This is a genomic window from Flavobacterium sp. SLB02 (assembly GCF_009664855.1).
GTDB lineage: Bacteria > Bacteroidota > Bacteroidia > Flavobacteriales > Flavobacteriaceae > Flavobacterium.
This window is the reverse complement of record NZ_CP045928.1, coordinates 4,753,543-4,811,213: the sequence shown is the minus strand read 5'-3', so window position 1 is coordinate 4,811,213 and position 57,671 is coordinate 4,753,543. Positions and strand designations below refer to the sequence as shown.

Annotated in this window: 52 protein-coding genes, 1 tRNA gene and 1 riboswitch (2 of these 54 only partly in view); of the genes, 18 read left to right on the top strand and 35 right to left on the bottom strand. The window is 33.7% G+C overall.

All coding sequences use genetic code 11. From position 1 onward, the window contains the following. From GIY83_RS18035 to GIY83_RS18000, 8 genes are all read right to left on the bottom strand, one after another. On the bottom strand, nt 1-324 hold the 5' portion of the coding sequence (locus GIY83_RS18035) for an MmcQ/YjbR family DNA-binding protein (RefSeq protein WP_208682726.1). The gene continues 48 nt to the left of window position 1, outside the view; 324 of the gene's 372 nt are visible here — the first part of the coding sequence; the start codon lies at nt 322-324; its stop codon lies off the left edge, out of view. Nucleotides 325-330: 6 nt separating this feature from the next. After that, nucleotides 331-681, bottom strand: coding sequence for a DUF4260 domain-containing protein (locus GIY83_RS18030; RefSeq protein WP_208682724.1), 351 nt, complete (start codon nt 679-681; stop codon nt 331-333). Further along, nucleotides 681-1,079, bottom strand: coding sequence for a GNAT family N-acetyltransferase (locus GIY83_RS18025; RefSeq protein ID WP_208682722.1), 399 nt, complete (start codon nt 1,077-1,079; stop codon nt 681-683). The genes GIY83_RS18030 and GIY83_RS18025 overlap by 1 nt, the downstream gene beginning before the upstream one ends. 59 nt (nt 1,080-1,138) lie before the next feature. Then, the gene (locus GIY83_RS18020; protein WP_208682720.1) at nt 1,139-1,921 is read right to left on the bottom strand and encodes a cyclase family protein; all 783 of its coding nucleotides are present in this window, start codon (nt 1,919-1,921) and stop codon (nt 1,139-1,141) included. 51 nt (nt 1,922-1,972) lie between these two features. Continuing rightward, nucleotides 1,973-2,290 (bottom strand): GxxExxY protein, encoded by a 318-nt coding sequence (locus GIY83_RS18015; RefSeq protein WP_370514212.1) that lies wholly within the window; start codon nt 2,288-2,290, stop codon nt 1,973-1,975. Nucleotides 2,291-2,473: 183 nt separating this feature from the next. After that, nucleotides 2,474-3,607: a radical SAM family heme chaperone HemW gene (hemW, locus tag GIY83_RS18010; protein ID WP_194619919.1), complete on the bottom strand. Its 1,134-nt coding sequence runs from the start codon at nt 3,605-3,607 to the stop codon at nt 2,474-2,476. 89 nt (nt 3,608-3,696) lie between these two features. Continuing rightward, on the bottom strand, nt 3,697-4,251 hold the full coding sequence (gene ruvC / locus GIY83_RS18005) for a crossover junction endodeoxyribonuclease RuvC (protein WP_099710470.1): 555 nt from the start codon (nt 4,249-4,251) through the stop codon (nt 3,697-3,699). A 5-nt stretch (nt 4,252-4,256) separates the two neighbouring features. Next, nucleotides 4,257-5,930: a WG repeat-containing protein gene (locus GIY83_RS18000; protein ID WP_208682719.1), complete on the bottom strand. Its 1,674-nt coding sequence runs from the start codon at nt 5,928-5,930 to the stop codon at nt 4,257-4,259. Between the two features lie 178 nt (nt 5,931-6,108). Here GIY83_RS18000 and GIY83_RS17995 point away from each other — a divergent pair, with 178 nt between their 5' ends. Further along, nucleotides 6,109-7,053, top strand: a complete 945-nt coding sequence (locus GIY83_RS17995) for a lysylphosphatidylglycerol synthase domain-containing protein (RefSeq protein WP_208687218.1) — start codon at nt 6,109-6,111, stop codon at nt 7,051-7,053. Beyond that, nucleotides 7,050-8,153 (top strand): glycosyltransferase, encoded by a 1,104-nt coding sequence (locus GIY83_RS17990; protein ID WP_208682717.1) that lies wholly within the window; start codon nt 7,050-7,052, stop codon nt 8,151-8,153. The genes GIY83_RS17995 and GIY83_RS17990 overlap by 4 nt, the downstream gene beginning before the upstream one ends. 284 nt (nt 8,154-8,437) lie before the next feature. Here GIY83_RS17990 and GIY83_RS17985 read toward each other — a convergent pair whose 3' ends face one another. Then, on the bottom strand, nt 8,438-8,923 hold the full coding sequence (locus GIY83_RS17985) for a hypothetical protein (protein ID WP_208682715.1): 486 nt from the start codon (nt 8,921-8,923) through the stop codon (nt 8,438-8,440). A gap of 47 nt (nt 8,924-8,970) precedes the next feature. Further along, nucleotides 8,971-9,354, bottom strand: a complete 384-nt coding sequence (locus GIY83_RS17980; RefSeq protein ID WP_208682713.1) for a hypothetical protein — start codon at nt 9,352-9,354, stop codon at nt 8,971-8,973. 49 nt (nt 9,355-9,403) lie between these two features. On the opposite strand from GIY83_RS17980, the gene GIY83_RS17975 reads away from it, so the two are divergent. Continuing rightward, a complete protein-coding gene (locus GIY83_RS17975; RefSeq protein WP_194619929.1) occupies nt 9,404-9,904 on the top strand; it encodes a DUF456 domain-containing protein in 501 nt (166 codons plus the stop codon). 274 nt (nt 9,905-10,178) lie between these two features. Next, nucleotides 10,179-10,781, top strand: coding sequence for a DUF937 domain-containing protein (locus GIY83_RS17970; RefSeq protein WP_194619931.1), 603 nt, complete (start codon nt 10,179-10,181; stop codon nt 10,779-10,781). A 68-nt stretch (nt 10,782-10,849) separates the two neighbouring features. On the opposite strand, the gene GIY83_RS17965 is transcribed toward GIY83_RS17970, so the two are convergent. The 6 genes from GIY83_RS17965 to GIY83_RS17940 form a co-directional block, all read right to left on the bottom strand. Next, nucleotides 10,850-11,758 carry a pseudouridine synthase gene (locus tag GIY83_RS17965; RefSeq protein ID WP_083695183.1) on the bottom strand — a complete coding sequence of 303 codons (909 nt, stop codon included), beginning with the start codon at nt 11,756-11,758 and terminating at the stop codon, nt 10,850-10,852. A 367-nt stretch (nt 11,759-12,125) separates the two neighbouring features. Then, nucleotides 12,126-13,082, bottom strand: a complete 957-nt coding sequence (locus tag GIY83_RS17960) for a geranylgeranylglycerol-phosphate geranylgeranyltransferase (protein ID WP_194619933.1) — start codon at nt 13,080-13,082, stop codon at nt 12,126-12,128. Between the two features lie 195 nt (nt 13,083-13,277). Next, nucleotides 13,278-13,742, bottom strand: coding sequence for a DUF502 domain-containing protein (locus GIY83_RS17955; protein WP_228520611.1), 465 nt, complete (start codon nt 13,740-13,742; stop codon nt 13,278-13,280). Between the two features lie 72 nt (nt 13,743-13,814). Beyond that, nucleotides 13,815-14,753, bottom strand: a complete 939-nt coding sequence (locus GIY83_RS17950) for a mevalonate kinase (RefSeq protein WP_194619935.1) — start codon at nt 14,751-14,753, stop codon at nt 13,815-13,817. A gap of 2 nt (nt 14,754-14,755) precedes the next feature. Beyond that, nucleotides 14,756-14,905 (bottom strand): hypothetical protein, encoded by a 150-nt coding sequence (locus GIY83_RS17945; RefSeq protein WP_194619937.1) that lies wholly within the window; start codon nt 14,903-14,905, stop codon nt 14,756-14,758. A 31-nt stretch (nt 14,906-14,936) separates the two neighbouring features. Then, nucleotides 14,937-16,037 (bottom strand): diphosphomevalonate/mevalonate 3,5-bisphosphate decarboxylase family protein, encoded by a 1,101-nt coding sequence (locus tag GIY83_RS17940; RefSeq protein ID WP_194619939.1) that lies wholly within the window; start codon nt 16,035-16,037, stop codon nt 14,937-14,939. 153 nt (nt 16,038-16,190) lie between these two features. On the opposite strand from GIY83_RS17940, the gene GIY83_RS17935 reads away from it, so the two are divergent. Continuing rightward, nucleotides 16,191-16,667 (top strand): TspO/MBR family protein, encoded by a 477-nt coding sequence (locus GIY83_RS17935; protein ID WP_194619990.1) that lies wholly within the window; start codon nt 16,191-16,193, stop codon nt 16,665-16,667. 16 nt (nt 16,668-16,683) lie between these two features. On the opposite strand, the gene GIY83_RS17930 is transcribed toward GIY83_RS17935, so the two are convergent. From GIY83_RS17930 to GIY83_RS17865, 14 genes are all read right to left on the bottom strand, one after another. Next, a complete protein-coding gene (locus tag GIY83_RS17930; protein ID WP_194619941.1) occupies nt 16,684-17,433 on the bottom strand; it encodes a hypothetical protein in 750 nt (249 codons plus the stop codon). A 9-nt stretch (nt 17,434-17,442) separates the two neighbouring features. Further along, the gene (locus GIY83_RS17925; RefSeq protein WP_208682712.1) at nt 17,443-18,180 is read right to left on the bottom strand and encodes a hypothetical protein; all 738 of its coding nucleotides are present in this window, start codon (nt 18,178-18,180) and stop codon (nt 17,443-17,445) included. Nucleotides 18,181-18,257: 77 nt separating this feature from the next. Beyond that, complete coding sequence (locus GIY83_RS17920; RefSeq protein WP_208682711.1) at nt 18,258-18,923, bottom strand: MBL fold metallo-hydrolase; 666 nt, start codon at nt 18,921-18,923, stop codon at nt 18,258-18,260. Between the two features lie 60 nt (nt 18,924-18,983). Beyond that, complete coding sequence (locus GIY83_RS17915) at nt 18,984-19,556, bottom strand: Crp/Fnr family transcriptional regulator (protein ID WP_194619947.1); 573 nt, start codon at nt 19,554-19,556, stop codon at nt 18,984-18,986. A gap of 3 nt (nt 19,557-19,559) precedes the next feature. Further along, nucleotides 19,560-20,207 carry an HAD family hydrolase gene (locus GIY83_RS17910; RefSeq protein ID WP_208682710.1) on the bottom strand — a complete coding sequence of 216 codons (648 nt, stop codon included), beginning with the start codon at nt 20,205-20,207 and terminating at the stop codon, nt 19,560-19,562. A gap of 4 nt (nt 20,208-20,211) precedes the next feature. Then, nucleotides 20,212-21,420, bottom strand: coding sequence for an NAD(P)/FAD-dependent oxidoreductase (locus GIY83_RS17905; RefSeq protein ID WP_194619950.1), 1,209 nt, complete (start codon nt 21,418-21,420; stop codon nt 20,212-20,214). A gap of 207 nt (nt 21,421-21,627) precedes the next feature. After that, nucleotides 21,628-22,305, bottom strand: coding sequence for a glycerophosphodiester phosphodiesterase family protein (locus GIY83_RS17900; protein ID WP_208682709.1), 678 nt, complete (start codon nt 22,303-22,305; stop codon nt 21,628-21,630). A 331-nt stretch (nt 22,306-22,636) separates the two neighbouring features. Continuing rightward, entirely contained in the window at nt 22,637-24,226 is a 1,590-nt protein-coding gene (locus GIY83_RS17895) for an alpha-amylase family glycosyl hydrolase (protein ID WP_208682708.1), read from the bottom strand. Nucleotides 24,227-24,612: 386 nt separating this feature from the next. Next, entirely contained in the window at nt 24,613-26,487 is a 1,875-nt protein-coding gene (locus GIY83_RS17890; RefSeq protein WP_208682707.1) for a glycoside hydrolase family 13 protein, read from the bottom strand. Nucleotides 26,488-26,638: 151 nt separating this feature from the next. Then, nucleotides 26,639-28,753, bottom strand: a complete 2,115-nt coding sequence (locus tag GIY83_RS17885) for a glycoside hydrolase family 97 protein (protein ID WP_194619958.1) — start codon at nt 28,751-28,753, stop codon at nt 26,639-26,641. Between the two features lie 26 nt (nt 28,754-28,779). Further along, on the bottom strand, nt 28,780-31,083 hold the full coding sequence (locus GIY83_RS17880; RefSeq protein WP_194619960.1) for a glycoside hydrolase family 65 protein: 2,304 nt from the start codon (nt 31,081-31,083) through the stop codon (nt 28,780-28,782). A 205-nt stretch (nt 31,084-31,288) separates the two neighbouring features. Next, nucleotides 31,289-31,942: a beta-phosphoglucomutase gene (gene pgmB / locus GIY83_RS17875; RefSeq protein ID WP_194619962.1), complete on the bottom strand. Its 654-nt coding sequence runs from the start codon at nt 31,940-31,942 to the stop codon at nt 31,289-31,291. An 18-nt stretch (nt 31,943-31,960) separates the two neighbouring features. Beyond that, nucleotides 31,961-33,316: an MFS transporter gene (locus GIY83_RS17870; protein ID WP_194619963.1), complete on the bottom strand. Its 1,356-nt coding sequence runs from the start codon at nt 33,314-33,316 to the stop codon at nt 31,961-31,963. Nucleotides 33,317-33,496: 180 nt separating this feature from the next. Then, nucleotides 33,497-34,528, bottom strand: a complete 1,032-nt coding sequence (locus GIY83_RS17865) for a LacI family DNA-binding transcriptional regulator (protein WP_194619966.1) — start codon at nt 34,526-34,528, stop codon at nt 33,497-33,499. Between the two features lie 235 nt (nt 34,529-34,763). On the opposite strand from GIY83_RS17865, the gene GIY83_RS17860 reads away from it, so the two are divergent. The 4 genes from GIY83_RS17860 (at nt 34,764) to GIY83_RS17845 (ending at nt 43,120) form a co-directional block, all read left to right on the top strand. Next, on the top strand, nt 34,764-37,835 hold the full coding sequence (locus GIY83_RS17860; RefSeq protein ID WP_208682706.1) for a SusC/RagA family TonB-linked outer membrane protein: 3,072 nt from the start codon (nt 34,764-34,766) through the stop codon (nt 37,833-37,835). A gap of 15 nt (nt 37,836-37,850) precedes the next feature. Next, nucleotides 37,851-39,416, top strand: a complete 1,566-nt coding sequence (locus GIY83_RS17855) for a RagB/SusD family nutrient uptake outer membrane protein (protein WP_208682704.1) — start codon at nt 37,851-37,853, stop codon at nt 39,414-39,416. Nucleotides 39,417-39,426: 10 nt separating this feature from the next. Then, nucleotides 39,427-40,173 carry a SusE domain-containing protein gene (locus GIY83_RS17850; protein ID WP_194619973.1) on the top strand — a complete coding sequence of 249 codons (747 nt, stop codon included), beginning with the start codon at nt 39,427-39,429 and terminating at the stop codon, nt 40,171-40,173. Nucleotides 40,174-40,246: 73 nt separating this feature from the next. Beyond that, on the top strand, nt 40,247-43,120 hold the full coding sequence (locus tag GIY83_RS17845; RefSeq protein ID WP_194619975.1) for an alpha-amylase family glycosyl hydrolase: 2,874 nt from the start codon (nt 40,247-40,249) through the stop codon (nt 43,118-43,120). Between the two features lie 104 nt (nt 43,121-43,224). Here GIY83_RS17845 and GIY83_RS17840 read toward each other — a convergent pair whose 3' ends face one another. Both GIY83_RS17840 and GIY83_RS17835 read right to left on the bottom strand, forming a co-directional pair. After that, the gene (locus GIY83_RS17840) at nt 43,225-43,449 is read right to left on the bottom strand and encodes a DUF6814 family protein (RefSeq protein WP_208682702.1); all 225 of its coding nucleotides are present in this window, start codon (nt 43,447-43,449) and stop codon (nt 43,225-43,227) included. Between the two features lie 10 nt (nt 43,450-43,459). Beyond that, entirely contained in the window at nt 43,460-44,956 is a 1,497-nt protein-coding gene (locus tag GIY83_RS17835) for an MFS transporter (RefSeq protein WP_194619979.1), read from the bottom strand. 242 nt (nt 44,957-45,198) lie between these two features. Then, nucleotides 45,199-45,391, top strand: a riboswitch (cobalamin riboswitch). Between the two features lie 316 nt (nt 45,392-45,707). On the opposite strand from GIY83_RS17835, the gene GIY83_RS17830 reads away from it, so the two are divergent. Then, nucleotides 45,708-47,027, top strand: a complete 1,320-nt coding sequence (locus tag GIY83_RS17830) for a DUF5074 domain-containing protein (RefSeq protein ID WP_208682700.1) — start codon at nt 45,708-45,710, stop codon at nt 47,025-47,027. A gap of 235 nt (nt 47,028-47,262) precedes the next feature. Here the strand turns inward: GIY83_RS17830 and GIY83_RS17825 are convergent. Next, a tRNA-Phe gene (locus GIY83_RS17825) sits at nt 47,263-47,338 on the bottom strand. A 104-nt stretch (nt 47,339-47,442) separates the two neighbouring features. Here GIY83_RS17825 and GIY83_RS17820 point away from each other — a divergent pair. The 7 genes from GIY83_RS17820 (at nt 47,443) to GIY83_RS17790 (ending at nt 54,374) form a co-directional block, all read left to right on the top strand. Continuing rightward, complete coding sequence (locus GIY83_RS17820; protein ID WP_194615864.1) at nt 47,443-48,174, top strand: type III pantothenate kinase; 732 nt, start codon at nt 47,443-47,445, stop codon at nt 48,172-48,174. Further along, complete coding sequence (locus tag GIY83_RS17815; protein WP_208682698.1) at nt 48,171-49,400, top strand: hypothetical protein; 1,230 nt, start codon at nt 48,171-48,173, stop codon at nt 49,398-49,400. The genes GIY83_RS17820 and GIY83_RS17815 overlap by 4 nt, the downstream gene beginning before the upstream one ends. A gap of 50 nt (nt 49,401-49,450) precedes the next feature. Then, a complete protein-coding gene (gene lptC / locus GIY83_RS17810) occupies nt 49,451-50,008 on the top strand; it encodes an LPS export ABC transporter periplasmic protein LptC (RefSeq protein ID WP_194615866.1) in 558 nt (185 codons plus the stop codon). Between the two features lie 2 nt (nt 50,009-50,010). Next, the gene (locus GIY83_RS17805) at nt 50,011-50,205 is read left to right on the top strand and encodes a hypothetical protein (RefSeq protein WP_194615867.1); all 195 of its coding nucleotides are present in this window, start codon (nt 50,011-50,013) and stop codon (nt 50,203-50,205) included. A 3-nt stretch (nt 50,206-50,208) separates the two neighbouring features. Continuing rightward, on the top strand, nt 50,209-51,471 hold the full coding sequence (locus tag GIY83_RS17800) for a hemolysin family protein (RefSeq protein ID WP_194615868.1): 1,263 nt from the start codon (nt 50,209-50,211) through the stop codon (nt 51,469-51,471). A gap of 108 nt (nt 51,472-51,579) precedes the next feature. Further along, nucleotides 51,580-53,679, top strand: coding sequence for a peptidylprolyl isomerase (locus tag GIY83_RS17795; protein WP_194615869.1), 2,100 nt, complete (start codon nt 51,580-51,582; stop codon nt 53,677-53,679). Between the two features lie 278 nt (nt 53,680-53,957). After that, nucleotides 53,958-54,374, top strand: a complete 417-nt coding sequence (locus tag GIY83_RS17790) for a hypothetical protein (RefSeq protein WP_229029127.1) — start codon at nt 53,958-53,960, stop codon at nt 54,372-54,374. A 66-nt stretch (nt 54,375-54,440) separates the two neighbouring features. Here GIY83_RS17790 and GIY83_RS17785 read toward each other — a convergent pair whose 3' ends face one another. Further along, nucleotides 54,441-55,361: a GYDIA family GHMP kinase gene (locus tag GIY83_RS17785; RefSeq protein ID WP_194615871.1), complete on the bottom strand. Its 921-nt coding sequence runs from the start codon at nt 55,359-55,361 to the stop codon at nt 54,441-54,443. A gap of 95 nt (nt 55,362-55,456) precedes the next feature. Then, nucleotides 55,457-56,779, bottom strand: coding sequence for a hydroxymethylglutaryl-CoA reductase, degradative (locus GIY83_RS17780; protein ID WP_194615872.1), 1,323 nt, complete (start codon nt 56,777-56,779; stop codon nt 55,457-55,459). A gap of 183 nt (nt 56,780-56,962) precedes the next feature. Between GIY83_RS17780 and GIY83_RS17775 the strand changes: the two genes are divergently transcribed. After that, nucleotides 56,963-57,671, top strand: partial view of a S9 family peptidase gene (locus GIY83_RS17775; protein ID WP_208682697.1) — the 5' end (the start) only. It continues 1,463 nt past the right edge of the window; only the first 709 of its 2,172 coding nucleotides appear in the window; it begins with the start codon at nt 56,963-56,965; its stop codon lies off the right edge, out of view.

Here is a 57,671-nt window from a genome sequence, read left to right as displayed (position 1 = left end):
TTTGAAAACCAATTCATACGAATGATCGATTAATTCTTTGACCAAGGTATTCGATAAATTTCCGTTTAAGGCAATCGTATTCCAATGCACTTTGCTCATATGGAATCCCGGTTTTATCTCATCATATTCGGCTCTCAGTTCCTGGGCACGTTCCGGATCGCATTTTAAATTGACTGAAGGTTCATTTTTTTCCCATTGTGATAAGGAAGATAAGGCAAACATTTTTCCGCCCACCTTAAAAACCAAAGTATCTTCATCAAAAGGAAAATGTTCGCTAACTCCTTTTTTCGAAAGACAATATTCGTAAAATGTTTCTAGATTCATCTTATTTTATTTACCAATTTCACCTAAATGTGTGTATTTAAAACCTTTCTCGTATTTTAAACCGTAACCAAAAATTCGATCCATTGCAGAATGTGAAAATAAAATAATTCCGGCTAATTGAATCGTTTCAATACTCAAATAACATCCTAAAGCATAAGTTAAAAGTGCAATTCCTTTATGATGAAATACATTATAAAAAAATGCACCGCTTTTATTCCCAAAAAGATAGCCCAGCATAGACAAATCCGGCGCTAAAATTAAAACCAAAAACCACCACCAATCAAAATTTAAGCGGTTGAATAAAAAGATTCCCAGAATAAATAAAGCCGTTTCTTCGAGTTTGATTATTGTTTTCATTATACTTTTTTCTCCATTAATTTTTCGGGATGTTCCAATTGAGTAAAACCAAATTTGCGATATAAAAAGTGCGCATCAGTTGTGGCCAATCTCCATATTTGAATGTTTTTAAGAATGGGTTCGTTCATCATATTTTCGATTAAAATAGACGAATATCCTTTTCCGCGATGTTCCTCGGTGATAAAAACATCCATCACGTAACCAAAAACCACATAATCGGTAATTACTCTCGCAAACCCAATTTGTTTGTCGTTCAGGTAAATTCCAAAACAAACAGAAGCATCAATTGTAATCTGAACTTCTTCGATAGTTCTTCCCGCAGCCCAATAAATATCCTTGAGGAAATTTTGTATAAACGGAACGTCAAGTTTGGTTTTGTCTGTAGATATGGTGATCATTTTAATTTTAGATTTTAGATTTCAGAATTTAGATTTTTTGCAGAAGTAGAATCTAAAATCTACCGTCTAAAATCTGCAATTTTATATAGTATAGGTTTACTCGGACTTGCATCATTTTCAAACGAAGCGATTTGTAAATTTAGTATATAGTCTCCATCTTCAATTTCGTCCGGAACATAAATCATTTCGGTAATTGTTGCATTCAAACGTGCATCTGGATTTAGGTTTAAAGTGTCTTTTACATTCCAAAATGCTTTATGGGCTAATAATTTTCCTTCGTCATGCTCTTTGTCAACACTTGGCAAATCGATTAGCAAATGTTGAATTTCGCTTTCGCGGATGAAAATCGCGGCTTCTTCAGACAAATAAGGCGGATTTGTATTGGAGTATTTTCGGGACTTTTTGTCTTTCTGATTTGGAAGTGTTCTGATAATAAGAGCTTCAGTTGTCACACTGAGCGAAGTCGAAGTGCGCATTGCTTTTTCAACTAGTTCTTTTGTAATCATCCAATCATCACCAACTTTTTCTGGCTCAACCGTAATCAGTTTTGCAAAAAAGAAAAACTGCTTCAAAGATTGATTGATACTGTAAAAATCATTCGTTATATGTCCTAAGCATTCCGTATGCGTTCCGTGCCCATGCGGATTGAAAAAGATATTATTGAAATTCGTCGATGATTTTCCCTCAGAAACTTTCCCAATCCAATCTCCAAAAACGACCGGTTCAATTACCGGTTTTTCTATGTACCATGCAATCGGATTTTCATCTGTATTCGTTAACGGAATCGAAATATCAATGGGTTTTGATAGGTCTATTTCGAAGTTGTTGATTTTTGCTAACATATTATTTAACCGCAAGGTTCGCTAAGGTTTACGCAAAGGGCGCAAAGTTTTTTAAAGATTGTTTACAATTCTTCTAATGCCGTTTTTTATTAAAGCTACATTGAAAATTATTAATAAGCCTAATTTACAATTTGTTAATTTTAAATAGGTTAATAATTGAGCAAAATGAACTTCATTTAAAACATCAACAGATTTTATTTCCAAAATTAATTTATTTTCAACTATAATGTCTAGTCGATAACCAATATCTAGTTTTACTTCTTCGTAAATTAAAGGTAAAGGTTTTTGTTTTTCAATTTCTAAGCCTAACTTTTTTAATTCGTAAAAAAGACATTCCTCATAAGCGCTTTCCAAAAGTCCAGGTCCCAAAGTTTGATGAACTTTTAAAGCACAGTTAAATACAATTCTTGATAATTCATTTTCTCACATGAGTATTAATTTTAAAAATTAAAAACTCAAATGTGGTATTTAAAATATTTACGCAAATTTATTCTTATAAAAAAATAAATAGCGTTCTTTGCGTAAATCTTAGCGAACCTTGCGGTTAAGCTCTCATTCTAAATTTAGATAAAATAAATCTGAAGCAATTCCATCCGTTAAAAATTTTCCTTTTGCGGTTGGTTTTATAATGTTATTTTCGATGAAAAGCAAATCATCATCCAAGAATTTCTGACTTTGATTTGTTAGATAATCAAGATATTCTACGCCAAATTCAGTTTCAATTCTTTCTAACGAAACGCCCCAAATAGTTCGTAATCCTGTCATAATATATTCGTTATAACGATCAGAAATGGTTAGGGTTTCAGTTTCGATTGGAAGTTCATCATTTTGAATCGACTTTAAGTAAAGCGAATTATTCGCTACATTCCAGCCTCTTTTTTCGCCATTATAGCTATGTGCCGAAGGCCCAATTCCGATATATTTTTTTCCCAACCAATAGGCTGAATTGTTTTTAGAAAAATAATTCTCCTTGCCAAAATTGGATAATTCGTAATGAATAAAGCCATTTTTTTGAAGCGTTTCAACCAAAATCATAAAATGGTTTGAAGCTACTTCGTCTTCTGGTTCAGCGATTTTCCCGGTATCGATTAGTTTTCTTAAAGCCGTTTTAGGTTCAACCGTCAAAGCATAACTCGATATATGCGGAATACCAAAAGATAATGCCGTTTCGATATTTTTCCTCCACATTTCATCTGTTAGTCCCGGAATCCCGTAAATTAAATCGAGTGAGATATTATCAAAATATTTTGTTGCTTCTGTTAAACAATTTATGGCTTCCTCCGAATTATGCGCACGATTCATCATTTTTAAATCTTCTTCATAAAAAGACTGAATCCCTATGCTTAAGCGGTTTATGGGGCTCTTAGATAATTCCAGAATTCGTTCGGTCGATAAATCATCCGGATTGGCTTCGAGTGTAATTTCGGGATTTTCGACAACACTATAATTTTTATAAACTTCTGAAATTAAAAATTTTATTTCGTCATTTGTCAAAACAGAAGGTGTTCCACCACCAAAATAAATGGTTTCTACCATTTCAGTTGAAAACTCATTTTTACGCATGGCAATTTCTTTGGCTAAAGCCAAAACCATATCGTCTTTCTTTTTCATAGAAGTCGAAAAATGAAAGTCGCAATAATGGCAAGCTTGCTTGCAGAATGGTATATGAATATATATTCCTGACATTTTTTAATTAGATAATAGGGGTAATTAGAAAATTAGATAATTCTTTTCGTGTCTGTAAAATTTTCTAATTATCAAATTGGCACATTGATTCATTTTCTAATTTTATCTTCGTTTTGTTTTACAAAAGCATCCCAACCCGTATAACTTTTTCCGGCAACGATTTTTCCCGAGTTAAAGAAATGACAAACTGCAGCCGCCAACCCATCGGTTGAATCTAGGTTTTTAGGTAATTCTTTTAGGCCTAAAAGTTGTTGCAGCATTTTGGCGACTTGTTCCTTGCTGGCATTTCCGTTTCCGGTAATCGCCATTTTTATCTTTTTAGGTTCGTACTCAGTAATCGGAATATCTCTCGAAAGTCCTGCTGCCATTGCAACACCTTGGGCACGACCCAACTTTAACATCGATTGCACGTTTTTACCAAAGAAAGGTGCTTCAATCGCAATCTCGTCAGGATTGTGCGTTTCGATTAGTTCAATGGTACGCTCAAAAATGATTTTTAGTTTTTGGTAATGATTGTCATATTTAGACAATTGCAATTCGTTCAATTGCAAAAATTCCATTTTTTTATTGATGACTTTTATCAATCCAAAACCCATAATGGTGGTTCCGGGGTCAATACCTAATATGATGCGTTCTTTTGTCAAGTTTTTTAATTTAAATAAGAGAATTTCTTTTCAACTTCTTCCTTAGAGATATTCTCTTTAATTATTTTCTTTTTATTATTTATAATGAAATACTTTCCATTTTTTAAAACATAAAATTCATCTACTTCCTTTTTTGCAGCAAAGGCTAAATCTGTATATATTTTTTCATACTCAAGAGGTATTATACTTTTATTATTAATGTTTACGACGCCATATTCGCCATTTTTAGAAAGAATAATTTTGTTATTATCGATGTAAAACAAACTATCATAAATAACCGGAATCACAGTTTTTCCTTCTTTGGTAATCAAACCATTCTTATTGTTTTTGCTAACAAAATGATAATTAGAACCTGGACCATATTCGACCCAATTTGACATTTTACTATATTCAAAAGGAATAACTATTCTTCCTAATCTATTTATAACGCCATATTTATTATTTTGTTTAGCTATGAAAAAGTTTTTATTGTCATAAAAACAAGGAGACAAATCCTGATAATCGAAATTTAAAATTGTTTTTAAATTTTTACTAATAATTCCGGCTTTGTTGTTTTTGCTTATGATATAATAATCGAGATCTTTCCCAGTCATTATTGCATCATTGTCTATTGGATATAAAATTTGGTTAAATGAACTAATAATACCAGATTTTCCTTTGAGTTCGACTACTGTATTTGCTGTTCCGTTAAAATCTTGAATTACATCATACATGAAAGGAATAATTATTTGTCCTTGAGCATCAACTACGCCATATTGTTTTTTAAAATTCTGAATGATATAAATTCTATAATTTTTTTTGCGCAGACGACTAAAATCAAAGCGGTAATCTTTTATTTTGTCATAGATTTTATTTCCGCTTTTATCCAGTAAAGTAATATAATTTTTATTTTTTCCTTCGAAGATTTCAGATTCATGGTAACCTTCTTCGGGATGTTCTAATGTATCATATTCCGGTTTGACTATTTCTTTTCCAAATTCATTTATAATTCCATATTTGTGATTTTTAGAAACAATTGCAATTCTATTTTGATTGAATCTTTCTCCGGAATCATATTTTCCAAAAGGAATTACTTCTTTTAAATTTTTATCTAAATATGCGGTTTGACGATTTTTTCTAACCAAAATCAATCCGTTTCTCCAAAAAGTACTTCCATTTTCTCCTTTTAAACTAATGTCCGTTACAAAAATTTCATCATATATAAAATCTGTTTTTTGTTTTCCCTTATAATCGAAAAATGCCCATTTCCCTTTTTTGTTCAATGTAATTAAACTGTCAAATGTAGCTTCATTGGCATTTTGATAATTGATTGAAATTATCTCTTTTCCTGTTTGATTTATAAATCCAAACTTATTATTTTTTTCTACAAGTGCTAATCCAGAGTTTGTAAAATCGCTATTATTATCAAATTGAATAGGGATTACTATTTTTCCTTTTCTATTTACGAAACCATACTTACCATTTTTTTTGACTGAAGCCAATTCATGATTAAATAGATCAATGTCATCATATTCGAAAGGAACTATAATTTTTTGATTAATATCAATATAACCATGTTTATTGCCTAATTCAGCTAATATCATTCCTTTCTCATCAATAGGATTTAAAAAATTATATTTTCCTAAAGGGATAATAGAATTTCCTTTTTCATCATTAAATCCCCAAGAATTTTCTCCCATGATTCTAATATATGTTCTAGGTTGGTTTTTAGAGTCAACTTTATTACATGAATAGAATAGGAAGGATACTAGGAATATTTTAATGAATAGTTTTAACATATTTTGATATGGATAATCGATGATTTTAATCTTTAGAAAAACGAATATTATTCGTACTCAAATTGATTACTTTTGCGGCATGATTTCAATTCCTCACAAAGCTAAACAATTCCTAGTTCTTCTGATCAAACTTTTGATTGTAGGTGGTGCATTTTATTTTATTTATAATCAGTTAGCAAATAATGACAAACTCGATTGGCAAAAGTTCATTAAGCTGTTTCGCAAAAATCAATCGGTTTTAGGAATTGGATTTATATTACTTCTAAGTGTTTTGAATCGTTATTTCGAGATTTTGAAATGGCAGAATCTGGCCAAAGTAATTCACGAAATCTCATTAGGAGAAGCTATAAAGCAAGTTCTGGCGGCACTTACGGCAGGAATTTTTACGCCAAATGGTGTGGGAGAGTACGCAGGAAAAGCATTGTTTTATCCGAAATCTGAAGCTAAACAAGTAGTTTTTCTGAATTTGATTTGCAATGGAATCCAAATGATCTTGACGGTGATTTTTGGGCTTTTTGGCTTATTGTATTTTAATGCTAAATACGAGGTGATTACGACTCAAACGGTTGCCATTTTATTTGGAGGTTTTGTATTGCTTTTTATTGTTTTGTTTTCACTAAAGAAAATAAAAATCAAAGGATATTCGATCGAAAAGTTATTGCATAAAATCAATGAAATCCCTAAAGCGGTTCATCGTAAAAATATTCTTTTAGGAGTTTTGCGTTACCTGGTTTTCTCACATCAATATTACGTTTTGTTTCTCGCTTTTGATGTCGATTTGCCTTATTTTACTTTGATTGTTACAATTGCTGTGGTTTATTTTTTGGCTTCATCATTACCCACTTTTCAGTTTCTGGATTTTGCAGTAAAAGGAAGTGTCGGCATATATTTCTTCGGAATATTAGGTGTAAACGAATGGATTGTAGTTTTTATCAGTACTTTGATGTGGTTTCTTAACGTCGTATTGCCAGTAGTTATTGGTGCTTATTATGTGCTGAATTTCAAAACGAAAGCTGTAGAATGATCTGGTTTTTATTTTTCATATTATCTATCTATGTAATTACGATAGGCTTACTTATTTATGGTTTTACCAAAGTAAAGAACTATCAAAAAGAAGACTTAAAACCGCGAACCAGTTTTACAATTATAGTTCCGTTCAGGGATGAAGAAGAGAATTTGCCAAACCTTTTGCAAAGCTTTTCAAACTTAAATTATCCGAAGAATTTATTCGAAGTAATTTTAGTGGATGACAATTCTAGCGAAAAATTCCAAATTTTAAATTCCAAATTCCAGGTTTTTATAATCGATAATATTAGAGTTTCGAATTCTCCTAAAAAAGATGCCATTGCTACAGCGATGCAACACGTAAAAACCAAGTGGGTGATTACTACTGATGCTGATTGCCTGGTGCCTAAAAACTGGCTTCTAACATTTGATAATTATATTCAGCAACATGATGTCTCGATACTTGCGGGCGCAGTTACTTATCAATGCGAGAATTCATTTCTGGATCATTTTCAACAATTAGATTTAACGAGTTTACAAGGAGCAACAATAGGAAGTTTTGGGCTTGGCAACGCTTTTATGTGTAACGGAGCTAATTTTGCCTACACGAAATCTTTGTTCGAAAAGCTAAATGGGTTTGACGGAAATAATAAAATTGCCAGTGGCGATGATGTTTTTTTATTGCAAAAAGCGGCCAATTTATTTCCGGATAAAGTTGATTATCTAAAAGCAAAAGAGGCTATTGTAATTACAAAACCAACAGAAAACTGGAAGTCTTTATTTTATCAACGAGTGCGTTGGGCAGCAAAAACAAGTTCGTATCAAAGTAATTTCGGAAAGGTTTTAGGGTTGATTGTTTTGTTTGGAAATCTGGGTTTTGTTATTGGATTTTTATTTTGTGTTTTAGCGATTTGGCCTTGTCCTTTTTTTGTTTTATTAGCCTTTTCTAAGTTTATAATCGATTTTATCCTGCTTTATAAAACGAATCAGTTTTTGACTAAAACCAGAATAAAAAGCCTGGTTTTAAGTAGTTTGCTATATCCTTTCTTTAGTTCGACTGTCGCTTTGTATAGTTTATTTGGGACTTATGAATGGAAGGGGAGAAGATTTAGAAATTAAATTCCAATCCCGAAGGCTTGCGATAAATTCCAAATTCCAATGGAAAACGTATACTATTATGAACGCTAAGTGGCACGCGGATGATAGGGATTCGCTTTGCGAAAGCACGGATTTGGGCGGATTTTTTGTAATGTTTTATTTTGAAAATCGTCTAAGTTCAATCTTTGTTGAATTACACGTGCCGTATTTTGTTAGTACGATGACATAAAATAAGAAAAAGAAATCTGCGCAGATCTGTTTAAATCCGTAAAACCTGCGTGCTATAAATCTCAAAGATCAAAAAATTACTCTTTACCTTTTTCTTTAAGAATAACAGGCAAAATAAATTGGGTTTTTACCGGAAGTCCGCGTTTTAGGGCAGGATTTATTTTTGGGAAATCGACCAAACGCGCATGTAGAATACTATCGATTTTGATGGTATCGTAAGCAACGGAGTCTTTAGGAAATTGCGGTTCGAATTTCATTGTTGAATTAGGGAAAACCGTTACTTTTACCTGAATCGTATCGAGTTCAGGATACAGTATAGAAAGTGTATCGATGTCTAGTTTTTGCTGAATAAGCTGTGCCATTACCTGAAAAAAGCATTGTTGGCGTTGTTTTTTATCAGCGATTTTTTCGCAATTTGCTACTGATGGATATTCGTCGACTTCTTTCCAATTGATCGATTTTAATTCTTTTTGAAGTAACTCTTTTTCAGACGGAACCTGCTTGTCAATATATTGACAAGAATTGAAAGATAAGATAACTAAAAAAAGGAAAAACTGCTTCAAGATTTTGATGTTGAATTGAATAAACTGATTATGGTATAAAAATACGATTATTTTTTTTGAGAAGCTTTGTATTGCAGATAATCTTCATAGCTTTCTGAAAGCCATTGTTCTTTATTTTGCGCTGCAACTTCTTTTTGGTCAGGATATAGAGAAGACAAGCGATCAGAAAATGTAGCGATTTGAACCGTGTAATTGTAAAATTCTTTTCTGGTTAAAACAACATTTGCATCATTTTTACGATTAAAGTATTCAAAGAAAAGTGTATCAAATTCTTTCATAGAAAAATTGAGAACTTTTTTCTTATTACTTTTATAGATGCTATCCTGAATTAATTGATCGTCGACAGACAGTTTTTTAACTTGCGCATAAGCAGTATCGTTGATTGAAATAATCAAGGAAATAAATAATGCGATTTGTAAAAGTCTGCGCATTGACTGGATTTACTAAAGAGTTTGTAGGTGCTAAATTACAAAAAAATATATGGATTTACTATTGTTGTTACTTGGTTTTATATGCATGATCGTGGGCATTTTTGGTAGTTTTCTGCCTGTCTTGCCTGGCTTGACCAGTTGTTGGGTGGGGCTTTTATTGCTGTACATGACAAAAGCGGTAGAGAATAATTATTGGGTTCTGGGTATTACCCTTGTGATCACGATAATAATAACGGTTCTCGATTATGTGATTCCGGCAAAAGGAACCAAAAAATTTGGAGGAAGTTCGTACGGAATCTGGGGAACCAATATTGGGTTAATTGTTGGTATTCTGGCACCTATACCTTTTGGAGTTATTATTGGTCCTTTTGTGGGGGCTTTTGTGGGCGAAATAATTTATGATTCAAAAAATCACAAACGAGCGCTAAAGGCTGCAACGGGATCTTTACTTGGTTTTTTGGCCTCTAGTTTTATCAATTTTATGTTTTGTATTATTTTTCTAGGCATATTTTTGAGTGTCACATGGGAATATCGAAACTTTTTGTTTTAATTGTGTAACAGTTATTTAGCTTTTTTCTTATTTTTTGATTTTTTTGTTAAAATTTACAAAAAAATAATTCTACTTTGATTTGATAACGAAAGGGTTATGTTTACTGACGCGAGCAGTTTTTTTTGTTAAACAACTGTTAATCGATCGCTCAGGTATTTCACTTATTTTTTGGAAATGTTAAAATATTTTATATTTTTATCCTGATAAACGATAAAAAGCCTCACTTTATCGGTTATTTTGAATAGATTTAAATAACATTTTAAACCATTTAAGTATGACTCCAAACCTACAAATTGAACTTAGACGTTTTATTTCTTCTAATGTTGTTTCAAAGTTAAACAAGTTTTATTTTGAAAATGATGCACTTTTAATAAAGGGAATTGATGTTTCGATAGGTACAGTCTTAATGGGTTTATACAATAGGGCCGAGGAATCGGATTTTTGCAAAGGACTGGTCTCGCAAATACAAGAAGATTCGACATTTTATCAGGAAGTCGATTTTACATCCGGCCGAATTTTATCAGTAGATGATTGTTATCGCTTGGAAGGAAACGATTTACTGAAAGAAATTTTTACAAATAAAAAAGGAAGAATTTCTGAAATGATCTCCAACGAAGTCGGCATCAAAAGCGAAACAGCCAGAGAGATCCTAAACTTTTCAGCCTTATTAGTTGCTTCTTATCTTAAAAACAATCTTCAATTGTTAGACAGTCTAAAATTACTTCTGGACGATCAAAAAAGAGATATCTTAAACAGCATTCCTCCCGGAATCAAAATTATCTTAGGTTTTTCATGTTACGAATCAGTCGAAGAAAAAAACCAATCCATCGGAAGATCTATTTTCACCCTTTTCGGTCACAACTTTTTCAGTTTCTAAAATAAAAAAAATCCCATCTTACAAAAGTAAAACAGGATTTATATTCAAATCAATTTTTGAATCGTTTCTTAAACGTTTTTCAAATTGATAATTTCTTGCTCTGTCAAAAAGCGCCAGTTACCTCTTGGTAAATTCTTTTTGGTCAAACCAGCAAACGATACACGATCTATACGTAAAACATCATAGTCAAAGTTTTCGAAAATAGCACGAACCACTTTTACATTCGATGAACGCAGTTTAAGACCCACTTCGCTTTTTGCTTCTTTCTCGATATAACTTATTTCTTCAACAAACACACGGTGTCCGTCAAGAACCAAACCTTTGCTTATTTTTTCTAAATCCTCAAATTTCAAGTTTTTATCTAGAGAAACCTGATAGATTTTAGATGATTTCTGACTCGGCAAAGTAAATTTACGAATCATATCAGTATCATTAGTAAACAACAATAAACCAGTTGTATTCTTGTCCATTCTACCAATTGGGGCAATTTTTGCCGTTGTAGAACCACGAACAAGTTCCAGAACGTTACGGTATTCCTGACCTTCGTCAAGCGCAGTTGTAAAGTTTTTAGGTTTGTTCAACAAGATGTATTCTTTCTTTTCAGGAGTCAAAACTACACCATCAAAATTAATAACATCATTCAATTTTACTAAATAACCCATTTCAGTAACCGGTACGCCATTTACTTTAACGTTTCCAGACTGAATGTATATATCAGCATCACGACGCGAACAAACACCAGAATTAGAGATGTATTTATTCAAACGAATTTCGTCTGCAGCTTTTTGTCTTTTTGGAGCCTGATTCTGTTTTTTAAGTTTTTGTGCCGCTTCTTCTTCCGCAGCCTTAACAGCAGGTTTCACTTTTTTCGGCCCTTGGGCGCGCTTCGCCATAGGAGGTTTTGGCTTGTTAGAGTTTGGCCTAGAGCTATTTGGTCTAGAACCGCCTCTTTTATTATTGCCTTCCTTATTGTTCATAAATTCTGTAATTTGTGCAAAGATAGTTTATTCTTGCTAAATAATCCTAAGTTCATTGTTCTTAGATTAATAGCTATTATTTTTTAGGGCTGCAGGAGCAGTACAATTGGCTTTTTTTCAGGCATCTTCTCCCGCTTTTCGTTTCAATCTTTTATTTTTTTAAAGGAAAAATATAAAAAGATTTCCACTGCAATCGGGGCTATTTTCAGATAATTGGCTTTTTTTCAGACATTTTGAGAAAGGTTACCACAGAGATGCACAAAGATTTTACACAGAGAAAACACAAAGTTGGGAATAAAAAATCTGTGCACATCTGCCTAGATCCGCGTCATCTGCGTGCCATTTTTAGCATAAGCCATTATCCAAGCTAGGGATGTAAAAGCAAGTTCTTCCCGTGCCATAAAACACTTGGGTTTATCAAAACAATACAGCAAACGCCTGAAACAATTAGGAATTTCAATACATTATGCAAAAGCAGAAACTGCCCTTTAGAATTCGATTTCCATAAGTAAATCAGGAAAAACAACAAAACGGCAAAACATACATAAAAGTAAATATCCATATAACCCACATCATAAATGTTGATTAGGATATACACCGGAATCACGGTTAAAAATGTTAGAACTGTAATAATTTGTTTAGAAACCGTTTCGTTATAGATGATCGGAATTGTTCTGTAATTGTTTACCAAATCTCCTTTAAGATTCTCCAGATCTTTTATCATTTCGCGAACAAGCAATAATAAAAACAAGAAAACCGCATGTGCCGAAATCACCATAAAATGACTCATATGATCCTCAATTTCCTCAAACGAAACCTTATTGTAGAAATAGAGCAGAATTGCGAAAAAAGGCAAAACAGCCAAAAACGCAGCGGTCAAATTACCAACAATGGGGTATTTTTTTATTTTATGAGAGTAAAACCAAATAAGGAAAATATACGCCGAAAAGAACAAAAATGCACGCCAGGAAACAATCAAAGCCATGAAAGCTGCAATAAAATTAAGCGTAAAATACACTGACAATTTCGTTTTCTGACTTACTAATCGATCCAGCATCGATTTGTTGGGTCTGTTGATTAAATCCTTTTGACTGTCGTAAAAATTATTAATAATATATCCTGAAGCAATCGTAATCGCAGAAGCAAAAACAATTAAAAATAAATTAAAATCAAGTAAAATGTCGAGCGCCCTTTTCTCAGGAGCCAATATAAAAATCGCAGATAAATATTGTGCTAAAACAATAATAGGAATGTTGTAACCTCTCACTACTGAGAACAAACTAACAATTTTCATTACTAAAAGTTTATGCTGTCTGCTTAACATTTTTTAAAGTTAGTTTGGGATTTTAATTTAAGGCTTGTTTTAATTTTAGAGGTTTAGTTTAAAAAACATTAAAGTTTGTCTTTTAACAATGCTTTCGAACCAAAACCTAATTTCCGTATGCAAGCTAAGGCTTCTTTTTGAGAAATGTCGACTTCTTTGATGTCTTTTTTTTTCTACAAAACAAACAGAGCCACTTCAAGGGTTTGGTGCAGCAGAAACAAAGACTGCAAAATTGTTATCGTTTATTTGTTCTATCAAAAAGGTAAATTGCGTTCCTGCATCAGTTGGAACCAGAACGACTTTTAAATTTTCATTAGATTCCAAGCCCATAATGTTTTCATTCGTTTTCTTGATGAACGAATAACCCGGAATGGAACTCAGAATTCCGTTTTCAAGTCTTTGAATCAATTTCTTCGCATAAGCTGTTCGGACAATTAAACCGGCTGTAATGCAAATAAGAAATATGATTATTATGGCTACAATTTCTTCAATTGCCAATCCTAGAATTTTTACTTTCGGGAAATGATTTACGATCGGAAGCGTAATTTTTTGAATGATATGATATCCTTTTTCCAGAATAATCAATAACAAAACAAGTGGTGCTAAAAACAGAATTCCGCCTAAAAAAGTTGCTTTGATAATCTGTAAAATACTCTTCATATTAAATAACTTTTAGGGTGATGATTTCAGGAAAGCAATTCAATAGGCCAGTACTTTTTTTAAAGAAGTTTATTAGAATTGATAAACAACCTCTAATTTATAGTCTTTTAAAGATACTTTAGCGCGCTCTAAATCCTCAGTAAATCCAAGAATATAACCACCTCCGCCAGAACCACAAAGTTTTAAGTAATAATCATTTGTGTCGATTCCGTTTTGCCAGATTCCGTGAAATTGTTCCGGAATCATTGGCTTAAAGTTGTTTAAAACGACTTTTGACAGCTTTTTAGTATTGGTAAACAACGATTTCATGTCACCATGCAAAAAGTTTTCTACGCAGGCATCAGTATATTTTACGAATTGATTTTTAAGCATCGCACGGAAACCTTTATCTTTCAGGTTTTCCATAAAAATGTTCACCATAGGAGCAGTTTCACCTACGATTCCTGAATCTAATAAAAAGACAGCGCCTTTTCCGTCAAAACTTTGAGTCGGGATTCCGGTTGCTTCGATATTATCTTTCGAATTAATTAAAATCGGAATGCTTAAATAACTGTTTAAAGGATCCAAACCAGAACTTTTTCCGTGGAAAAAACTCTCCATTTGAGCAAAAATATTTTTTAGTTGTAACAGTTTTTCGCGAGTTAAATTCTCTAGAACGGTTATTTTGTGTGTAGCATATTTGTCGTAAATAGCAGCAACAAGAGCGCCGCTACTACCAACTCCGTATCCTTGCGGAATACTTGAGTCAAAATACATTCCGGTTTCGACATCATTTTTTAAACTTGCCAAATCAAAAGATACCAATTCAGGTTGTTCTGTTTGTAAAGTTTCAAGATAAGTTGCAAAACGTTGTAAACTTGCGTTTGATGCAATTGCTTCCGCCGAAGGATCTTCGGATTTCTTCAATGCGCCATTATAAAAATTATAAGGAATAGAAAGTCCTTTAGAGTCGCGGATGATTCCGTATTCTCCAAAGAGTAATATTTTTGAGTAAAATAATGGTCCTTTCATGTTTATTTTATGTCTTTCTTTATTTTATTTGGTGTAGAAGATTTTTTATTTAATCCCTTCTCAAGAATCTCTCTAACTTTTCTTAGGATTATAGGATCGTTACATTCCATAATCAATTTCATTACTTTGATTTTTTCTGCTTTGATGCCCATCAATCAAAATTTTAATTAAAGATACGGAAAATTATGATGCAATTGCACCGTCTCCAATTTGGTCGCAAATGTACTGACGATTCTGACAAAATACAACTAATTCGTCCTTAATAAATTGTAATACTTTCTCGCTAACGTTTTCGGGATAAAGTACATGAACATTTGCTCCGGCGTCAAGCGTAAAACAAACCGGAATTTGTGTTTCATTTCTGAATTTCCAGATAGCATTAATGATCTGCAAAGTATTTGGTTTCATCAAAATAAAATACGGCATCGAAGTCATCATCATGGCATGTAAAGTCAAAGCTTCACTTTCGACCACTTTAATAAATTCATCTAAATTTCCGCTTTCGAAAATGGCAATTAGCTGATCCAGATTTTCATGTGCCTGCGCAAAACGTCTTTCGGCATATGGATGATTGTGCATCAAATCGTGCCCAACAGTACTGGAAACTTGTTTTTCGCCTTTATCGACCAATAAAATAGTATCTTGATAGTTCTTGAAATTCTCATGGATAGCGTACGGAAATTCCACTCCGTATAAGTCTGAGCTTCCTTCAATATTTGCCTGATTTCCCCATGCAACAACATTTCCTTTTACACTTCTGCAAGCGCTTCCAGAGCCTAAACGAGCTAAAAAAGATGCTTTTTTGTAAAAATGATCGTCTGTCATTTCAGGATTCAAAGCTTTTTCTAAACTCATAAAATTCATTGCCAACGCTGCCATTCCAGATGCCGAAGAAGCAATTCCTGAACTGTGCGGAAATGTATTTTGAGTATCAATCGTAAAATGATAGTCTTTCAAAAAAGGCAAGTAAAACTCAATTCGTTCTAAAAACTTCTGAATTTTAGGTTTGAAATCTTCTTTTGGTTTTCCTTCAAAAAGTAAATCGAAAGAAAAGCCATTTGTCACGCTGAGCGAAGTCGAAGTGTCTCTTTTTTTAAAACCTAATTTGGTAATCGTTTTACAATTATTAAGTGTAAAACTTATTGAAGGATTTGCCGGGATTTGATTGTCTTTTTTTCCCCAATATTTTACTAATGCAATATTGCTGGGAGCGCTCCACTCAAAATTTCCGTTTTCGATAGTCGAAGTATATTTTTTAGGAATAAAATCAGTTGCTGTAAACATGAATTATAAAATTTTGGCAAAGATAGTTTTTAAATATTTTTACCATATAAGTTATATAAGAAAATGTAAGCGAAACTAAAATGAACTTATATCACTTATATGGTTTACACTTTCTTTTTAACTATTTTTGACTAAAAATTGAATAGAATGAAAATAAACAAGATCACCAAAATCGTCATAGCGCTAATAATTTGTTTAATGGTTGGGTATTCTGCAAGTATAGTAACCAGACCAAGCGTTGAAAGTTGGTATCCAACGATTATAAAACCAGGTTTTAATCCGCCCAATTGGATTTTTATGCCGGTTTGGACATTGCTTTATATTTTAATGGCAGTTGCAGCCGGATTGGTTTGGGATAAAATAAAGGAACAAAACCAGGAAGTAAAAGTTGCATTAGGTTTCTTCTTAATTCAATTGACATTGAATGCGATTTGGTCGTATATCTTCTTCGGATTAAAAAATCCGATGTTGGCTTTAATTGAAATTGCTCTATTATGGTTAATGATTTACGAAACGTATTTAAAGTTTACCAAAATCAACAAAACTGCCGGTTATTTACTGATTCCTTATATGGCTTGGGTTGCTTTTGCCGGAATTTTGAATGCTAGTATTTGGTGGTTGAACAGATAAAATTTTAGTTTCAGGTTTAATTTTTAGATTCTGCTTTTACTTTCTTAAACATTTCATTTTTAGCATACAAAAAATCCATTGTAGTCAATATGTTATTATTTTCTATAAGAGTTTTAGATCTTGGGTCTGCATCGCAAAATTCAATAAAAAGATCTTTTTCTTCGGAACTTAGCTTTAAATCTTTGGTAAAAAAAGTTGCAGGAATAGAGGCCGCTACGAGTTTCTTAAAGCTACTTTCTTCAGTTTTTTTCTTGAGTTCTTCTTTCTTGTCATTTTTAAATAGATTGAAAACCCCTTTTCCCATCCGGGCAAAGTCGATCCCATTTGGAATAGTTCCGTCGTAAACGCCGGTATATTTTTGCAAAGAAGCGGCGTCTTTTTCGAATTTTATTTTATCCAGATCTTGTTGAGAAATTTTAAATGGCTCAAGTTTCATGTTGGTTACTATAACTTCATCTAATTCTTGAGGTCTTGGAATCATATTGACAATAATATTGTTTTTATCAATGTTTTCCTGGGATATTTTTAATCTTGAAAAAAAGTGTTCTTTATGAAAGAAAAGCAAGCTATCTTTAGGTTTTACCAAAATTGAAAATTCTCCCAAATAATCGGTTGTTGTACTGGTTTGGGCTGTTTTATTGATAACCTCTACTTTTTTTAGAGGAAAGTTGTTAGATAAGACCTTTCCGTGAATTAACTTTTCTGTTTGAGAAATAGAAAGCTGATAGGTTAAAAAAGAAATTATAGTGAGCAATTTTACTTTCATGAATGAACTTTAGTTTTTAATTCCTGTATTTAACTTTTTAAACTCTTCATTTTTAGCATATAGAAAGTCTATCAATTCCAAATCATTTGATTTTTCTAAAAGTGTTTTAGATTTTGGATCGGCATTACAAAAGTTTAAGAAAATTTCTTTTTCTTCGGAGTTTATTTTTAAATTTTTGATGAAAAAATCTGGAGGACAAGAAGCGATGACAAGTTTCTTAAAATGATCGTCACTTGGCTCAATCTTTTTTTTCGGTTTGTCAAAAATCGGGTGACTAAAATTTATAGCATTTTTAATTTTACCATCATACACAGTAACCTTGGTAGTAACATCATCAAATTGCTTGCGAATTTTGATTTTATCTATTTCTTCTCTATCATTGGCGATTTTTTTAAGTTCAGTTTTATTAAAAACAGATCTAGAAACTACAACATTCTCCAATTCTTCGGCTTTTTGAGTCATCTCAACAATGAGATAGCTTTTTTCCAGATCTTTCAAAGTTAGCTTCAATCTTATAAATAAATAATCCTTTGAAAAAAACAATAAACTGTCCTGCTCTTTTGCTAAAATAGAAAACTCTCCCAATTCATTTGTTCTCGTACTTTTTTTCGCTGTTTTATTGATAACCTCAACTTTATTAAGCGGATAATTATTGGAAATAACTTTTCCATAAAGCAGTTTTTCTGTTTGTGAAATGGAAAGTTGGCAGGTAAAAAAAGAAATTGTAGTGAGTAATTTTACTTTCATCTAATGGTATTTAGCTGAGAGTAAAATTATTAGAATTGTCTTAACGAAAACTTATCGAATCTGTAAATTCTTGTTAATTATAGTTTACTTACAAATTTTTCCAATTCATTATTATTTACTAAAACAGGACCATGTCCAAAACAAAGTATTTTAGGTTTTAAAGAAGCCAGTTTTTTAATCGATTCTCTATTTATTTGCTGATTATTTGTAAACAGACTTGGCGGTTCATGCAAACCAACAATTGTAGTTAATAAATTCATATTGGTCATAACATCCCCAACAATAAGAACGCCATCAAATTCCCTGAAAAAAGATAAATGACCGCTGGAATGCCCCGGAGTTTCAATAACAGTAAATCCGGCAATACTGTCTCCTTCTTTTAATGTATGAGAAACGGGATGTCCTTTTCCTGCCCAGAATTTCTTTTGGAATTTTGAAATAATATGATTCGGATTTGGGTATTCAGAAATGACATTTCCGTCTTCTGCGGCTTGTTTTTCTGGTTCACTGCACCAAAGCGGAATATGCAACGTCTCACAAATAATTTTGCTGCTTCCCTGATGGTCCGCGTGAGCGTGAGTTAATATGTGTTTGGTTATCGTGTTATTTTTTAGAGCATTCAAAATGATATTTCCGGAACTTTCAATTCCGGCATCAATAAGAACATCTTCAATTACATAACAATTAATACCGTTGCGGGGAAATAAAGGAATTTGGTAAACATCCCTGGCTATATTCTTCATCTTTTCAAATTTTATATTTGCAAAGATTTGAATTCAGTTCTTCAATCTACTTGATAAATGTTAAGAAATGTTTTGACGAATTCTGCTCAAAGATTCAGGTGTAATTCCTAAAAAGGAAGCGATATAAATTAAAGGCGTTCGCTGGATTATTTTGGCTGGAGCCGATTCTAAAAAAGTTACATATTTTTCTTTCGCCGGAATCATCTGTAATTTTAAAACGCGATCTGCTATGCAAAGATAATTTTGCTCAGCAAGAATTCTGCCTACACGTTCCCAGTTTGGAATTTCTTTATACAAAAGCTGCATTTTTTCGAAAGTGATAGAAAGAACTTCACAATCTTCAATGCATTGTATATTTTCAAAAGAAGGAGATTGATTTATAAAACTAGAATACGAAGCAATAAAACCGTCATCACAGCTTAAATAAGTGGTGATTTCTTTTCCGTCTTTTAAATAATAAACTCGAGCTAGACCTTCAACAATAAAAAAGATTTTACTGCTAATTTTTCCTATTGAAGAAAGAAATTCTTTGGCAGTAAAATTTTGATATTCAAAACAAGAATCGATCTTTTCTATTTCATTTTCAGAAAACGAAGCGATCGATAGTATTTGTTTTTGTAATGAAGAATTCATGATTTATAATATCTCAATTAATTCCAAAGCATTATTAATTACCAATTTTGCACCACTATTTTTCAATTCTTGTTCGGTTCGATAACCCCAAGAAACACCAACAGCAAACATATTGGCATTATTTGCAGTTTGCATATCAATATCAGAATCTCCTACAAAGAGTATTTCTTCTGTTGTTAAGTTCCATTTTTTACTGATTTCTAAAGCTTCAAACGGATTAGGTTTCTTTAGCTCTTCGGTACTTAAACCAACTGCCATATCAAAATGATTTGGAAATATTTCCGAAGCGATCTTTTTGGTCAGTTCATCAGCTTTGTTAGAGAAAACAGCCATTTTGATGTTTTGTGAAGTCAGGTTTTTTAGCAACTCGACGATTCCATCGTAAGGTTTTGTTTTAAGTGTACAGATTTCTCGATATTCGTTAATCATACATTCAAAACAAATTTCGATTTGTTCGTCTGAGTTATTTGTTGCGGGCAGTGCTTTGCTAACCAAATTTCGCAAACCGCTTCCAATAAAATATTGATAAGTATCGTAAGTATGAGTAGGGTAGTTTAGATTGGTAAGTACGGTATTCATCGCATCTGAGATGTCTTCTAATGAGTTTACTAACGTTCCGTCTAAATCAAAAATAATTCCTTTAAATTTCATTGTATTATATATTATTGGCTAAAATAAACCCGCTTGTCCAGGCATTCTGAAAATTAAAACCTCCGGTAATGGCATCAATATTGACAATTTCTCCGGCAAAATAAAGATTTTGATGTAATTTGCTTTCCATGGTTTTAAAGTTGATTTCTTTTAAATCGATTCCTCCTGCGGTAACGAATTCTTCTTTAAAAGTACTTTTTCCGTTTACTTTAAATTCGGCTTTTGTAAGTTGAGAAGCTAAGTTTTGCAATTGTGTTTTAGACAAATCAGCCCATTTCGTTTCGGCTTCAATTCCGGATGCTAAAACCAGACTTTCCCATAAACGATTCGGAAAATCGAAAGGTGATTTTTTAGAAACTGCTTTTTTAGCGTGTTCCTGTTTTAAGTCTTTCAGGATTTTCTCGGCATCTTCTGTATCAACGTCATTTAACCAATTGACATAAATCGTAAACTGATAGTTTTTATCGAATAAAGTACGCGCTCCCCAAGCAGAAAGTTTTAAAATCGCAGGACCACTCATTCCCCAATGCGTGATCAATAAAGGTCCTGTCGATTCGAGTTTGGTATCTTTTACGTTTACGGTAACTTGTGCCGCAACGCCAGGTAATTCTTTTATGCGGGAATCTTTGATGTTGAAAGTAAATAGGGAAGGGACAGGACTTACAATGGCGTGTCCTTGTGTTTGTAACATTTCCCAAATTTTAGGATTACTTCCTGTTGCCAGAACTAATTTTTCTGTAGCGTAGTTTTCATCCTGAGTATCAATTTTCCAGTGATTTTCAGCTTTAAAAATCGATTGTACACTTTGTCCGGTTAAGACTTTAATGCCTAATTTTCCGGTTGCTTCGAGGAAACAATCGATGATGGTTTGAGAGGAATTCGAGACTGGGAACATTCTACCGTCGTCTTCGATTTTAAGTTCTACACCGTGTTTTTCGAACCATTCGATGGTGTCTCCGGAACAAAACTGATGAAAAGGACCGCGAAGTTCTTTCTCGCCACGCGGATAAAATTTTACTAATTCGTTTGGTTCAAAACAAGCGTGCGTTACGTTGCATCTTCCACCGCCGGAAACACGAACTTTAGAAAGTACTTCTTTTCCTCTTTCTAAAATGGCAATTTTAAGTTTCGGATTTTTCTCTGCAATATTAATCGCCGTAAAAAAACCTGCAGCGCCCCCGCCAACAATGATTATATCGAAATTTTTGATCATATTTCTTTTTTTTGCCACTGATTTCTTTTTTGCCACTAATTGCACGAATTAGCGCAAATTTTAAATCTGATGGTTTATATTATTTTTTGCCACAGATTATAAGGATTAGCACAGATTTTTAAAAATCTTTTTAATCTGTGGCATCTTTTCATCTCGAAAGACCTTTGTCAAAGTTCTAAACTTTGACAAAGGTTCTTGGAAATTGGTTTATAGTTTGTCCGGAAAATCACTGATAATTCCGTCTACGTGGTAACTCTTTATTTTTTGAATGTCCTCTTCGTCGTCTACTGTCCAGGGTAAAACAAGGAAACCTTTTTCTTGTATTTGTTTTACATTTTCAGCATTCAATAACTGATAATCGGGATGAATGGAGTGTGCTTTTATTAATTCGGCGAAAGCCAGAGCTTTATCGAGATCTTCTTCTGTTAAAACTCCAATAGGAATATTTGAATTTAGATTTGATGTTTCCTGTAATAAGCCCCAATCAAAACTTGAAACAATGAAATCTTCGTAGTTCCAGTTTTTATCAGCAATGTATTCTTCAATTAAACTAACAACTTTACCCGCAGTTCCTATACCTTTTAGCTCGATATTGATTACGCATTTTTTGTCTACTAAATCAAAAACTTCCTTTAAAGTTGGGATTTGATATTTTCCATCAATCAAAAATGTTTTTAATTCAGATAAAGAAAAAGTATTTACTAAACCTTTGCCGTTGGTTGTTCTTTCAATCGTTTCGTCGTGAATGACTATTAGATGTCCGTCAGAACTAAGGTGAACATCAAGTTCAATACCATCAGCATTTAAGTCTAATGCTTTTTGGAAAGACTTTAGTGTATTCTCAGGCTCGTATCCTTTGGCACCGCGATGAGCTATTTTTAGCATATATTGAGAGTTTAACCGTTTAACCGCAAAGGTCGCAAAGTTTTACGCAAAGTGCGCTAAGGATTAGATAAAAAGTTAGCTACAGATTATAGGATTAAAATGATTTTTGTTTCACGCAGATCTTGCAGATTGCTTCGCCTGTTCGCTATCGCTCGGGTGAGCAGAATTTTTAGAATGTATTTATAAATAATCGGTATAGATTTTTTAGTCTGCCTTATCTGCAGAATCTTCGAGAGAAAAAAAAGTTAGCCACAGATTAAAAAGATTAGCACAGATTTGAAAATCCTTTTAATCTTTTTAATCTGTGGCTAAAATACTTTGCGGTTAAATTCTATATTTTTTCCAATAAAACAAGTCCGAATTCAGAATGTACAAATGCTTTTCCGTCCTGAACTTCTGTTTCTTCGCCAGAAAAAGTATCTCTTAGTTTTGTACCATCCTGAAAAATAGATGCTACGGGAAGTTCTTTTAGACCAACGCCAAGATCTAGACCAATTATAACCTGATCGGTATAATTTTCATTGGTATAACTTCTGGAAAATATATATGGTTTTGCTGAAATCATGTTGTGTATTCCTGCGCCAACTGCGGGATGGTTTCTACGGAATTGTCCTAGTTTCTGCCAATGCCAGAGTGTTTTTTGTGTTTCGGGATTGTTTTGAATATCATCCCAATTCATGAAAGATCGTAAGGTGGCATCGCCTTCTGTGCCTTCAATAACTAGGGAACGACCCAATTCATCACCGTAATACACCTGAGAAATTCCAGGAGAAAGCAATAGTTTGGTTCCGGATTCGAAAGTTCGATTGCGATGCGCATCAAAAGGATCGGGATCATCGTGCGAGGAAACATAATTAAGAACGCTATATCCTTTTAACTCATTTTGAAGTTTGGCCGAATATTTCGAGAATATCGCTTCATAATCATTTTGAGCATCCAGTTTAAATTCAAAATTGATCATGGAATTAAAACCATGTTGAAAGTAATTTACTTTTCTATCGCCGAAATCATAATCTTGTCCAGCGCTGATTTCATAACCGTAAACTTCGGCAATGGTATAAAACGGATTTTCATCTAATATTTCTGATGGATGGTTTTTCTTCCAGGTTTCGAATGCATAATCACATTCTTTTTTAAAATCGACCCAAACAATTTCTTCAGTATGTTTTACGGTATCGGCTCTATAACCGTCAATTCCGAATTCTACTATATAATCAGTCAGCCATTTTATGATGTAATATTTAGGAGTTCGGGGATAATTGGTTCTTGTGAAGAATTCATTAATTGAAGCAATTTCTTTTTCATATCGACCTTCTTTGTTCCATTTTTCGATTAAAAAAAAGGGTATTGGTACTTCCTGATCACTTTCGGTTCTCACATCCGGAAGATTATCTACTAATGTACACATTGTAGTATTTTCGAATGATTTGTAATCGCAGACAACGCCGGTTCTTACCCAGTCTTCCGGCCACATAGGATCTTCAGGAGTTACGGGTCCGGTGTGATTAATAACGCCGTCAAGCATTATTCGGATGCCTTTTGCGTGTGCTTTTTTGACCAGATTGGCGAGATCTTCTTTGGTCCCAAAGTTAGGATCTAAAGATGTCCAGTCTCTTGCCCAATAACCGTGATAGCCATAACTAAGTCCGGTCCCTTCATCAACGCCATCATGAATTTGCTCTACAATCGGCGTAAGCCAAATAACATTTATTCCTAATTGGTCAAAGTAGCCTTCGTCGATTTTTTTTATAATTCCGATAAGATCTCCGCCTTCAAAACCACGTAATTTTCCGGGAGTTTTGGTTCGGTTGAAATTTAAATCGTTAGAAGTGTCTCCGTTATAAAAGCGATCGGTAAGCAAAAAGTAAACATTTGCTCCTTCCCAAACGAAAGGTGTTTTCGAAGTATTGTCGTTATTCATTGCAACTTATTTTGAGTCAGAGTAGCCCATTATTAATGAATATTAAAGATAAAGAAAGGAAAATGGATTTTCTTGTTTATTTTAAATTTAACATGTATTTATAATTTGTAGGAAAATAAATTACGCCATGAATTCTGTGTGTGAATTTAAACACATAGAAGCATATATTTTATTGTTTTAATTAAAGTGGAAAATAAATGACAGATCATTTAAACATAGCTATAGCATAAAAAAATCCGCCACGAATTCACGAATTATTCTTTTATATAAAATTCGTGAATTCGTGGCGGAAAAAATAATAGCCACAGATTAAAAAATTAAAATGATTTTTTTAAATCTGTGTTAATCTTTTAATCTGTGGCTAAAAATCCTTTGCTCTTAGTATCTTATTCCAATTCTAAAACAATAGCCGATTTTGGTTCTAAACTAATTTCAGTAGCTAAATCGAATGTTTTTCCTGAAATAACATCTTTTCCTGATTTAAAATTTTTGATGTTTTCTTTAAAACGATTGGTTTTGATCGTTTGCACTGTAGCGTTGTTATTGAAAACTACCATTACCGTTTTAGCATCAGTATACCTGAAATAAACATACGTATTGTTTTCCGGAATATAGTGTGTCATTTTCCCGAAATGAACCGCTTCATTTGTTTTTCTCCAGTTGAATAATTTCGAAGTAAAATCGAAATATTTGGCTTGTTCAGCTGTTCTTCCTGCCGCGGTAAGAGCGTTGTTTTTATCGCCAGCCCATCCACCAGGGAAATCCTGACGAATATCTGCATCGCCTTTGCTTTTGTCTCCGCCCATTCCAATTTCTGAACCATAGTACAATTGTGGGATTCCACGAACTGTAGCCAATAAAGTCATGGCCAGTTTGTATTTTGGAAAATCGTATTTAAACTTATCATTCATACGATCTGTGTCATGATTTTCGGCAAAAACCAAAATATTATTTGGGTTTGGATATAAAAAATCCATTGCAAAATTATTATAGAATTTAATCAATCCATTGTCCCAGCTTGGTTCATTTTCGTTGAAAGCAGATGTAACCTGACTTTGTAGCGTAAAGTCCATTACACTTGGCAAATTCGAATTGTAGTTTTCGATTGCACCAATTTTACTGTCTTTTTGCCAATAGGCTAAATTTGCCTGATTGTGCATCCAGATTTCCCCCACAATATTAAAGTTCGGGTATTCATCTGTAATTGATTTTGCCCAATTTGCCATAGCCGTTTGATCAGAATAATTATACGTATCAACTCTAAATCCGTCAAGATCTGCATATTCAATCCACCAAATCGCGTTTTGAGTTAAGTATTTTGCTACCAAAGGATTTCTTAAATTCAGATCTGGCATAGAAGGTACAAACCATCCATCGACACAAACTTCCTTATCTATTTTTGAGGCGTGAATATCAGTAATAACTTCACGACGGTGATGTGTTTGTGTAAAAGTTTCGAATTGATTGAACCAGGTTTTAGTTGGCATATCTTTGATCATCCAATGCGTAATTCCCCAGTGATTGGTCACATAATCCATAACCAGTTTCATGTCTTTTTTGTGCATTTCTGCCGCAAGACGTACGTAATCTTCATTGGTTCCGTAACGAGGATCTATTTTGTAAACATCAGATTGCCCATAAGTATGATACGAATGTTGTTTGTCGTTGTCTTCGCATAAAGGTGTATTCCAGATTGTAGTTGCACCTAAAGAGGAGATGTAATCTAAGTTTTTGATAATTCCTTCGATATCACCACCGTGACGACCACTTGGATCCTGACGATTTCCTTTTTCTGTTAAAGCTGTATTGCTGTCATTTTTAGGATTTTCGTTAGCAAAACGATCCGGCATAATCAGGTACATCATATCCGACGCATCGTAACTTTTTCTGTTTGCTGAATTTGCTCTTCTTTCTTTAAGTGAATATTTCTGGGTAAAAGCGACTTTATTTTTGGTTTTGAAAGAGAAAACCAATTCCGAAGCCTTTAGGTTTTGTGTATCGATGGTAACAAAAAGATAATTTGGATTTTCTGTTTTCTCTACATTTTTAATCACCACATTGTTTGAAACCGAAGCTTCATATTGTGCAATGTTTTTTCCGTAGAACATAATCTGTAGTTCCGGATTTTTCATTTCTGCGTACCAAAATGGTGGCTCTACTTTCTGGATTTGCGCTTTCGCGGAAGCAGAAAATAATAAAACAAATAGTATTATTTTGTAGAGAAAATGGGTTGTTTGGATTCTTGTTTTTTGGATGTTCATAATCTAATGGATATTAAATACCTAACAGGTTTAAAAAACCTGTTAGGATATTGTAAGGTTTCCTAACAGGTCTCCAAGACCTGTTAGGTATTATTTAAATTTTAAAAAAAAGACAAGTAATCCTGGGGAAAATCACTTGTCTTTAAAAAAATTATTTGGTTTCGATAATGCTAATGGCATAACCTCCGCCAGGGACAGATAACTGTGATAATTTTGATTTGTTTGTTACAGCAATTTTCTTGATCGTGTAAGCTTGCGGATTTGTTTTGTAATGCGCATCTTTTGCATCAGCATAAATTGTAGCGGTATATTTTTTACCTTTTTCAAGGAAACTAAAATCAATGTTTGATGTACGGGCAGTTTCTCCGTTTACGTTTCCTACGAACCAGTTGTTTGTTCCTTTTGCTTTACGGGCAACTGTGATAAAATCCCCTGGTTCAGCCTCGATATATTTACTTTCTGACCAGTCTACAGCTACATCTTTGATGAATTGGAATGCATCCGGGAAACGGTTGTAGTTCTCCGGAGTATCAGCTGCCATTTGCAATGGGCTGTACATCGTAACATATAATGCTAATTGGTTTGCAATAGTACTGTTTACATGAGATTTGTTGTCAGGATTCATTTTGCTGATATCCATTTCGAAGATTCCAGGCGTGTAATCCATTGGTCCACCAATTAAACGTGTAAATGGTAAAACCGTTACGTGGTTTGGTTTAGATCCTCCAAAAGCTTGATATTCTGTTCCTCTTGCAGATTCGTTTCCAATTAAGTTAGGATACGTTCTTGCAATTCCTGTAGGACGAACTGCTTCGTGAGCGTTTACCATAATTTTATAATCTGCTGCTTTTTCGATAGCATATTGGTAGTGGTTTACAATCCATTGGTTATAATGGTTTTCACCGCGTGGTAAAATATCTCCAACATAACCGCTTTTTACAGCATCGTATCCGTTATCGTTCATGAATTTATAAGCTGCATCCATATGACGCTCGTAGTTACGAACAGAACCTGAAGTTTCATGGTGCATGATGATTTTTACACCTTTAGATTTTGCATATTCGTGCAAACCTTTTACATCAAAATCAGGATAAGGTGTTACGAAATCAAAAACATAGTCTTTTGAGTGACCAAACCAGTCTTCCCAACCTTCGTTCCAACCTTCTACTAAAACAGCGTCGAAGCCATTTGCTGCAGCAAAATCAATGTATTTTTTTACGTTTGCATTGTTTGCTCCGTGAGTTCCGTTTGGTTTTGCTTTTGAGAAATCAGAAACGCCCAATTGTACCGTTGGGAAATCGTTTGTGTATGACCAGGAGCTTTTTCCTGTAATCATTTCCCACCAAACACCAATGTATTTTACTGGTTTAATCCATGAAGTATTTTCAATTTTTGATGGATCATTTAAGTTATAAGTCATTTTTGAAGCTAAGATTTCTCTTGCGTCATCGCTTACCATAATCGTTCTCCAAGGTGAGTGGCTTGGTGCTTGCATGTATCCTTTATCTCCTTTTGCATCTGGAGTTAACCAAGAAGTAAAAGTCATGTTTTTATCATCAAGATTCAGGTGCATACAAGAATAATTAATCAAAGCTGCTTCGTGTAAGTTGATATATAAACCATCATTTGTTTTCATCATAAGAGCCGTTTGAACTCCTGTTGGTGAAAAAGATTTTTGCGAAACATTTGCTGTATATGCTTTTTCAGATAAACCTCTGATTTCTGATAATTTAGATTTTGTATAATCGTATTCCTGAGTATCATAATCTCCCGGAATCCAAAATGCAGTGTGGTCGCCCGCCATAGCAAATTGAGATCTCTCTTCTTTGATGATGAAATAGGTAAGGTTTTTTTGAGTTGGAAATTCATATCTAAATCCAAGTCCGTCATCGAATAAACGGAAACGAATTACGATTTGTCTGTCTGTTCCTTTTTGATTTAAAGTTACAGCCAATTCATTATAATGATTTCTGATTTTGTCTACTTCGCCCCAAACAGGTTTCCAGGTTTCATCAAAAGTGGAAGTTTTAGAATCAACAACTGTAAAATCATTCAATAAAGATTTTTTATCATCTTTTAGTTCAAGACCTAATTTACTGGTTTTGATAACCTCTTTATTTTTGTATTTCAGATTATAAGTTGGAGTTCCGTCGTTTTGAAGCGAAAATTCCATTACGAACTTGCCTTCGGGTGACTTTAATTGTTGTGCTTTTGCAATTGAGCTAAAAGCAAACAAGATTAAACTTGCGAAAAATAAGTTTTTCATGTTTTTTAGTTTTAGAGTATTGTAATTTAATTAATTTGTACAAATTTACTTGCAATTTCAGGATTTCCGTTCACTACAATTGTTAAATCTTGATCTCCATCTACAGTAAAAGTAGTTTCGTTATGATTTACAGACACTTTAAGAATTTGATTTCTAAAGTTTATTTTAAAAGAGTAACCTTTCCATTCTTTTGGAATTTTTGGAGCAAAATGCAACTGATCATTTTTTACTCTCATTCCGCCAAAACCTTCCACGATACTCATCCATGTTCCGGCCATTGAGGTAATGTGACAACCTTCTTCAACTTCTTTGTTATAATCATCAAGATCAAGACGAGAAGTTCTTAAATAGAAAGTATAAGCCATATCCATTTTGTCTAAATGAGCAGCCTGAATAGAGTGTACGCAAGGCGAAAGCGAACTTTCATGAACGGTAAATGATTCGTAAAATTCGAAATTGCGTTTTAGTTCTTCTTTAGAAAAATGATCTTCAAAGAAATAAAAACACTGTAAAACGTCGGCTTGTTTGATATAAGGCGAACGTAAAACACGATCCCAAGACCATTTCTGGTTGATTGGACGTTGTGATCTATCCAAATCTTTTACAGGAACTAAATCTTTATCTAAGAAACCATCTTGTTGTAAGTAAACCCCTAATTCCTCTGATTTTGGGAAGTACATATTATTGGCTACTTTTTTCCATTCCAGAATTTCAGCCTCGGCAAGATTTACTTTTTCTAAGATACGTTTGTGGTCTGCAGGATATTCTACTGCCACTTTTTTAATTTGTTCCTCAGTATAATCGATACACCATTTTGCAATATAATTGGTATAGAAATTATTGTTGATGTTGTTCTCATATTCGTTTGGACCTGTAACACCCAGAATAACGTATTGATCTTTATCTTTAGAGAAAGAAGCTCTTTGGTGCCAGAAACGAGCAATTCCAATTAAAACTTCTAAACCTTTTTCAGGAATATAAGAGTAATCTCCGGTGAAACGATTGTAATTGAAAATTGCAAAAGCAATCGCTCCGTTTCTATGAATTTCTTCGTGTGTGATTTCCCATTCGTTATGGCATTCTTCACCATTCATGGTAACCATTGGGTACAATGCTGCTCCGTTTTTGAAACCTAAATTGTCTTTAGCATTTTCGATCGCTTTGTCTAATTGATTAAAACGGTACGTCAATAAGTTTCTCGCAACTTGCTGATCTTTGGTCGCCATATAAAACGGAATACAATACGCCTCTGTATCCCAATAAGTAGATCCGCCGTATTTTTCTCCTGTGAAACCTTTTGGTCCAATATTCAAACGAGAATCTTTTCCTAAATAAGTTTGGTTCAGTTGAAAGATATTGAAACGGATTCCTTGTTGTGCTTTTACATCGCCATCAATGGTAATGTCCGACATTTCCCAAATTTTTGCCCAGGCATCAATTTGGTTTTGAAGTAAAGTATCGTATCCTAAATTAAGAGCATTTTTAATTACTTTTTCGGCTGCAGCCAAAGTATTATCGTGGTTTAAAGAAACCGTATATCCACCAATTTTCTGGATAGATGAGGTTTGCCCTTTTGCGATAATAGTTCCGTAAGTAAACTGAACTTTATCTGATGTTGAATCGATTGTAGAAGGCGAAACATGAATGTTTTCACCATTTGCTAAAATCGTATTGTGCATAAAAGTAGTAACTTTAAAATGCGTTTTAAAAGTCTGAGCCGTTACAAAAGCTTCATTAGTTCCTTTTTTTACTTCAAGAGGCTCCCAGAATTTTTCTTCCCAGTTGGCATCTTCATTGGTTACACCAGCATCTACGTATGGTTTGTAAACAATTTTTGCATCTTTATTTAATGGAGTAATATCAAACTTGATAATTCCCGCTTCGTCTAAATCTAAAGAAAGAAAACGACGAATGTTTACGGCGATTTCGGTTCCGTTTTTTAAAGTTGCTTCAAAAGAACGATTGTACCATCCTTCTTTCATATTCAATTCTCTACGAAAGTTTCTAACCTCTGTACAAGTATTTAAATCAAGATTTTCTTCATTGATTTGAACGTCAATTCCAATCCAGTTTGGAGCGTTTAATACTTTTGCAAAATATTTTGGATAGCCATTTTTCCACCATCCCACTTTGGTTTTATCCGGATAATAAATTCCGGCAATATAACTTCCCTGGAAAGTTTCACCTGAATAGGTTTCTTCAAAATTGGCGCGTTGTCCCATAGCACCGTTACCGATACTGAAAAGACTTTCAGACGACTTTACTCTTTCGGCATCAAATCCTTCTTCTATGATGGACCAGTTGTCTGGTTTTATATAATCTTGATTCATTTGTTCAAATTAGATAATGTGGCAATTTGATAATTAGATAATTCCCTTTTTAGGCTTTTTTGATTTATCTGATTAATTGCTCGTTGTTTTACTATTTTACTTTTTTAATTAGATGATTTATATCTTTAAAATATCTAATGGTTTACTGAAACGCGGTAATTAGTCATTTTCTAATTATCAAATTGACACATTGCCACATTCTTCACTAACCGATTAGTTTCTCAATAAACGTTGTGTTTATTTCGGTAAAATCTTTAAAAATGTATTGAGCCTCATGTAGAATTGTTTCCTCGCCAATTCCCACACTTACCATTCCGCCAATGTTTGCCGCCTGGATTCCTGCAACAGAATCTTCGAATACAATGGCATCTTTTGGATCAATATGTAATAATTGAGCCGCTTTCAGGAAAACTTCCGGATCTGGTTTGGCATTGGTAACGTCGTTTCCGTCAACAATAACATCGAAGTAGGAAAGAATTCCGGTTTTTTCAAGGATTGGTCTGGCATTTTTACTCGCAGATCCCAAAGCAATTCCCTGATTTTTTTCTTTTAATAGTTGCAGAATTTTAAAAACTCCCGGAAGAATCTCGCTTTCGTCCATGTCAACTAAATAAGATAAATAATCTTCATTTTTTTGAATCAGCCATTTGTCTTTGTCTTCCTGCGAAGCCTGAACATTTCCTAATCCAAGTATAATATCCAACGAACGAACTCTACTTACACCTTTTAGAAGCTCATTGTCTTCATGTGTAAAATTTATGTTTAATGATTGGGCTATTTTCTGCCATGCTAAAAAGTGATATTTAGCGGTATCGACAATTACGCCGTCAAGGTCGAATATGAATGCTTTTTTGCTCATTATATTAGAAATTGTTCTTTATGATTTTTGAATAGTGTCGTCTACATCTTTTACTTTGTAGACTAAAAGGGCAGCGATTAAAAAGCTTACTCCGCTTGTAATTAAGGCGTAAATAGCATCACCGTTGTAAAGGTATTTTACAATTGGACCTCCAATAAGTGCATTTACAATTTGAGGAATAACAACGAAAAAATTGAAAATCCCCATGTAAACGCCCATTTTTTTAGGAGCAATAGATCCTGCAAGAATTGCATATGGCATTGCCAGAATACTAGCCCAGGCAACTCCAACTAAAATCATTGGTAATACCACCCAGTTTTCATTTGGCATAAAATAGATCGAAATTAATCCGATTCCTCCAATGATTAATGAAACGGCATGAGTTGATTTACGTCCGATTTTTTTAGCGATATAAGGCAGGAAAAACAGTGCGATAATAGCAGAAACTAAGTTGTAAACTCCAAACAAAATCCCCACCCAATCTCCGGCATTCTGATATTGCTGGCTTGAAGTGTCGCTTAATGGTAATCCGTAAATGTGATGTGCAATGGCGGGAGTGGTAAAAACCCACATACCAAATAATCCGAACCAGGAGAAAAACTGCACCCAACTCAACTGGCGCATTGTTGTTGGCATTTTTGCAAAGTCGGTAAAAATATCTGAAAGTTTTGATTTTTCTTCAGAAGGAATATCTACTTCACTTTGAGGATCTTCAAAATTGGCTAATTCTTCTGGTGAATATTCTTTTGTTGTAAAAAGTGTTACCAGAATTGAACCAATTAAAACGGCAGCTCCAATAATAAAAGAAAGAGTTAAATTTAATGGTACACTTCCTGGAACTGTGCTGTTTGAAACATGAAAATACTTGGTTAAAACATAAGGTAATGCTGAACCAATTACGGCTCCAAAACCAATTAATGAAGTTTGAATACTGAAACCGGCAGTGCGTTGATCTGTTCTTAAATTATCACCAACCAAAGCACGAAAAGGCTCCATGGCAATGTTGAAAGAAGCATCCATGATCATTAACATTCCGGCTCCAACCCATAAGGCAGGTAAAACTGAAATGAAAATATTAGCTTGTGGCATTAAAATTAATCCTACCGAAGCTAGAATGGCACCTACAAGAAAAAATGGCTTTCGTCTTCCGAATCGTCCCCAGGTTTTGTCACTGTAATGACCAATAACAGGCTGCACTATTAATCCCATAAGGGGAGCAATAATCCAAAACCATGATAATTCATGTACGTCGGCACCAAAAATTTGAAGAATTCTGCTGGCATTTGCATTCTGAAGAGCAAACCCCATTTGTATTCCCAGGAATCCGAAACTCATGTTCCAAATTTCCCAGAAACTTAATTTACGCTTTTCCATTATCGTAATTAAAAAATTAATTAGACGATAAGCGCTTTGCTTATCAAAACTTACTTATGGTTTCGAAGTAAAAGTAAAAGCTTTGAGCAGGCGTAAAAGTATTAATTATTTTTTTAATTCAAATCATAAAAAAACCATAAATAACATTTATGGCTTTAGAATGTGTTGATTTTAAGAAAATTAGTCAGTAGATTCTCTTTGTATTAGGTGCGTTTCTATTACTTCTGTGGTGTAATTTTCGTTTTCTTCATCGTCGTCATCATGATTGGCTTCTAGTCTTTCGATCAGCATTTTAGCTGCTTTATTACCCATTTTTTCACCACTTTGGCTTACAGTTGTAATAGTGGGAGTAGAGTATTTAGAAATAATTCCGTCGGTAAAAGCGATTACGGCAAGATCTTCCGGAACTTTAAGTCCCATTTTGTTCGCTGTTTTAATGATTGTTACGGCAAAAAGCTCGTTTACAGCAAAAACAGCATCAAAAGCCCTGTCGTGTAAAAGCTGGCTGATGGTGATTTCGCAAGTATCGACATCCTCGATTTTTATTATTAAATCTTCATTAAATGGTAATCCGTTGTCCAGAAGTGCTTTTTCGTAACCATCAGTTCTTAATTTTCCAACACTTACATAATCAACAGTAGTTACAAGGGCAATCTTTTTTCGGCCATTATCAATCAGACTCTGAACAGCTTCGTAAGCGGCTGCTTTATCGTCAATAATTACTTTATCGCATAAAATATCATTGGTCACACGGTCGAACATTACAACAGGCATTCCCTGATTGATAACTTCTGTAATGTGGTGAAAGTCACCTTTGTATTGGGTTTCTTTAGAAAGAGACATGATAAAACCATCGATACTTCCGTTGGCCAGCATCTCCATATTTAAGACTTCTTTATCGAAAGAATCATCAGATAAGCATATGACAACACTGTAGCCATTTTCGTTTGCCACTTGTTCAATTCCGTTGATTACTGTAGAGAAAAAGTAATGTACAATTTCCGGAATGATAATACCAATACTTTTGGTTTTTCGGTTTTTTAGACTAAGGGCAATGTTGTTGGGTTTATAGTTGTAAAACTTTGCAAAAGCCTGAACTTTTAGACGTGTTTCTTCTCCTATTTCAAGACTGTTTCTGAGTGATTTTGAGACAGTTGAAATAGAAACGTCGAGCTCCTTTGCAATCTGTTTTAGGGTTATTTTACGTTTCATAGGATTTGTTGAAAAAAATCTAATTATTAATAAAGGTATCTTTTATTTTTTGATTTGACATTTTTTGACTGAAAAGATTACAAAAAATAGAAAGTTTTCAACACTATCACGTTTTCGTAACTCAATAAAAAAGGTCTCTGGTCGAGCACGTTAATAAATTCATAATTTTGAAATTCGAAGTAAAATTAAAAACTTAACTAACAATCAAAAACTCAAACTAATTTAAACAAAAAGTATGAAAACAATTTACAAAAAGTTGTTATTTTTATTCCTACTGTTACCGTTTAGTGTACTAGCTCAAAGTACCTTGACAGGAACAGTTGCCGATCTGGCAACGGGGCAACCAATCCCGGGAGTAAACGTAAATGTACAAGGTGCTCCAGGCGGTGCATCGACAGATTTTGACGGTAAATTTCAGTTATCTAATTTAAAAAATGGAGACAAAATTTTGGTTTCATTTATTGGATATAAAACGTCAACTGTAACTTTTAATGGTCAGCAAACTATATCGATTTCTTTAGAGGAAGATACCAATCAGCTTAAAGAAGTTGTGGTACAAGTAGGTTACGGTACTGTTAAGAAAAAAGACGCGACAGGTGCGGTAACTGTTTTATCAGCCAATCAGCTTAATAAAGGACCGGTTGGTTCTGCAGATCAATTACTTGTAGGTAGAGCTTCTGGTGTTAGAATTACTACAGATGGTGGTATGCCAGATGCAAACCCAAATATTAGAATTAGAGGAGGAAGTTCATTATCTGGTAATAACAATCCTTTGATTATTATAGATGGTGTGCCAATTGATAATACAAATCCGGCAGGAATCTCTAATCCATTAACCTTGATAAATCCTAATGATATTGATTCGTTTACAATATTAAAAGATGCATCTGCTACCGCTATTTATGGTTCAAGAGCTTCTAATGGTGTGATCATTGTTACTACTAAAAAAGGTGTTAGTGGTGCTCCAAAATTTACTTTTTCATCTAATATAACTGTTGGTAAAGTAAATAATCCTGTTGATATGATGACTGGAACTCAATTTACTTCTTTCATGCAAAAGTATCACCCTGATTACACTAATTTATTAGGTGTTCCTGATGGTAGTGGTGCGGTTGATAATCCGGCAACTCCTCAAATAGAAGGAAGAAAATTATACAATACAGACTGGCAGGATTTAATTTACAGAACATCTTTCTCTAGTGACAATAACTTTAGTGCAAGAGCGAATTTATTTGGTAAAATTCCATTTAGAGCTTCTGTTGGTTATGCTAAAAATGAAGGTGTTGTAAGAACAAATGATCTTGAAAGATATACAGGATCTATTAAACTTTCACCAGTTTTATTAGATAATCATTTAAAAATTGATGTTAATGCTAAAGGTATCTCTGTTAAAAAGAATGCTATAGATGCTGATGCTGTTATTGGTAGTGCTTTAGGAATGGATCCTACTAAACCAGCTTATGCTGATCCTAATTCACCAAATAATATTTTTGGAGGATACTATCAGTTGCTTAATACTAATAAATCTATTAATGGAGCGCAAAATCCATTGGCAATCTTGAATCAAAGATCTCGTCCGGAGGAAGTTCAGAAATTATTAGGAAACATTGAATTAGATTATAAAATGCCATTTTTCGAAGCTTTAAGAGCTGTTGTTAATGGTGGTATCGAAGCATCTAAATCAAAAATTAGAGAATCATATTCAGAGAATGCTCTTCAGACTTATCAATTAGACAACTCTGCCGGAACAACTCCTCCAACGTATGTGTTTAATCCAGGTTTAAATTATGCCGAAGATCAAACCGTTACAAATAAAACATTAGATGCTTATTTTGTATACAACAAAAGTTTAACAGGATTTGTAACCAGAGTAGATGCTCAGGCAGGTTATTCTTATCAAAACTTTAAAACTGACGGAACTAAGGAAAATTACAGGTATAGTACTGTAAACGGTTTAAGAGAATTAACTCCAAACCCGGCGAATAATGCTAATAACAGATACTATAACGAGAGAAACTTACAATCGTTTTTTGGAAGAGCAAATTTTGATTTAGTAGACAAATACTTATTTACGTTTACTTTAAGAGCAGATGGATCTTCTTTATTTAAAGAAGATAAAAGATGGGGTTATTTCCCTGCAGCAGGTGTTGCATGGAGAATGAAAGACGAATCATTCTTAAAAGATTCTAAAACCTTTAAAGACTTAAAATTAAGATTAGGTTACGGTATTACAGGACAACAAGATATAACGGGTGTTGCAGGTTCTTATCCTTACAGTGCATTATTTGCGCCAACTGGTACCTCAAGTACTTATATTCCTGGAGTAAATGGTTATTATGCTAAACCTTATAATGAGGATTTAACATGGGAAAAAACAACTACATATAACGTAGGTATTGATTTTGATCTTTTTGAAAAAAGTATTGTTACAGGTAGTATCGATGCGTATCAAAAATATACAAAAGATTTGCTTTCTGTAGTTTCAGCGGCTCCTGGACAAGCTTTAACAAATGAGTTTGTTGCTAATGTTGGAGACATGAAAAATAAAGGTGTTGAAGGAAACTTAAATGTAAAAGTGATCAATAGTGATGATTTCAATTTAGCTGTAAATGGAAACATTGCTTATAACATTGGTAAAATTACAGATTTGAATAACAGAACGACAAACGTAGATAACGCATCGAACATTCCGGTAGGAACAGGACAAAAGATTGCTTACAATACTGTTGGTCAACAACCTTATTCAGCTTGGGTATTTCAACAAGTTTATGATTCAAACAACAAACCGGTAGAAAATGCTTTTGTTGACAAAAACGGAGATGGTGTTATCGATGATGGTGACAGATATTATGTGGCTTTAAGACCAAACTGGACGTATGGTTTAGGATTAACAGCTTCGTACAAACAGTTTGATTTATCAACAACTTTCAATGGTCAAATAGGAGGGAAAGTATACAATGCAAGAAAACTTCAGTCTGGATTTATTGATAAAGCATTGCCTGCAAATTCAACTAGTTTAACGAATGTTTTGAATACTGAATTTGATTTTCAAACTATAAACGGAAACGTTCCATTTTCTGATTATTACTTAGAAGATGCAAGCTTTTTACGTTGTCAGAACATAACTCTTGGATATAATTTTGACAAAGCAATTAAAGGTGCTGTTTTAAGATTGTATGCTTCAGCTAATAATGTATTTATTGTAACCAATTATACAGGGGTTGATCCGGAGAATTTCAATGCAATTGATAATAATTTCTATCCAAGATCAAGAACTTTCAGTTTTGGTCTGAATTTAGACTTTTAATAAAAAAATATAAAGATGAATCAATTTAAATTTAAGATTATAGGAGCTGCTTTGGTTCTATTCTTATTCACTGCTTGTGTAGATGACTTAAATACAGAACCAAAAGTAGAATTGACTTTGGATAAGCTTTTAGAGCAGGATCCAAATGCTGTAGACGGTTTAGTTTCTAAAATTTACGGAACTTTTGCTCTTTCAGGTCCTGATGGTCCAAGTTCTACAGATGTTACTACAAAAGATGCTGGAGAAGCTGCTTTTTTAAGAAGTATCATCAACTTACAGGATTTCTCTGCAGATGGTATGAAAAACCGTTGGGGAGATGATGGTTTAGATCAGTTAACTACAACAAGTGGGTGGAATGCAAATAATAAATTCTTTAGATATTTATACGACAGAGCTTATTACACGATATCTCAGTCAAGTAATTTAATTCAGATTTTAAAAACGACGAAAGTAGATGTTCCAAACAGAGAAAATCATATTGCAGAATTGCGTTTTTTAAGAGGATTAGCTTATTACTATCTTATAGATTGTTTTGGTAAAGGAGCTATTACAACCGAAGCTGATATTAATACAACGACTCCAAAAAAAGAATCAACAAGAAAAGAGCTTTTTGCCTTTTTAGAATCTGAATTAAAAGAGGTTGAAGGTACTATTACAGCAACAAAATCTTACGGTAAAGCAGATAAAAATGTAGTAAGAATGCTTTTGGCAAAATTATACCTAAATGCAGAAGTGTATACAGGAACTCAAAGATATGATGATGCTTTATTATATTCTAAAAAAGTAATCGATGAAGGTGGTTATACTCTTGCGCCAAATTTTGGAAGTGTGTTTTCAGGAGATAATAATACTTCGCCGGAAATTATCTATTTTTTAATTGCAGATGCTGTAGTGAGTCAGGGTTATGGTAATACAACTTATATCATTAACGGAAACCTTAGTACAGAAACAATGAATCCTAATAATTATGGTGCTATTGATGCTTGGACTGGTCACAGAGCTACTAAAGCGTGGTACGGATTATTTAATAATGGAAACTTGGTTGATTCTCCAGATGACAGAGCAAAATTATTCTTTACTACAGGACATTCTTATGAAATGAATGATTATAAAAAATGGACTGACGGTTATCCTAGTGTGAAATTTACAAACAAAAACTTTGTAGGACCAACAAATGCAACAAGTTTTGCTAATACAGATTTTCCTTTGTTCAGATTGTCTGATGCTTACTTAATGTATGCTGAATGTGTAGTAAGAGGAGCAAGTGGAGGTTCTGCAGGCTTAGCTTTAGAATATGTAAATAAAGTAAGAACAAGATCGCATGCAGGAGAAATAAATGCAGGAGAATTAAACCTTGATTTTATTTTGAAAGAAAGAGGTAGAGAATTAAACCTTGAAGGACACAGAAGACAGGATTTAATTCGATTTGGAAAATTTACTGGAGGATCTTATCTATGGCCTTGGAAAGGTGGAGTAAAAGATGGAGTTGCAATTCCTGAAACTTACAACTTGTACCCAATCCCTACAACTGCGTTACAGGCAAATCCACAGTTAACACAAAATCCAGGTTATTCATCTTAATACGAGAAATATGAAAAATATATTAAAACTAAGTGCATTTGCACTGTTATTTATATCCGCTACAGCTTGTGATTCAGATGATGATCTAACTGTAGTTACGCCAACAAAAGCGGCTGTATTAGCAGTTCCTGCTGAAGGATCAGTTTATGTTCTTGATAAAGCAGAACCTAACAAAGTAGCTGCAACTTTTACATGGGATGCTGCACAATATGCAGGTGAGTCGACACCGGTAACTTATCAGGTTGAAATGGCAAAATCAGGAACAGACTTCAAAGATGTGGTTGTCGTTTCTGTAACTACAACAAATAAAGTAGTCGTAACAAGCGGAGAACTTAATGCAGCAGCGGTAAATGCCGGATTAACGGCTTTTCAATCTCAAGATGCAGACATTCGTGTTAAATCGTATGTTGGTGCGCGAGGCATTGCTCAGTACTCAAATGTTATTAAATTAGCTATTACGTCATATTCTGCATGGGACAACTGGGGACTTATTGGTTCTGCAACTCCTAATGGATGGGATGATCCGGATACTAATTTAGAGTATGATTTAGCAACTAAAACATATTCGTACACTGGACCGTTGAAAGTTGGAGATTACAAATTTAGACTTGACGATAAATGGGACACTAACTATGGTGATAATGGTAATGATTTAACATTAGAAGCCGGAGGTGCTAACATTCCAGTTACTGTTGCAGGAAACTATACAATCATTGTTGATTTTGTTGCAAAAAAATACACCATTACAAAAAACTAACGTTTTGTTATAATTAAAAGAAAGGCTGTCTCTATGATAGCCTTTTTTTATAAACTAACCAACCAACCACATTATGAAAAAAACTTTACTATCAATATTTTTATTGATGGCAGTAGTTGCTTTTGCACAAAAACAAATGGCAACTTACTCCATTAGCCCTTCAACTTTTGAAGATACGACACCAATTACCATTACTATTAATGGTACAAGTATTGATGAAAGTACCTGGGGAGTTATTGGGAATGCATTATATCTTTGGTCGTGGTCTTATGATGTAAATGATACCACTCAAATGGATTCTCCTTCTAACGGACCCTGGACTGCATCAAATGAAGCAAGTAAGTTTACTTATAATTCCGCAACCGATACTTATACAAAAACATTTACACCATCGGTATATTTTAATAGAAACGGAATTGGGAAAATAGGTTTTCTTGTTAAAGCTAAAGACGGAACAGGTACTAAACAATCACAGGATATTTTAATCGAAGTTGGTTCTTTTCAGGTTTCATTGACTTCTCCGGTAGAAAATAGTGCTTCAATTATAGCATCGGGATATAATTTTAATATTGCTGCGACAAATACAAATGGTGTGGCAAGTTATTCCTTAAAAGCTAACGGAACCGTTATTAATACAAATACAAGTACCGTGAGCTATTCTTATTCTCATATTGGTGTTACAAATAATCAGAGTTACGAGCTGACTGTTACTCAGGCAGGAACTACAATTGTAAAGAAATTTTCGGTAATAGCAAACCCAAATACGGTTTCGCAGGCAATGCCAACAGGTTTAGTAGATGGAATTAATTATAATGCGGCCGATGCTACAAGAGCGACTTTGGTTCTGGATGCACCTTTAAAAGATTTTGTTTACGTTGCCGGAAGTTTTAATAATTGGCAGCCTTCATCGGCGTATGCCATGAAAAAAGATCCTGTTTCCGGAAAATTTTGGTTAGAATTAAACGGATTAGTTTCCGGTGTAAATAATACGTATCAATATTGGGTGGTAAAAACTAATCCAATTGCAAACTCGCCTTCCTTGGTAAAAACGGCTGATCCGTATTCAACTTTGGTATTATCTCCTTACGATGACCCTTCTATTCCTGAAGCTTCTTATCCAAATATGCCAGTTTATCCAACAGGACAAAATTTTGAAGTTACAGTTCTTAAAACGGGACAAACGCCATATAACTGGCAAATAACTAATTTCACAAAACCTGAAAAGGAAAAATTGGTAATTTACGAGGTTTTAGTTCGTGATTTTGATTCGGGTAAAAGTTATCAAAGTTTAATAGATAAGATAGAATATTTTAAATTATTAAAAATAAATGCTATCGAATTAATGCCGGTAATGGAATTTGAAGGCAATGAGAGCTGGGGTTACAATACGTCATTCCACATGGCATTGGATAAATTTTATGGAACATCAGATAAATTAAAAGAACTGATTGATGTTTGTCATCAAAACGGAATTGCGGTTATTCTGGATGTTGCATTGAATCATGCTTTTGGCAGAAATCCGATGGTGAGAATGTGGATGAACGATCCTGATGGTGATGGATTTGGAGCGCCAACAGCTGAAAATCCTTATTTTAATACAGTAGCCAAACATACTTTTAGTGTTGGAGAAGATTTTAATCATCAATCGGTAAAAACACAATATTATGTAGAACGTGTAATTAAACAATGGATTCAGGAATATAAAATTGATGGTTTCCGTTGGGATTTAACGAAAGGTTTTACACAAGCTTGTACTGCCGCAGATGAAGCCTGTACCAATGCTTATCAGCAGGATAGGGTAGATATATTAAAGAAATATGCTGATTATTCATGGAGTTTAGACCCGACACATTACACCATTTTTGAACATTTGGGAACCGAAACCGAAGAAAAACAATGGGCAGATTATAAAATTTCTGAAACGCCAAGTAAAGGAATTATGATGTGGGGAAAAATGACAAAAGAGTATAATCAATTGTCTATGGGATATGCGACTGAAAGTAATATCTCGAAAATGTCAAGTGCAAATCGTGGGTTTGTCGCAAATCGTTTAATAGGTTATGCAGAAAGTCATGACGAAGAACGTTTGATGTATAAAAATCTACAATATGGTGCTTCAGGCGGGACTTATAATGTGAAAACTTTAGATACCGCTTTATCCAGAATGTCGGCAATTGGAGCTGTTTCATTGTTGGTTCCGGGGCCAAAAATGATTTGGCATTTTGGGGAATTAGGTTGGGAAAATTCAATTTTTACCTGCAATAATAATTCTGTAAATACAGATTCAGATGCCATTTCAGGAGATTGTAAATTAGATACTAAACCACAGCCTCAATGGGTAAACAATTGGTTAGGAAATTCAAATCGTAATAAAATTTATAACGATTGGGCTAAAATGATCACGCTTAAAAAAACAGAACCTGTATTTTTAGGAACTTCTACAATTCCAAATTCTAATTCGTTAACATTAAATATTAAAATAACCAATGCCAGTTTGGCTTCGGCACAATTAAAAGATGTTTTAATTCTGGCCAATTTTGATGTTACAGCACAAAATGTTTCAACAGGTTTTCCGTATGCAGGAACGTGGTATAATTTAATGGATAATACGACTATAAATGTTGCGGATATAAATGCACCAATAAATTTACCTGCTGGAGAATATAGAATTTATGGCAACAAAACAGCGAATTTAGCCATTGAAGATTTTGAAAAAGGAAATGCGGTGAATTTATTCCCAAATCCGGTTTCAGACTATTTTACTTTAAATACTGCTGTTACAAAAGTTCAGGTTTATTCAATTTCCGGACAATTGGTTAAAAGTTTCGCTTCAAATAGAAACGTTGATTTTCAATTTGGCGTAAGCGAATTACAAACGGGTTTATATATTGTAAAAGCCTTGGATGAAAGCGGTAAAACGCAAGTAATGAAGTTTGTTAAAAAATAAAGGTTTAAAATATATCTCTAACAGATTAAAATTTTTGGTTTGGTTAGTAATGAAAAAGGGCTGCTCTATATTAATAGACAGCCCTTTTCTCATGTAATTTTGTATTACTTCTCTTCGTTGTATTCTCCAATTACGGCAAAATAGCCAAAAGTTCCCAATCCTAAAACAATGAGAGGAGTAAGAATAAAAAGGATGATGATTCCAAATACTAAATCATCTTGTTGGTCAGACAAGAGTTTGGGTAAGCCAAATTCGAATATGCAAAAATATGCCGCTGCAACTGCAAGGATAATCCACAAAACACCTAAAATTTGTTTGATAGTATTCATAGTTATAATATTAAAGGTGATTGGTTTTATTTTTATTATCGATGTAAATCATTCCAATTACAAAACAGACTGAAGCTATAATAATAGGATACCAAAGTCCGTCGAGATAAAAGTCCGGTTTTCCGGCTCCTTTAGCATGAGTTACAAAATATGTCGAAATAGCAGGAAGCAGACCTCCAAAAATACCATTACCAACATGATAAGGCAAAGACATTGACGTGTATCTGATTTTTGTTGGAAACATTTCGACTAAAAATGCCGCAATAGGTCCGTATACCATCGTAACAAATAAGACCTGAATGAAAACTAAGAAAATTAAAGTCCACTCATCGCTTGAATTGATCGTAATCGAAGTAGTAATATGAGCTTCTTTTTTGCCTGAAAAATGCGTCTTTTTCTCTAAGAAAGAAGTTCCATCACTATATTCTTTGTGTGTAGTATAAATAGAATCGTTGTCTTTATTAACCTCGATTGTTTCTTTTGTGGCCTGAGTAAGTTCTGTTTTGTAGTTTACATCTGTAGTATTGTACATCATTTTGTAAATAGGCCTGTAGAACAAAATCGCAAGAAGCATTCCGCCCATCATAATATATTTTCGTCCTATTTTGTCGCTCAGCCATCCAAAGAAAATAAAAAATGGAGTACCTAATAATAATGCAATTCCTAATAGTCCATCAACTTGCGACGAATCGATATTCATTACGGTTTTCATAAAACTCATAGCGTAAAACTGACCGGTGTACCAAACAACACCTTGTCCCATTGTGGCCCCAAATAATGCGAGTAACACGAATTTCAGGTTGTATCGGTTTCCGAAACTTTCTTTTAGAGGATTTGTACTGGTTGTACCTTCTTTTTTAGCTTTGGCAAAAACAGGAGATTCATCCATGTTTTTACGAATTAAATAAGAAACACCCACCATAACAATCGAAACCCAGAACGGAACCCGCCATCCCCAGGAATCAAAATCTTCAGACGAAAGTACATTTTTGGTCGCCAGAATAACCATTAACGAAATAAATAAACCAACTGTAGCTGTAGTTTGAATCCAGGAAGTCCAATATCCTTTTTGTCCCACAGGAGCATGTTCGGCAACATAAGTCGCTGCGCCTCCATATTCTCCACCAAGCGCTAATCCTTGTAATAAACGCAGAATCAATACTAATAATGGAGCCATAAAACCAATCGTTTCATAACTCGGGATACAGCCTATTAAAAAAGTAGAACCCCCCATTAATAATAAGGTAGCCATAAAAGTATATTTTCGGCCAATAATATCTCCGAGTCTTCCAAAAAATAAAGCGCCAAAAGGTCTTACGACAAATCCGGCAGCAAAAGTGGCCAAAGTCGATAAGAAGGCAGCGGTTGGATTATCACTCGGAAAGAATTTAGTTGAAATTACAACGGCCAAACTCCCAAAAATATAGAAATCATACCATTCAATCATAGTACCCATTGATGAGGCCGAAATTACTTTCCAGATGCCTTTTGTAGAAGTTTTGCTCATAAACTAATTTATATACTTGATGACAATTAAGAGTATTAAATATTTTTTCACGAATATAAAAGATAATTTTTTATTTATTTGATACTTTTTTAACAAATGATGTTTATTTGTTGATTTAACATTTATTCGGTAAGTCAAAGCTTTGTAAATCGAAATAAATTATAGTTTGCAGCAATGGTCAAAGCCTTTAAAATAAAGGACTGTTGCTTTGTTACGAAAGAAAACACTAGTTTTGCAGCTCAAATTTTAGAACAGAAAATGGTTGTCATATTGATGCAATATTGACATTAAAAGGGAATTTGGTGAAAATCCAAAACTGTCCCGCAGCTGTAAGCTCATTAACTGAAACCCTTTAATACGTCACTTTTCATTTTGAAAGGGAAGGCTGGGTGTAGGGAGCAAGTCAGAAGACCTGCCATTTTTATAGTAATAAATAGCTTTCGGGGATTGAAGCTTGAATTAAGAACAATACTTTTCACTTTGTGTGATCATGTATTGTTTCGTTATTCTATTCTCGTAAGCCAAAAATAGAGTTTATGAGTTTTTTTTTCTGCAAATATGATATCGTCAAAACAATTTTCTTCGAGATGTTTTTCTATGCGATTCATTGTTTTTCTTCATTAAAAAAATCATTAAAACGTATCGTTGTACAAGATGTTTGCTTTTGCAAAAGTGCTTATACCGCTTTTGTCCAGGTAAATTGTATTTCGATTTAAAGATTTAAGTAATATAATTTTTTAAATATTTAATAATGAAAAACCAATTTTTTTCCAAACCATTAATTGCAATCGTCTCTTTGATGCTGCTGACAATTTCGTGTAATAATGATGATGATTTTACAGCTCCACCTGTAATAAAAGGCGAACAGCAGTTAAAAGATACTTTGACCATTGGAAAAACGCTGCAATTAAGCTCAAAATTAGCCGATAGAAAGAATGTTTCTTTTGAATGGGCCGTAGACGGAAAAGTAGTAGGATCTGATTCTACTTATATCTTTAAACCGGAAGCAAGAGGCGATTTTAAAATTACAATGACAGCCAAAAATGATGGCGGAAACGTTTCTCTAACTTATGATATTCATGCATGGGGAGCATATGAAAACGGTTTCTTTATGATCAACGAAGGATGGTTTGGTCACGGAACAGGAACGGTAGGGTTTTACAGATATGATACAAAAGCCGTGGAAGACAGTGTTTTTGTAAAAGTAAATCCGGATAAGGATCTAAAACCGGCAACGTCTACATTAGAATTTGGAAGGATCATCAATAAAAAACTATTTTTAGTTTCTAAAGTTGGCGGACCAGTTGTAGTTGCTGATGCTTATTCCCTTAAAGAAGAAAAAAGAATCGTGGCTAAAGGCGGAAACGACTGGCGTGCAGTAGTAGGTATTGATGAAAATCAAGCTCTTTTGACTTCGAGTAAAGGGATATTTAAGCTTAATCTTAATACTATGGAGGTAAATGGGCAAATCGATGGTATTGCCGGTCAGGTAGGAGATATCGTTAAGTCTAACGGTTATATTTTTGCATTGTCTGCTTCAAAAGGAGTGATTGTTATTAATGCTTCGACATTGGCTATCGAAAAAACTATTCCGGGTATGGTTTTAGGATTTGCAGTTACCGATGATAAAAAAGTATGGGCAGCAGGAGGTAAAAAACTTATAAGTATAGATTCGAATACGCTTGAAGTAAAAGAAATCGCATTAGGTTTTCAGGCTTACGGAAGCTGGGGAGCATGGCATCCGGGATCTATTACAGCGGCTAAAAATGATATTTTTATTGCTAAAAACGGAAGTTTTAGCGGTGGTAAAGAAGTTTATAAATACACAGGAACTCCGGAGTCCTTGGCGGAACCTTTTATTAGTTTAACAAATTCAAATATCTTATATGGTGCAGGAATTGGTTATGATCGAAAGAAAAACACTTTGGTACTGAATACATTAAATGAAGGTTTTGGGGTTAATTTCTCTATTAATAATCTTTATTTATTCAACGCCGATTCAGGAGTTAAAATAGCATCGGTAAATTATTCAGGATATTATTTCCCTGCGGTTTCGGTGTTTCATCAATAGTTTTTTTTCGGAACCAGATTTAAGCGAAAAAAAAATTAACCGCAAAGATCGCAAAGTAAAAAACACAAAGTTCGCAAAGCTTTTTATCGTAAAGCTTTGCGAACTTTGCGTTTTCTCAGCATAACGTCAGGTGAAAATCTTAGCGCACTTTGGGTAAAAACTTTGGAATTTTAAAAATTTTGGAATTTGCCAGAAAGCTATAAAACAAAAAACCCGAATATTGCTATTCGGGTTTTGGTGGTACCTCCAGGGATCGAACCAGGGACACATGGATTTTCAGTCCATTGCTCTACCATCTGAGCTAAGGTACCGTCTTGTGCTCAATGCGGGTGCAAAGATAGAATCATTTTTCGTTTATCCAAAACATTTTTTTAAAAAAATCAATTCGTATCTTCGCAATGGTAAAGAAATAAATATGATTTTAACAATTGATGTTGGTAATACTCGAATTAAAGCTGCTGTTTTTGAGGAGAGTACTGTTCTTGAAAATTTTGTTTTTGAGAAAAATGAGCTTGAAGAAAAAATTAAAAAAATTTTAAAAAAATTTTCAAACTGCTCCGATTTGGTCGTTGCATCGGTCGGAAAAATAGAAAAAGAATCTTTTTTGGCTTTCGAAAAGGATTTGAATGTTCATTTTTTCACCCATGAAGATGCTTTTCCTTTTATAAATAAATATGCTACTCCAAAAACTTTAGGAATCGACAGGATGATTTTGGCTTCGGGAGCTACTTTGCAGTTTCCTAAACAAAACAGGTTGGTGATCGATGCGGGAACTTGCATTACCTACGATTTTATCGACGAAAATGATAATTATTTAGGCGGAGCAATTTCTCCAGGCTTAAGATTGCGTTATGAGGCATTACATAACTACACGGCCAAGTTGCCTTTACTGACTTTTGAAACGCCTGAAAACTACATAGGAAACTCAACAAAACAGGCCATTCACTCCGGAGTTGCAAATGGGTTCGTCTATGAGATTGATGGTTTTATCGATGAATATCGGGCAAACTTTTCAAATTTTATAATAATTTTAACGGGAGGTGATGCAGTTTTTTTGGCTAAACGATTAAAAAATACCATATTTGCCAATTCAAATTTCCTTTTAGAAAGTTTGAATCAAACATTTCAATATAAAAATCGACAATGATTAAAAAAATTATAGTAAGCGCTTGTTTGCTTATCTCGTTCGTTTCATTTGCTCAACAGGGTGCGTCTCCTTATTCTTTCTTCGGAATTGGTGATGTTAGATTTAAAGGAACTCTTGAAAATAGGTCTATGGCAGGGGTTTCGGTAGAGCAGGATAGTATCCATTTGAATATTGAAAATCCGGCAAGTTATGCCAGTTTGAGACAAACTACTTTTACAGTAGGGGGAACTTTTGGAAGCGCAAAATTAAAAACGACAGAAGAATCTGCAAAATCTCAAAGATCTACTTTTGATTATTTGGCATTAGGTATCCCAATGGGAAAATTTGGGGCGGCTTTTGGTTTGGTTCCTGTAACTTCTGTTGACTATAGAATCTTAAATGACCAGACAGCAATACCAGACGGAACAAGTTCACAGCTTCAGGGAAAAGGTGGTGTGAATAAAGTTTTCCTTGGTTTAGGGTATAAAATTACACCTAAGTGGAATATTGGAGGTGATGTGCAATATAATTTTGGTAAAATCACGACTACAACTATAGAGCTTGCTACAGGAGTTCAAAATGGCACAAGAGAAACTAATGCTTCTGAATTGTCAGGTGTTAGTTTTAATATTGGTACCATGTATCAAACAAAAATCAATAAAAAATTAAGTGTATTTACCAGCTTAGCTTATACTTTTGCAAGTACTCTAAATTCTAATAGTACCAGGGTTATTGCGGTAGACGGCGATCCTGATCCTTATGAGGTTCCTTCGCAAGAAAATGAATTAAAACTACCAAATAAAATTACAATTGGTGCCGGTATTGGGCAGGCAAGAAAATGGTTAGTAGGTACTACACTTGCTTTTCAGGGTAACGGAGAATTGGCTAATTATTATAATGCTGCTCCTAACGTACGTTACGAAAAGTATCAAAAATATGCAGTGGGTGGATATTTTATTCCTAACTATGCTTCTTTTACCAGTTATTTAAGCAGAATTACTTATAGAGCCGGTTTGAAATATGAGAAATTAGGTCTAATTGTTAATAACGAGTCAATTAATGATCTCGGGATGTCTTTAGGAGCAGGAATCCCAATTGGTGGCGGAACTTTTTCAAACGTAAACGTTGGAATTGAATATGGTAAAAGAGGAACAACCTCTGCAGCTTTAGTTCAGGAGAATTATTTCAACTTTAGTTTGAGTTTTTCTTTCAATGACAGATGGTTCGTTAAAAGTAAATTCAATTAAGCATAAAAATTGTGTTTTTATAAGCTCATACAATTTACTACATTTGGCAAATGAATTTACCAAAAAGATATATTATAGCAGTTGTCACAGTTTTTACTGTGACACTGTTTTTTGGATGCGAAAGTAATTTTAAAGAAGTTCAAAAAATTAACTTCTCAGAGTTTGTTCCCGGGAGTGATGCAGATACTGTAAATATAAAATATACAGATTCCGGACTTATAACAGGTGTTTTGAAAAGCCCTAAGATGTTAGATTACTCTAATCTGGATTTTCCATTTACAGAATTCCCAAAAGGAATTGATGTTACTTTATATGATAAAAAACAAAAGCGTACTTTTATAGTATCAAATTATGCAGTTTCATATAAACTAACCGGTATAATAGATTTGCAGGGAAAGGTTAAGATTACTTCAGAAACCGGTCAGATGCTTGAAACTGAGCAGTTGTATTTTGACCAGAAAAACGAATGGTTTTATACCGAAAGAAAATTTAAGCTTACAGATGCTAAAGGTATTTCTTACGGTCAGGGAATCGATTTTAGTAAAGACTTTAAAGTGATTAATTCGCAGCGTGTTAGCGGTGAATTTGAATCAGACGAAAAATTATAATTATGGGCATTTTAAAATACACGCAATATCTTTATTTATTAATTGCAGCTGCTTTCATTTATGATGGAGTTACGAAGCTATATTCGCCTGGTGAAAATCCATGGTTGAGCTTTATAATCGCAGGTGTAAGTGTTTTTATGTTTTTCTTCAGGAGAAAATATGCAAAGAAATTTGATGATCATTATAAAAAACAGTAAAAAATGGAAATTAGTATTATAATACTATGTTTAATACTATCAGCCTTTTTTTCAGGAATGGAAATCGCTTTTATTTCTTCGAATAAAATTTATCTTGAAATCGAAAAAAAACAAGATAATTTTTTGTCCCAAATCCTAACCAAACTTACAGAGAATCCCTCAAAATTTATCGCTGCAATGCTTATTGGTAACAATGTAGCGTTGGTTGTGTATGGTTTTTTTATGGGAGATTTAATTCTAAAATGTATCGGCAATTTAGGATTTCATTTTTCTAATTTCACCAGTTTATTGGTTCAGACGATAATTTCGACTTTTGTTGTTTTGATAACGGCAGAATTTTTCCCAAAGGTGTTTTTTCAAATCTATGCCAATTCATTAATTAAGATTTTTGCAATTCCTGCCTATCTGTTTTACAGATTGTTTTATTATATCTCTACTTTTTTTATCTGGATTTCGGATTTTGTATTGCGAAAATTTTTCAAAACAGAAGGCGATCAGGTTCAGTTGTATTTTAGTAAAATTGAGCTTGGAAATTACATCACAGAGCAAATGAATTCTGTCGAAGATGATGAAGAAGTCGATTCTGAAATTCAGATTTTTCAGAACGCATTAGAGTTTTCAGGCGTAAAAGCGCGTGATATTATGACGCCCCGTACAGAAATAGTCGATATAGATTTATTTGACAGTATCGAGGATCTTAAAGCCTTATTTATAGAGACAGGATATTCTAAAATTGTCGTCAGTCAAAACTCTCTTGATGACATTGTGGGTTATGTGCATTCATTTGATTTGTTTAAAAAACCAAAAACAATAAAATCAGTTTTAATGACTGTTGAATTTGTGCCGGAAACGATTTTGATCAAAGACGCTTTGAATGCGTTGATTAAAAAACGAAAAAACGTAGCGGTTGTTTTGGATGAATATGGCGGAACTTCCGGGATAATAACGATAGAAGATATAGTCGAAGAACTTTTTGGAGAGATTGAAGACGAACATGATTCAGAGGAAGAAGAACTGATCGAAAAGGAGCTGGGCGACGGTAAGTATTTGTTCTCGACAAGGTTAGATGTCGAATATCTTAATGAAACCTATAAGTTGAATATTCCTGAAGAAGATTCTTACGGAACATTAGGTGGCTTTATTGTTAATTCGACAAAAGAAATCCCCCAAAAAGGCGAAGAAATAGTGATTGACAGCTATCATTTTGTGATTGAAGAAGCTACAAATAAGAAAATTGAATTGGTTAAATTGACAATAAAAGAGTGATTTTTTTAATTAATGAAAAAAATTGTGTAAAATAAAACGCTAGTTGTATTGTTATTAACTAGATAATTGTATTTTCGCAAACTGAATATAAAATTAACGATAATAAAAATGGCAGTTTTAGCAAAAATTAGACAGCGTTCCGCTTTATTGATAGGAGTTATTGCACTTGCATTATTTGCATTTATAATACAAGATCTATTCACTAGAGGAAGTTTCGGTCAAAGTTCAAAAGATGTAGGAAGCATCGATGGAAAAGATATTTCATTTGAAGACTTTAGAGTTAAAGTTAGTAATGTTGAAAAAAGTGGACAAGGGATTACTTCCACTGAAGCTGCAAACAGAGTTTGGGATCAAGAAGTTTCAATCGCATTATTATCTTCTCAGTTTGATAAATTAGGATTAAGAGTAGGTGAGAAACACTTACTTGAAGTTTTAAAATCAGATCCAAACATTGGTAAAAATCCAATGTTCCTAAATGCTGCTGGTGCTTTTGATGTAGCGAAATTTAAAGAATACTTTAAAGCTAATCCTGAAGCGGCACAATTTATTTCTGAAAAAGAAAAAGATGCTGAATTAAACGCAAAATTCCAAATCTACAGCACATTAGTAAAAGCAGGTCTTTATACTACAGTTAGCGAAGGAAAATTGAAATATGAAATGGAAGCTAACAAAGTAAACTTTGCTTATGCTGCTGCATTATATTCTTCAATTAAAGATAGCGAGGTGAAAATTTCTGATTCAGAAATTGTAGATTATATGAAGAAAAACGAGAAAAAATTCAAAGCGGATGCAACTCGTGAAATTCAATATGTTTTAGTAGAAGACAAAGCTTCAAAAGAAGACGAAGCTGAAATCAAATCTAAAATCACTGCTTTATTAAACGGAAGAGTAGAATATAACGCAAAAACTGGTAAAAACGATACTTTACCAGGTTTTAGAAATGCAACAAACATTGCTGAATTTGTAAATTCAAATTCTGATGTTCCTTATGACTCTACTTATGTTCCTAAAAATGCTTTACCAGCTGTTGATGCTGATAAATTATTCAGTTTGCCTGCAGGAGCAATTTACGGACCATACATTTACGGAAGATACTATGCTATTTCTAAATCTTTAGGATTTAAAGCTGGTGTAAATGCAAAAGCAAGTCATATCTTAATTGGTTATGAAGGATCTCAGACTCCAAACCAAAAAGAAAAAAGAACTAAAGAAGAAGCTAAAGCTAAAGCAGAAGAAATTTTAGCTCAGGTTCAGGCAAATCCAGATAGTTTCATGATGTTGGCTTTTACAAGTTCTGATGATTCATCTGCACAACAAGGTGGTGATTTAGGTTATTTTGGTCCAAACCAAATGGTAAAACCATTCAATGATTTTGTATTCAATAACGGAATTGGAAAAGTTGGTTTAGTAGAAACTCCTTTTGGATTTCACATTATCAAAATTACTGATAAACAAGACGGAATTCGTTTAGCTACAATTGCTCAAAAAATCGAGCCTTCTGAAGCTACTTCTGATAAAGTATTTACATTAGCAACTAAATTCGAAATGGATGCTGCTAAGAAAGATTTTAATGCTACAGCAAAAGAGTTAGGTTTGAAAGTAGCTCCTCCTGTAACAGCAAAAGCTATGGATGAAGCGTTTGGTCCTTTAGGAAACCAACGTAACATCATCAGATGGGCTTATGACAAAGAAACTAGTGTTGGAGATGTAAAACGTTTTGAGATCGCTAATATCGGACACGTAATTGCTCAATACAAAAGCGAAAACAAATCAGGTTTAGTATCTGTAACAGTAGCAAGACCATACGTTGAGTCGATCTTGAAAAACAAGAAAAAAGCTGAAATGTTAAAAGCTAAAATGACAGGTTCTACTATCGAAGCTGTAGCTAAAAGCGCTGGTGTAGCGGTTCAACAAGCAACTAATGTTACTATGGATAATCCGGTTTTGCCTGGTGGAGTTGGACAAGAGCCTAAAGTTGTTGGTAATGCATTTGCATTAACAGCAAACAAAATTTCTGCTCCAATCGAAGGAAATACAGGAGTATATGTGGTAAAAAACATTAGTACTATAAAAGCACCTGCTGCTGCAAATCACGCAGAATATGTAGCAAAAGTAAAAGCGCAAAGTGCATCAGATGCAAGCAGAATTTTACCTGCATTGAAAGCTAACGCTAAAATTGAAGATAACAGATTACAATTTAATTACTAGTCTTTAGTAAATAAAGGTTTTGAATATAAAACCCGAAACGTTCTTATGAATGTTTCGGGTTTTTCTTTTATATTGAATAAAATTTTTGTAATAATTATGACTCCGTTTTTCTTAAGTTATATAGGAATAATAGAAATGTAAGTGAAAAGTTTGTGATATTCAAAATATTACAGTTAATTTGTTCCGATTTTTATGTTAACAAATTTTTGTTAATCTAAAGGTTGTTAAATAAAATTACAAAAGAATAATGATCAAGTACTTTAATAATCAAGCATTTAATGTTTATGTTTAATTTGTTGAAAAGAAGGCCCAGAGTCTATTCTAAAATTGAAAATCATATTTTTGGAATAATTACAGAGCTTTTAAAACTTAGCAGTACTGATATCAATAGTGATGAGTTGGGAGGTAAGTATTATTTGAGTAATGAAGAGCAGCATTTTAAAGTTACCATTATGAGTAACGATTATGTGATCAGGCTTACCAATACTCGTGATTCTGTTGCTGAAAAATATGAAAAAGCTTTTGTTGAAGATGTTTTGAAAGCCGTGAAGGAGGAGAAACATCGCAGGATGGAAGTTGTTTATGATTCTATTAATAACAGTATCGAGAAAATGGCAGAACGTTTGCACAATACATTGATAGAATCAAACGAACTGGAAACTCAAAAAGTTAGACATCTGGAGAAGACATCGTAAAAATAAAAAAAAAGTAAACGAATAGTTTACTTTTTTGCTTTTATATCGGTTGCAGATAAATATTTTTTATTGCTGTAATATCATTTCATCATAAGTAAGAATCGTTTCGTATCCTTTTGAAACAAAATAATCTTTTGGATCCTCTTTTGCAATTGCCATTACAAAATCACCTCCCCAGGCTCCAAGACTTTTAACAACGCCGCTAAAATCCGGAAAAGCAACTTCTTTGATAGTGCGTATTTCGAGAATATCACTCATATGAATTTCGTGCTTTTCTACTGCAAGGGCAAATTCTTTTACGGTTTTTGCATTTAAGATAGTATCGGTGATTTTATTATTGTCGATGATATTATGCGTTAAATGTTGGTTCTTATTATTGTAATACGCATTAATTGCCGCTTTGCTATTTTGTTTTTTATTAAGGTAAACAAAATAAATGTTTTGGGTAAAATCAGGATCAAAGTGTACCGTTTCTACTATAGGCAAATTCTGTTCCAGGCGATACACAATAGGAGTGTCGTTTTGCGCGCAGGCAATATCATAACCGCTTCCGCCAAAACTGTTTTTTAAGAGTGTAAAAGCATCAATATTGGTCCATTGGGCAATATTGTTTAATAAAGTAGAAGAAGTACCCAGTCCCCATTTTTTAGGAAATGTAAGTTGTGTGCTAATTTTGTATCCTTCCGAATTATGTATGAAATCAGGATTTAAAAGATAAGCTTCATGTAAAATCTGAATCAAAGTCGTTTTTACAGTTTCAGTTTTTGCATCGACAGGATGTGTAATTTCAGAAAAAGAAATCGTGTCCTGATACCAGATGTTTTCGTCAAAATCATAGCTTTCCCATTGAATTTCATGGTTGGAACCGTTTTCTACAATTAAATTTTGTCCAAATTTTGTGGGTAATGCAAAAGCTCTGGCGCCATCTAAAACTAAATATTCGCCTGTTATTAAGAGTTTTCCGTTACTGTAATAGGTTTTTTTCATGCTTCAATTTTAAAATAAATTCCAATATTTGAAATTCCAAATTCCAATTATTGTTGGGATTTGGAATTTATTTGTAGGCTGTAATTTTTGGAATTTTATTTATTTTGTTTTCTTATGTTTTTAATAAATTCAACAACCGCGCTATGTGAAACAGCATTTTTTTTAAAGTGAGATTTAATTAAACGACGTTCTTCTTCGGTAGCTTCAAATTGGTTGATGATGTTGTTTAAGTGCATTTTCATGTGGCCTTCCTGAATTCCGGTTGTAGTTAGTGAGCGCAATGCGGCAAAGTTTTGTGCCAAACCTGCTACGGCAACAATTTGCATTAATTCTTTTGCTGATGGTTTTTCGAGTATATCAAAACATAGTTTAACCAGGGGATGTAAAGAAGTTAATCCCCCAACAGTTCCTAGTGCTAAAGGGATTTCAAGCCAGAAAGTAAAAATTCCGTTCTCGATTTTAGCATGAGATAAACTGGCGTACTGACCATTTTTTGACGCGTATGCATGAACTCCGGCTTCAACAGCTCTAAAGTCATTTCCGGTCGCAAGAATTACCGCATCGACTCCGTTCATGATCCCTTTATTATGGGTTACAGCTCTAAAAGGTTCGACTTCGGCAATTTGCACCGCTTGTAAAAATCGCTCCGCAAATTCTTGTGGATTGGGTATGTGTTTCTCTGTTAAATCCTCAATAGGGCAGGAGACTTCGGCTCTAACGATACAATTAGGAACATAATTGGATAAAATACTCATGACCACTTTTAGTGTTTCCTCTTCTGAAAATAAATCAGAATGCTGAAATTCCTCTTTTAAAGTCGTGGCAAATTGTTCCAGACAAGAGTTAATGAAATTAGCTCCCATACTGTCTTTTGTTTCAAAAGTAGCGTGAAGCTGAAAGTAATTCTCTAATAAACTTCTTTTGTCTTTTAATTTTATATCTAAAATTCCTCCACCACGTTGCTGCATATTTTTGGTAATGCTTTGAGTGTCAGAGAAAAATTTTGGTTTGATCTGATCAAAGAAAGAATGTAGTTTTTCTGCATCTCCATTGAAAGTAAAATGAACCTGACCAATTTTTTCGGTATCAATTACAGTGGCTTTAAAACCTCCGCGGGTCGACCAGTATTTTGCTGCTTTTGAGGCCGCTGCAACCACTGAACTCTCCTCAATTGCCATCGGAATGGTTTTGTATTGTCCGTTGATTAAAAAATTAGGAGCAACTCCAAGTGGAATATAGAGGTTTGTAAGGGTGTTTTCGATGAATTCGTCATGTAACTGCTGCAGCTTCTCGTCTGAATTCCAGTAATTTCTTATAATATTTAGTGCTTCTTCAGGGCTTGAAAAATAGGTATTGGCGATCCAGTTTATTTTTTCTTTTTTGGATAATTTAGAAAATCCGGCAACAGCGTTGTTCATTCTCAGTATTTTAAATAATAATGTTGCGGCAAAGATACCATTTTAAGAGTTTTGTTTGCAATGTATTTGAAATTTGAAAAGTACGCAAACGTTATTTTTTTTAACATTTAACAGTTGAAATGTGTATTATGTTCATTTTTTTTACTAAAATTGGGCTCTTTTTTATATTTAAAATAATTCTCAATGAATACGAGTAAAATTACTGTAATACTTTTATTTTTAGTGGCTACTGTTTTTGGTCAACAAAAAATTACTGTCGAAGATATTTATAGCGGAGCATTTCGTGCAAAAGGAATGGATGAGTTGCAATCGCTAAAGAATACAGACCAATACACGGTTTTAAATGTAGATCAGGCGAGTAGAAGTATGCAGATTGATTTGTATGACTTTGCTACCCTAAAAAAAGTGTCAAACTTAATTGATACAAAAAATCATAAGGATCTTGCCGATGGAATTGACAGCTATACTTTTGATGCTTCTGAAAAAAAGATTCTAATTGCCTGTAATTCCAATAAAATCTTTCGTCATTCTTTTACAGCAGATTATTTTTTATATGATATAACAACAAATTCACTTACAAAGCTTTTTGATTTTCAGGTTCAGGAACCAACTTTTTCGCCTGACGGAACTAAAATTGCTTATGCAAAAGAAAATAACCTATATGTATACGATGTAGCTTCAAAAAAATCTACAGCTGTTACAACTGACGGAAGGAAAAATGCCATCATTAATGGTATTACGGATTGGGTTTACGAAGAAGAATTTGCTTTTGTCCGGGCTTTTGACTGGAGTAAAGACAGTAAAAAACTAGCTTACATTCGTTTTGATGAAAGCCAGGTTCCGGAATTTTCGATGTCGATGTTTCATAAAGATTTATACCCAACTATCGAAA

What these genes read in the sequence shown, in the direction of transcription:
- GIY83_RS18030 (WP_208682724.1), bottom strand. Translation starts at nt 681, where the DNA reads ATGAAAACAATAATCAAACTCGAAGAAACGGCTTTATTTATTCTGGGA.
- GIY83_RS18025 (WP_208682722.1), bottom strand. Translation starts at nt 1,079, where the DNA reads ATGATCACCATATCTACAGACAAAACCAAACTTGACGTTCCGTTTATA.
- GIY83_RS18020 (WP_208682720.1), bottom strand. Translation starts at nt 1,921, where the DNA reads ATGTTAGCAAAAATCAACAACTTCGAAATAGACCTATCAAAACCCATT.
- hemW (WP_194619919.1), bottom strand. Translation starts at nt 3,607, where the DNA reads ATGTCAGGAATATATATTCATATACCATTCTGCAAGCAAGCTTGCCAT.
- GIY83_RS18000 (WP_208682719.1), bottom strand. Translation starts at nt 5,930, where the DNA reads ATGGGAGAAAATTCTTGGGGATTTAATGATGAAAAAGGAAATTCTATT.
- GIY83_RS17995 (WP_208687218.1), top strand. Translation starts at nt 6,109, where the DNA reads ATGATTTCAATTCCTCACAAAGCTAAACAATTCCTAGTTCTTCTGATC.
- GIY83_RS17990 (WP_208682717.1), top strand. Translation starts at nt 7,050, where the DNA reads ATGATCTGGTTTTTATTTTTCATATTATCTATCTATGTAATTACGATA.
- GIY83_RS17980 (WP_208682713.1), bottom strand. Translation starts at nt 9,354, where the DNA reads ATGCGCAGACTTTTACAAATCGCATTATTTATTTCCTTGATTATTTCA.
- GIY83_RS17975 (WP_194619929.1), top strand. Translation starts at nt 9,404, where the DNA reads ATGGATTTACTATTGTTGTTACTTGGTTTTATATGCATGATCGTGGGC.
- GIY83_RS17970 (WP_194619931.1), top strand. Translation starts at nt 10,179, where the DNA reads ATGACTCCAAACCTACAAATTGAACTTAGACGTTTTATTTCTTCTAAT.
- GIY83_RS17965 (WP_083695183.1), bottom strand. Translation starts at nt 11,758, where the DNA reads ATGAACAATAAGGAAGGCAATAATAAAAGAGGCGGTTCTAGACCAAAT.
- GIY83_RS17960 (WP_194619933.1), bottom strand. Translation starts at nt 13,082, where the DNA reads ATGTTAAGCAGACAGCATAAACTTTTAGTAATGAAAATTGTTAGTTTG.
- GIY83_RS17955 (WP_228520611.1), bottom strand. Translation starts at nt 13,742, where the DNA reads ATGAAGAGTATTTTACAGATTATCAAAGCAACTTTTTTAGGCGGAATT.
- GIY83_RS17950 (WP_194619935.1), bottom strand. Translation starts at nt 14,753, where the DNA reads ATGAAAGGACCATTATTTTACTCAAAAATATTACTCTTTGGAGAATAC.
- GIY83_RS17945 (WP_194619937.1), bottom strand. Translation starts at nt 14,905, where the DNA reads ATGGGCATCAAAGCAGAAAAAATCAAAGTAATGAAATTGATTATGGAA.
- GIY83_RS17940 (WP_194619939.1), bottom strand. Translation starts at nt 16,037, where the DNA reads ATGTTTACAGCAACTGATTTTATTCCTAAAAAATATACTTCGACTATC.
- GIY83_RS17930 (WP_194619941.1), bottom strand. Translation starts at nt 17,433, where the DNA reads ATGAAAGTAAAATTGCTCACTATAATTTCTTTTTTAACCTATCAGCTT.
- GIY83_RS17925 (WP_208682712.1), bottom strand. Translation starts at nt 18,180, where the DNA reads ATGAAAGTAAAATTACTCACTACAATTTCTTTTTTTACCTGCCAACTT.
- GIY83_RS17920 (WP_208682711.1), bottom strand. Translation starts at nt 18,923, where the DNA reads ATGAAGAATATAGCCAGGGATGTTTACCAAATTCCTTTATTTCCCCGC.
- GIY83_RS17915 (WP_194619947.1), bottom strand. Translation starts at nt 19,556, where the DNA reads ATGAATTCTTCATTACAAAAACAAATACTATCGATCGCTTCGTTTTCT.
- GIY83_RS17910 (WP_208682710.1), bottom strand. Translation starts at nt 20,207, where the DNA reads ATGAAATTTAAAGGAATTATTTTTGATTTAGACGGAACGTTAGTAAAC.
- GIY83_RS17905 (WP_194619950.1), bottom strand. Translation starts at nt 21,420, where the DNA reads ATGATCAAAAATTTCGATATAATCATTGTTGGCGGGGGCGCTGCAGGT.
- GIY83_RS17900 (WP_208682709.1), bottom strand. Translation starts at nt 22,305, where the DNA reads ATGCTAAAAATAGCTCATCGCGGTGCCAAAGGATACGAGCCTGAGAAT.
- GIY83_RS17895 (WP_208682708.1), bottom strand. Translation starts at nt 24,226, where the DNA reads ATGAATAACGACAATACTTCGAAAACACCTTTCGTTTGGGAAGGAGCA.
- GIY83_RS17890 (WP_208682707.1), bottom strand. Translation starts at nt 26,487, where the DNA reads ATGAACATCCAAAAAACAAGAATCCAAACAACCCATTTTCTCTACAAA.
- GIY83_RS17885 (WP_194619958.1), bottom strand. Translation starts at nt 28,753, where the DNA reads ATGAAAAACTTATTTTTCGCAAGTTTAATCTTGTTTGCTTTTAGCTCA.
- GIY83_RS17880 (WP_194619960.1), bottom strand. Translation starts at nt 31,083, where the DNA reads ATGAATCAAGATTATATAAAACCAGACAACTGGTCCATCATAGAAGAA.
- pgmB (WP_194619962.1), bottom strand. Translation starts at nt 31,942, where the DNA reads ATGAGCAAAAAAGCATTCATATTCGACCTTGACGGCGTAATTGTCGAT.
- GIY83_RS17870 (WP_194619963.1), bottom strand. Translation starts at nt 33,316, where the DNA reads ATGGAAAAGCGTAAATTAAGTTTCTGGGAAATTTGGAACATGAGTTTC.
- GIY83_RS17865 (WP_194619966.1), bottom strand. Translation starts at nt 34,528, where the DNA reads ATGAAACGTAAAATAACCCTAAAACAGATTGCAAAGGAGCTCGACGTT.
- GIY83_RS17860 (WP_208682706.1), top strand. Translation starts at nt 34,764, where the DNA reads ATGAAAACAATTTACAAAAAGTTGTTATTTTTATTCCTACTGTTACCG.
- GIY83_RS17855 (WP_208682704.1), top strand. Translation starts at nt 37,851, where the DNA reads ATGAATCAATTTAAATTTAAGATTATAGGAGCTGCTTTGGTTCTATTC.
- GIY83_RS17850 (WP_194619973.1), top strand. Translation starts at nt 39,427, where the DNA reads ATGAAAAATATATTAAAACTAAGTGCATTTGCACTGTTATTTATATCC.
- GIY83_RS17845 (WP_194619975.1), top strand. Translation starts at nt 40,247, where the DNA reads ATGAAAAAAACTTTACTATCAATATTTTTATTGATGGCAGTAGTTGCT.
- GIY83_RS17840 (WP_208682702.1), bottom strand. Translation starts at nt 43,449, where the DNA reads ATGAATACTATCAAACAAATTTTAGGTGTTTTGTGGATTATCCTTGCA.
- GIY83_RS17835 (WP_194619979.1), bottom strand. Translation starts at nt 44,956, where the DNA reads ATGAGCAAAACTTCTACAAAAGGCATCTGGAAAGTAATTTCGGCCTCA.
- GIY83_RS17830 (WP_208682700.1), top strand. Translation starts at nt 45,708, where the DNA reads ATGAAAAACCAATTTTTTTCCAAACCATTAATTGCAATCGTCTCTTTG.
- GIY83_RS17820 (WP_194615864.1), top strand. Translation starts at nt 47,443, where the DNA reads ATGATTTTAACAATTGATGTTGGTAATACTCGAATTAAAGCTGCTGTT.
- GIY83_RS17815 (WP_208682698.1), top strand. Translation starts at nt 48,171, where the DNA reads ATGATTAAAAAAATTATAGTAAGCGCTTGTTTGCTTATCTCGTTCGTT.
- lptC (WP_194615866.1), top strand. Translation starts at nt 49,451, where the DNA reads ATGAATTTACCAAAAAGATATATTATAGCAGTTGTCACAGTTTTTACT.
- GIY83_RS17805 (WP_194615867.1), top strand. Translation starts at nt 50,011, where the DNA reads ATGGGCATTTTAAAATACACGCAATATCTTTATTTATTAATTGCAGCT.
- GIY83_RS17800 (WP_194615868.1), top strand. Translation starts at nt 50,209, where the DNA reads ATGGAAATTAGTATTATAATACTATGTTTAATACTATCAGCCTTTTTT.
- GIY83_RS17795 (WP_194615869.1), top strand. Translation starts at nt 51,580, where the DNA reads ATGGCAGTTTTAGCAAAAATTAGACAGCGTTCCGCTTTATTGATAGGA.
- GIY83_RS17790 (WP_229029127.1), top strand. Translation starts at nt 53,958, where the DNA reads ATGTTTATGTTTAATTTGTTGAAAAGAAGGCCCAGAGTCTATTCTAAA.
- GIY83_RS17785 (WP_194615871.1), bottom strand. Translation starts at nt 55,361, where the DNA reads ATGAAAAAAACCTATTACAGTAACGGAAAACTCTTAATAACAGGCGAA.
- GIY83_RS17780 (WP_194615872.1), bottom strand. Translation starts at nt 56,779, where the DNA reads ATGAACAACGCTGTTGCCGGATTTTCTAAATTATCCAAAAAAGAAAAA.